We start from the raw sequence: 55,902 nt of genomic DNA on the forward strand, positions 1-55,902 counted from the left end.
GCTGGTCGGTCCAGCCTGCCCGGCAGCCATCGGACGAGCACGCCTGACCAGCGAGGGCTTGTCGCGACAGTAGCTCCTGGCCCCGAGGCGAGCCGAGAGAATCACGATCTTCCCTCCCGCCCCTACGCCCGGGCCATCGCTGATCCACAGAATTCGAGGTCCTGACCGGCGCGGGCACTTGTGCGGCGTTGCTGGTGATGGACAACCGGGACGCCGCCCGGAAGCTGTTCCGCTTCTACGACCTGCGGCACACGGGCAACACCCTCGCCACCGACATCGGCGCCAACGTCCGCAGCCGGCGCACGCCGGTGGATCGGGGCCGGGCACCAGCGCGACCGCCACCGTCCACAGGATCGTTCCCCCGCTCGCGGCTCCGGCCGGAGCGGCCCGGCGGAGGTGACGAACAGGGGTGGTGAGGGGGCCGTCAGCGACCACTCGGCGTCCAATCTGACGCCCCGTTGCGGTACTTATGGCACGCGAACGGCACGCGGGCTCGAAGAGATCTGGACAACAAACAGCCCCAGGTCTGTGACCTGGGGCTTTGTCGTGGAGCGGATGACGGGAATCGAACCCGCGCCATAAGCTTGGGACTCTACGGCGCGCCGGTGATCCACATGCCTTCTGGCCTGCGTGTATGTGCCCAGGTGAGGGCCGTCGGGAGGGCCTCTTCTCACCGGATCTGACCGCTGTTGACTGCTCCTCTGGGCATGGATGGGCACGGGCCCTTAGACGTGGCGGGTTGGGGCGCCCCGGCCCTGAACACCGCGCTGAACTTCAGTCGAGGCCATTCGCAGCACTGACTGCTTCGCGCGTGGCTTGCCGGTTGTCGTCGCTACGGGCGTAGGCGAGGGAGATCACCATGTTGCTGAGGCGGAAGGCGACCTGCGCGGCGATGTTCTTGCCGGGGGTGGGCGGCCGGAAGCGGAGGAAGGCTTCCTCGCCGAGGCCGAGCAGGTCCTCCTGCGTGTCCTTCTCCCAGCCCAGCTCGCCCTCGGCGCGCTCCTCGCGGAAGTCCTTGCGAGCCAGGTCGACCATGAGGCGGCTCGCGAAGAGAAGGACGTTGGCCCGGTGGAGCCGTCCGCCGGCGTACGGATCCCGCACTGGCGCTGACGCGGGGTGCGCCCTCCGCCGAACGGCGTTCGGGCAGAGGGGGAAGGCGCGGAAGCTCGCGGGGCTGTCCGAAAGCTTCACCTTCTACGATCTCCATCCTCTTGATGTCGGCCACCAGCTTCAGGGAAGAGCCCGACCAGGTCGGCCGGCGACGTGAACTCGACGGCCGCGGTGCCGCTGCCGCCATCCCGGCATACGTGCCGAGCCAGACAGCTCCAGCAGCCTCGACGGAGGAGCCGGGAGATGGCCGCGATGCCAGACGGTCAGCGGTAGTACCCCTCGATCACGGCTCGCACCTCGTCGAGCAGCGTGGGGCCGTCCTGCGGCACGGGCGGTCGGCCGCTGCCCGGCCTGATGTCCAGGAGCTGTTCGTTGGACAGGGCGAACACCACCCGCCGCAGGCCCGCCTGTTGGATGACGGCCTCGCACATCTCGCACGGCTGGCAGCTGGTGTACATCGTGGTTTCCGCCGCCGTGGCCGCGTCCAGCTCCCTTGCGGCCCATCTCGCCAGCTTCAGTTCCGGGTGCGCGGTGATGTCCCTGTCTGTGCGGGTCGTGTTGTGCTCCTCTGCCAGAACCGCCCCGTCCGGTCCCGACAACAGCGACCCGAACGGCGGGTCACCGCCCGCGCGTGCCTTGGCGGCGAGCGCGATGGCCCGCCGGAGGAAGGCGTGGTCGACGGGTGTGGTCATGACTGCTCCGTTCTGGTGCGGGGTGGGTAGAAGTGCGCGGCCACCGTGGCGAGTGCCTGCCAAACCGCCTGCGGGTGGCAGGTCTTGCGGGGGTCGCCGTCGTAAGGGTCGAGGACGACGGCATCGGCACCCAGCAGCCGCAGTTGGTCGAGGTCGTCCATGATTTGGTCGATCGTGCCCTCGCCGGCGAGTCGTTGCGGCCCGCTGACTGGTGCCGCAGTCAGTTTGAGGGCGATGCGGGGGGCCAGGGCGGGCACGGGGAGGTGCTGCTCGTCCGCCGACGCCCTCAGTCTTTCCGCGGCTTCGCGCAGCCACGGCATGGTGCAGCGCAGCGGATGCCATGCGTCCCCGAGTCGCACGGCTCGGCGCAGCCCCGCGTCGCTGTTGCCGCCGACCCACACCGGGATCCTGCGGTTTCCATAGGAGGCGGTGTCCGCCCAGGCCGTCCGCATGTCCCGCAGGTGGTCGTCGGTCAGTCGTCCACGCCGTTCGAACGGGATTCCGAGGGCGGCGAACTCCTGCCGCGCCCAGCCCACTCCCACGCCGAGGACCAGCCGACCCCCGCTCAGTTCATCCAGGTTGGCTGCCATCCGGGCGGTGAGCAGCGGGTGCCGGTAGGGAGTGATGAGGACCGTCGTGCCGAGCCGGACCCGGGTGGTGAGGCCGGCCAGCCAGGACAAGGTGGTGAAGGGCTCGTAGAAGGGTGCCGGATAGCGCTCGGCGACGTCGGGCGTGATGGCGACGTGGTCCGAGACCATGAGCAGGTCGAAGCCCAGGCCCTCGACGGTCTGGGCCCAGCTTCGAAGGACTCCCGGGTCGGTGCCGGGGCCGAAATTGAGGACGTTGACTCCGATCTTCACAACGCCGAGCCTAGCCACGCCGTACGGGCCTCCAGAAGTAATTCCCGCCTGTTCAGAAGCGTTTCGACCGTGGATCCGCCGGTATTCTGGGCGGATGACCGAGAGTCTTGATGCGACGGACTGGGCGATCCTGGCCGAACTCCAACGGGACGGTCGGATCGCGTTCACGGAGCTGGCACGGCGGGTGAACCTGAGCGCGTCGGCGACGAAGGAGCGGGTGCGGCGGTTGGAGGCGGCCGAGGTGATCGCGGGGTACCGGGCGGAGGTGGACCTGGAACGGACCGGCTACGCGGTACTGGCGGTGGTTCGGCTGAAATATCCAGGGCCGGGGACCCGGCACGAGCCGTTGCGCCGGCTGCTCGAGGAGCGCTCGGAGGTCCTGGAGTGCCTGCGCACCACGGGGGACGACTGCTACGTCCTGAAGGTGGCGACCAGGTCGATGGCCCACCTGGAGGAGATCGTCGACGCGCTGGCCCAGTTCGGGAGCACGACCACCAACCTCGTCCTCAGCCGGACGCTGCCGTTCCGCGGCCCGCGAGAGCCTCGGGCGAATACCGTCGGGTAGGCGTCAATGCGGCACGCGGACGCCGGAGCCGGCCCGGGCAAGGCGGCCCGAGACCGCCGACCAACGAGCGCCGGACCTTCCATCTCCTCTACAGCTCCTACTCGTCCTGTCCGTGACCGATGAGGCGCTGGCCGCCCAGCCGTTCATCGACAACCCCGACGCCTCGGAGAACGCCCTGACCGGCCTGCTCGAACAGACCCAGGCCTCGGACCTGGCCGATCCCGGCATCGACGCGCGCACGGAGGCGATCAGCCTGCTCGCGATGACGGCGACCATGGGCACCAGCATCCTCGTGGTCCAGCGGAGTCCGGAGTCTGCCATCGCGGTACTCCAGCACCACCTGGACCGGATCTTCGCGACCGCCGAGACACCGGCGGCCGAGTAGGGCCCAATGCGGCTGTTCAGTTTCCGCGCCATGCGGTGAGCAGTTCGTCCGGGCCGTACGTTGCCTGGAGTCCGGCGCAGCTGACGCCGCTGCGGGACACCGCGATCAGCGGCACGGGATCGTCGGTGACCGCTGCCCGATGTTTGTGCAGTGCGGCGAGATCGTGGCTGCCGAAGGCCGAGTTCTCCAGCCACTTGACCGACCCGAGGAAGAGCAGTTGCTTGGCCACCGGCTGGCGGTCGGCGCCGACCAGGTCGATCTCGACGTCGTTGCTGCGCGTCCAGTACCCGCCGATGGCCGAGGCGGCGGGCAGGTTGCCGTCGGGTAGGAGGCGGGCGAGGGATTCGCGGACGACCGGCTCGATGGCCCGGCCTCGCCAGCTTGTCCATTGTTCTTTGATCCGGCTCAGGGTCAGATCGCCGCGCATACGTTCGATCTCCGCCATGTGCGGATCCAGGAACGCCAGCCAGAAGCGGAGATACGGGTCGGCCACCCGATAGCGGCGCTCCTTGGATGGGCGGAGGGAGACGGGCAGTTCGGCCGCGACCACGCGCTTCTCCGTCAGGACGTCCGTGGCCCTGGTGAGGGTGGTGTGGGCGATGCCGCCGGCCGCCCGGGCGATGTTTGTGAACGTGCGCTCGCCGCTCCCGATGGCACGCAGCACTTCCCGGCTCATCGCTTGGGGAGGGAACTCGGCGGCCAGTGAGCGTTCGGCGGAGACCAGGAGTGCGGAGATGGGATTGTCGAGCGAGGCGCGGAGGAACTCCCACAGCGAGGCCCCCCGCTGCCACTCGGCGCAGATCAGCGGCAGTCCGCCGGTCACCAGGGCGGCATCGAATGCGGCCGCCGGTTCCAGGCCGATCATGTCGCCGATGTCAGCGGGATTGAGCGGCCCGAGCACCATCTCGCGTCCGCGCTGGTGGAAGGGCCGGTCGTAGCTGTTCAGAGCCTCCATCATCGACAGATCGGAGCCGACGAGCAGCAGGAGTACCGGCTTGCGGCTGAGTAGCCGGTCCCACGCTCTCTGCAGCATGCCTTCGAAGGCGTCGATCCGGTCCATGAGGTACGGGACTTCGTCGATCACGACCACGCTCGGGCTGTCGTCGGGCAGGATCTGCGCAAGCAGCCGGAACGCGGCGTTCCATTGGGTTGGAGCCTCTTCGGCGAACAGCGACCGCTCCGGCAGGGTGGAGGAAGCGACGGCTTCGAGCAGCTCCGTCAGCTCATCCTCGGCTGATCCCCCTGCTGCCGTGAAGAAGAGGTAGGGGACCTCGGCCCGTCTCAGGAACTCCTCGACCAGGCTCGACTTGCCGACCCGACGGCGCCCTCGCAGCAGGATGCACTCGCCGGGCTTCTGCGAACCGGCTGCCTCGCGGACCTTGTCGAAGGCCGCGCCCAAAACCCGCAGCTCCCGCTCCCGCCCGATGAAACGCATGCAGTACGCTCCCGTCGAAGATAGTATCGATAGCGATACTATCGCGCCTGGTGGTATTGGGTCGGACGTTTCGCCCGCCGGGCGCCCCGTGTTGCCGGACGTCGGGAATTCGGCCGCTTGGCCCCAACTCGCTGTGATGATCGGCCCCTTGTGGTGCGCGGAGGGTGCGGTCACCTCTGAAAGCTCTAGACAGCAGAGAAGGCCCAGGTCGCTGACCTGGGCCTTCTCTCAAGAGCGGATGACGGGAATCGAACCCGCGCTATAAGCTTGGGAATCTACTGCCCGGAAACCCATCGCATGGCTTCTGACCTGCGAAAACCGCCTCCAACGCGCACCTTCCGGCGCTTTTTCCGGATCCGGTTCCAGCCGCTGTTGACCGTCCTGAAGGCATGGTTGGGGCACGGACGTGTCGCCGCTACCCGGCGTCCGCCGTGGCGGCCCCCCGGCGTGCGGCCGTTCAGTTCACCGGGATGATGTCGGGGGCGCCGAGCCGCACCGCGTCGGCGGTCCGGTCGTCCGGCTGCTGCTGGGCCTCGCGCTCGGCGGCCACGCGCTTGAGGTAGTGGTCGACCTCGCGGTCCTGGTGCGCCCGGTCCCATCCCAGGTGGGGCGCCATCAGCTGGGCCACGGTCGGCGCCGCGTCCACCCCGCGGTCCCAGGACTCGATGGAGATCCGGGTGCGCCGGGCGAGGACGTCCTCCAGGTGGCGGGCTCCCTCGTGGGTCACCGCGTACACGGCCTCGACCCTCAGGTAGTCGTCGGAGCTCGGCAGTGCCTCGCCGAGCGCGGGGTCGGCCGCCACCAGGGCGAGCAGTTCGGGCGCCAGGGAGCCGTAGCGGTTCAGGAGGTGCTCGATGCGCGCGACATGGAGCCCGGAACGCCCAGCGAGCCGGTGTCGGGAGTTCCACAGCGCCGGATAGCCGTCGGCGCCCAGCAGCGGGACGCGGTGCGTGATGCAGTCGGGAACCTTCTCGTCCAGGCCTCGGACGGCCTCGTCGACCGCGTCCTTAGCCATCACCCGGTACGTGGTGTACTTGCCGCCCGCCACCACGACGAGTCCGGGCACGGGATGGGCGACGAGGTGCTCCCGGGACAGCTTGCTGGTCTCCGCCGCCTCGCCGGACAGGAGGGGGCGCAGGCCGGCGTAGACGCCCTCTACGTCCTCGGGGACCAGTGGGGTGGCCAGGACGCTGTTGACGTGTTCCAGCAGGTAGGTGACGTCCTTGGAGCTGAGCGCGGGGTGGGCTTTGTCGAGCGTCCAGTCCGTGTCGGTGGTCCCGATGATCCAGTGCCGGCCCCAGGGGATGACGAACAGCACGCTCTTCTCGGTGCGCAGGATCAGACCGGTGCGGGAGTTGATGCGGTCACGGGGGACGAGCAGGTGGACGCCCTTGGAGGCGCGGACGTGAAACTGGCCGCGGGTGCCGGCCATGGCCTGGGTGTCGTCCGTCCACACCCCGGTCGCGTTGATGACCTGCTTGGCCCGCACCTCCGTCTCGTCGCCGCTCTCCAGGTCCGTGACGACGGCGCCGACCACCCGCTCGCCCTGTCGCAGGAAGCGGCTGACGCGGGTGCGGTTGGCGGTCAGTGCCCCGTACGAGGCGGCCGTACGGGCGAGGAACAGGGTGTGCCGGGCGTCGTCGACCTGGGCGTCCCAGTACTGGATGGCGCCCACCAAGGCGTCGGAGCGCAGCGCGGGCGCCTCGCGCAGGGCCCGGTGCCTGCTCAGGTGGCGGTGGATGGGCAGGCCGCCGGAGGTGCCGGAGGCCCTGGCCATCGCGTCGTACAGCAGCACGCCGCTGCCGACGTACGGGCGCTCCGTGACGCGGTGTCGCAGGGGGTAGAGGAACGGCACCGGACGTACCAGGTGGGGGGCGAGGAACCGGAGCAGGAGGCCCCGTTCCTTGAGTGCTTCGGCGACGAGGCGGAAGTCGAGCATCTCCAGGTAGCGCAGGCCGCCGTGGATGAGTTTGCTGGAGCGGCTGGACGTACCCGAGGCCCAGTCGCGGGCTTCGACGAGTGCGACGCTCAGGCCCCGGGTGGCGGCGTCCAGGGCGGCCCCGCTGCCGACGACGCCGCCACCGACGACGAGGACGTCGAGTTCGCCCCGTCCCATGTCGGCGAGGGACTTCGTGCGGGCTTGGGGTGAGAGGGCCACCGGATCGACCATGGTCTCCTCCTCAGTGCTGCGGGCACGCGTGGCCGGATCGGCCGGAACCTATTCGACCTTGGTCCAGTCGAGCGTGCGCTCCACCGCCCGCTTCCAGCCCTCGTACCCTTCCGCGCGCCGTTCCTCCGACCACTCGGGCGCCCAGCGCTTGGACTCCTGCCAGTGGGTGCGCAGTTCGTCCGTGTCGCGCCAGAAGCCGGTGGCGAGCCCGGCCGCGTAGGCGGCGCCGAGCGCGGTCGTCTCGGCGACGACCGGACGGCTGACCGGCACGCCGAGGACGTCGGCCTGGGTCTGCATGCACAGGTCGTTGGCCGTGACTCCGCCGTCGACCTTGAGCACGTCGAGGTGGACGCCGGAGTCCTGCTCCATGGCTTCCACCACGTCGCGGGTCTGATAGCAGATGGCCTCCAGAGTGGCTCGCGCCAGGTGTCCGTTGTCGTGGTAGCGGGCCAGACCGACGATCGCGCCGCGGGCGTCGGAGCGCCAGTACGGGGCGAACAGGCCGGAGAAGGCGGGGACGAAGTACATGCCGCCGCTGTCCTCGACCGTGCGTGCCAGGCGTTCGCTCTCGGCGGCGTCACCGATGATCTTCAGCTGGTCGCGCAGCCATTGCACGGCGGAGCCGGTGACCGCGATGGATCCTTCGAGGGCGTAGATCGCGGGGCTGTCGCCGAACTGGTACGCCACGGTGGTCAGGAGGCCGTGCTGCGAGCGGACCAGTTCCGTCCCGGTGTTGAGCACCAGGAAGTTGCCGGTTCCGTACGTGTTCTTCGCCTCGCCGGGCGCGTAGCAGACCTGCCCGACGGTGGCCGCCTGCTGGTCGCCGAGGACACCGGTGATGGGAATGGCCTCGCGCAGCGGCCGGGAGGTGCGGGTCTGTCCGTACGCCTCCGGGTGGGAGGACGGGTTGATGGTGGGCAGCATGGCCCTGGGTACGCCGAAGAAGCCGAGCAGTTCGTCGTCCCAGTCGAGGGTCTCCAGGTCCATGAGCATGGTGCGACTGGCGTTGGTGACGTCGGTGGCGTGGACGCCGCCGTCGGGTCCGCCGGTGAGGTTCCACAGCACCCAGCAGTCGGTGTTGCCGAAGAGGGCATGGCCCTGCTCGGCGGCCTCCCGCACGCCGTCGACGTTCTCCAGGATCCATTGGATCTTGCCGCCGGAGAAGTAGGTGGCCGGTGGCAGCCCCGCCTTACGGCGGATGACGTCGCCCTGGCCGCCGCGCTCCAGTGCCGCTGCGATGGAGTCGGTACGGGTGTCCTGCCAGACGATGGCGTTGTAGTACGGGCGGCCGGTGCGGGGGTCCCAGACGACGGTCGTCTCGCGCTGGTTGGTGATGCCGACGGCCGCCAGGTCGGAGGCGTCGAGGTTTCCGTGGCGCAGGGCGTTCTGGATCACCGAGTTGGTGCGTTCCCAGATCTCCACCGGGTCGTGTTCGACCCACCCCGAGCGCGGGAGGATCTGGGAGTGCTCCAGCTGGTGCCGCGCCACCTCGTTGCCGGCGTGGTCGAAGATCATGAAACGGGTGCTCGTGGTCCCCTGGTCCACTGCGCCGACGAAGTCAGCCATGGGGTGCCGCCTCCTCTTGGGATGCCGTGTGTGGGGCTGTCGTCCGGGACGGGACGGGCGGTGCCCGGCCGTCCCGGATCAGGTCAGCTCTCGTCCGGTGCCGGTACGCGTCCGGGAGGCTCCGGTTCGGCGGTCGGCAGGAACCGGCCGATGAGGAGCTTGTAGATACCCGCACCCAGCACACCGCCGATGAACGGGCCGATGATCGGCACCCAGAAGTAGAAGTTCCCGTACTGATCTCTCCATGCCCCTCCGTACCCGGTGAGGAAGCTGGCCAGACGGGGGCCGAGGTCACGGGCCGGGTTGATCGCGTACCCGGCGTTGGTGCCCCACGCCATGCCGATGGCCACGACGATCAGACCGACGATGAACGGGGCCAGGTTGGCGCCGGGAGGCGTGCCCAGCAGGTCCGTGACCGCGAAGATCAGCAGGAGCAGGATCGCGGTGCCGATGATCTGGTCGCGCAGTGCGCCCCACTCGGTCACCGGCAGGTTCGTGTTTCCGTTGGCCGGGAGCGTGGAGAAGACGACCTGCGTCTTGATGGTGTGACCTGGGTCGGCCTTGGCCAGCGCCTCGGTGTAGTTCCAGCGGACGATCAGGGCCGCCACGAAGGCTCCGGCTACCTGCGCCAGCGCGTAGGGGGCGACCCTCTTCCACGGGAATCCCTTGAAGGCCGCAAGGGCGACGGTCACCGCGGGATTGAGGTGGGCGCCGCTCAGCCTTGCCGCGACGTAGACGCCTAGGGTCACGCCGAGACCCCAGGCCCAGGCGATGCTGTCGTGGTTTCCGAGGCCGCCCGCGGGGTCCGTCAGGGCTCCGCCGGCGACCACCTGGGCCACGACACCACAGCCGAAGAGGATGAGGATCATGGTGCCGGCGAATTCGGCAGAGAGTTCGCCGATCAGCCCATGCGCTTTGAGGCGCTCCTTCATGGGTGCCCGCTTCCCGCCGGTCCGAAGACCGGCATTCGACTGCCCCGAGCCCCCCCGGTTCAGCGTAAGACGGGTCGCCTGTACCGGAAAGGCGAGGGCGGTCCGGTCCCGCGGAGGCCGGTGCCCGCTTCGGATTCCCGGTCCTCCTCCGAGGCGGCCGCCCGAGCTCTCGCGGATGTCCGCGGCGTGGCAGCACACTGTTCGTATGGCGTGCCCTCGCTGACGCGCTTGCCCGGCGCTTGGTGTTCCGTGACGGTGCCGGACCGCGCACCCGCCGCTGCTCCGACCGGGAGGCACACGATGAAGATGCTGATCAACAGTCCGCAGACCGTGGTCGCCGACGCCCTCCGGGGGCTGGCCGCAGCCCACCCGGACCTGGACGTGGACGCCGAGGCCCGGGTCGTCGTACGGCGGGACGCACGGCAGGGCGGGCGGGTCGGTCTCGTCTCCGGCGGCGGCTCCGGACACGAGCCCTTGCACGCGGGCTTCGTCGGACCCGGAATGCTGTCCGCCGCCTGTCCGGGCGAAGTGTTCACTTCCCCCGTGCCCGACCAGATGGTGCGGGCGGCCAAGGCCGTGGACTCCGGCCAGGGGGTGCTGTTCGTCGTCAAGAATTACACGGGGGACGTGCTGAACTTCGACATGGCCGCCGAGCTCGCCGAGGAGGACGGCATCCGGGTCGAGCGGGTGCTGGTGAACGACGACGTCGCCGTGACCGACAGCCTCTACACCGCCGGGCGCCGGGGGACGGGGGCCACGCTCTTCGTCGAGAAGATCGCCGGGGCGGCGGCGGAGGAGGGCGCTCCCCTGGAGCAGGTCGCCGCCATCGCCCGGCGGGTCAACGAGGCCTCGGGCAGCTTCGGCGTGGCGCTGAGCGCCTGCACCACGCCTGCCAAGGGCAGTCCCACCTTCGATCTGCCGGACGGCGAGCTCGAGCTGGGCATCGGGATCCACGGGGAGCCGGGCCGGGAGCGGCGCCCGATGATGCTGGCGGGGGAGATCGCGGAGGTCGCGGTGGGCTCCGTGCTGGACGACATGGCGAACGCGGCCCCTGTCGACGGGCCGGTACTGGTCCTGGTGAACGGGATGGGCGCGACGCCGTTGCTGGAGCTGTACGGATTCCACGCGGAGGTGGCCCGGGTGCTGGCGGCACGGGGCGTACAGGTGGCCCGGACCCTCGTGGGGAACTACGTCACCTCGCTGGACATGGCGGGGTGCTCGGTGACGCTGTGCCGGGCCGACGAGGAGATGCTGCGGCTGTGGGACGCGCCGGTGCAGACGGCAGCGCTGCGCTGGGGCCGCTGACCCCCCAGGCGGTCTCCCGCGGCGCATCCGTCGGGAGCCGGACACGGGCTCCGACCGGTGTGCCGGATCTTCTGTCGAACGGCGGGCGCCCGCCCGCGTGTCGGACGCGGCGCGTCTTTCCTGTCGCTCCAAGGGCGAGGGGCCGGAGCCCGTCGTCGCGAACTGGCGGACCTGGGTGGGCGGTTACGTGCCCGGCTTCGTGGAGCGACACAAGACGCCCTCACGTTCGCGTGGTGCACGGCGCGCGAAAGACCCTCCGAGCAGGGCATTCCTGCGAGTTGGCGTGCGCGGAGGGGACCGCAAGGCTGAATGGGTCTAGACAATGAAGAAGGCCCAGGTCTGTGACCTGGGCCTTCGTTCAAGAGCGGATGACGGGAATCGAACCCGCGCTATAAGCCTGGGAGTCTACGGCGCGCCGATGGCCCGAATGGGCTCTGGCCTGCTGTTTCCCGTCCTGGCCGCCTCTGTCGGGACTGCATCTGCGCACCGGTTCTGACCGCTGTTCACCGCCCCTAAGGGCACGGTTGGGGCACGCCCCTGATGATGGTGGCCCACGAGGGGTGTGAGCCGCCCGGAATGCCTGCAAGTCGGCGTCCCTGGCAGGCGGCTGCCGCCTGGGTTGCTCCCGCAAGCGGGCGGAGGCCGCGCCGCCTTCTTGGTCAGGCGCCGTAGACGAGCCGGAAGATGTCGTTGAGGACGTACACCGGATGGTGATCAACGGGATCCTGTTCCGAATCCGTACGGGTGTGCCGTGGCGGGATCTGCCGGAGCGGTTCGGAAGCGTCTTTCACGGCACGGTAACGGTGGCTTCGATCCGTCTCTGGCTCAAGCAGTGACCCATCGGCATCTCAAGCCGGCGGGTGATGAGCCTGCTGGTAGTGCGCCCACCCGAGGGTGATTCCCGAAGCGAGCAGGACGAGGGCTGCCCCGATCAGGGTGAAGCCGAGCCGCTGCGCGTCGGTGACGGGCACATCGGCGATGCTGGTCGCGGTGAACAGCACGACGGTGGGGGTTACGACGATCGTCCACAGGAGGTAGGAGTGCGGGCCGAGGGCGACCATGACGAGGATCACGCCCAGGACCAGGGCGATGCCCAGCACGACGGCCTCGGATTCGGTGACCGATGCGACGATCCCGGCGATCGTGGCCCCGACGACGGTTCCAGCGATCCGGGCCAAGGTCCGTTTCACGGATGCGTCGCCGCCGTACTGGGTCACTGCCAGCACCGTCACCACCAGCCAGGCGCCGTTGGACCCGGGCCGCCAGATCAGGACGCCCAGGGTGCTCGCCGTGCACAGCACGGTGATGGTGACGGTGTAGGCGAGGGTGTCCGCCCGGGTCCACGGCTGGGGGCGCGGCGGCATCGGCATCTTCCGTCTCCGCAGCAGTGGTGGGAAGACCAGCGCCGCCCACAGGGCCCCGCCTCCCAGGAACAGCATGTTCCACAGCAGGTACGAGGTGCTGGTCCGGTCCAACGCCGGTGGCCACTCCACGGCGGCGGGGCGATGACCATGAACGCGAGAAACAGCGGGATCAGCACCAGGACGACGCCACGGTCATGTGCTTGGACTGGCACGGCACCCATCAGGCCACGCGCAGCGCTGACGCCGGGGCGGACCTCACGGAAGCATCAGCGCCTGAATAGCACTCCGCCCACAACCCACCCTGCAGCCACGACCCGACGATCACGACCGAAGCGGGGCGGTTGCGCGAACGCCGCCCCCTGGGCGCGCAGCACGCCGATGCCGGCGGGCACCTAACAGGCCGAGGACTGCGGCGCGGCTGATTCGGCGGCGCGGCGGTATTCGGCGTTGATGCGCTGGGCTTCTTCGAGCTGGTCCTCGAGGATGATGATGCGGCAGGCGGCCTCGATGGGGGTGCCCTGGTCGACGAGCTCACGGGCGCGGGCGGCGATACGCAGCTGGTAGCGGGAATAGCGGCGGTGGCCGCCCTCGGAGCGGAGCGGGGTGATGAGGCGGGCTTCGCCGATGGCGCGGAGGAAGCCCTGGGTGGTGCCGAGCATCTCGGCGGCCCGGCCCATGGTGTAGGCGGGGTAGTCGTCGTCGTCGAGACGGCCGAACGAGTCGTCTGCTGTCATTGAACCTCTCTCATGGAACGCATGGAGGGGCCCTGGTGCCGTACGGCACCAGGGCCCCGAAGGAACTACTACACCATCTGTCGGCCCTGATACTGCGCCGACCCTGTGTTTCCGCCGCCCCGGCCGACACGCTGCCGGGAGTGCGGGGATCGCGGTTGCTTGACCGGAGACCACCTCGCTATCGATGTCCTGCGGTACCCGGGCTCAAGGCTTCCGCCCGGGCGATCCTGATGGTGCTCGGCTCCTCCGTTCTTCCCTCGGTGATCAACTGCTTACTGCTTGCACTGCTCATACTGCGTACTCCTGGTGGCCTGACCTAGCGCCACTCTTCGGCAGCCAGCCCCGTCGCCCGTCCTGCGTCTGCTCTGGCTTAGAACCCCACTGCCGAACTTCCCGGTGCGCGCGCCCGCAGCCGACGCCTTCACCGAGGTGCTGCTCACTTACTTCACTGCTGGGTACTGCGAACTGCACTTACGGGTACTGCCACTGCGTTAACTGCGTACTGCTCATGGCGGCCCCTGATCACTGCGGGCCGCCCGGTCCGGTCGTCAGTCCCGTCGCCGTCCTGCAACAACCCTGGCTTCGGAACTCCACCACCGCACCGTCATGCGCACTGCAACTGCGGGTACTGCTGCCCGGCAGTTCGTCTCTGCCAGGCCCTGCTGTCTCTCTGGGCTACGAGAGAAACCATAACCACGCCACCGCTCAATGTCTACTCCGGCCGTCACAGATTTTCGCGCCCGCCGAGGAGAGCTAGACCTTCGCAGTCGGACCAGCTGTGCAGAGCAGCCTGCACAGCAGGTCAGGGGCTCGGACGCCCTGTCCTGTACGGCCGTACCGGTGGATTCGGCTGGCCCATGGTCACCGCATCGCCCGAGCAACCGGTGTCACCCGTCGGGCCTCCGGTGGGAAGACGGTCAGTGCCCTTCTCGACCGGTAGTGCTACCGGTCGAAAGGACGGGACGACCGGTGCATAAAATCGGCTCTCATGTCGAAGCCTGACGAGCTGCTCGTTGACGTTGCCACCTTGGTGGAGTCCGGGCAGAGCAATCAGATGTCCCTGACCGTGGTCACCGGCGGTGCTGTCATCACCGGTCGGCTGGCTCCCGAGGCCGTGTGGAGGCAGCGGGTGTCGGAGGTCCTGACGGACTCGGCCCGCCTGGGCGAGTTCGCCGCCATCTTCACCGCCACGACACCCCGGGAGGGGCCGCCCACCCATCTGCACTTCCATGTGGCCCGCATCCTTCAGGGCACGGTGGGGATCCCGGAGACGGGCGGGATGTACCGCGTCTCGATCGCGGACGTCAGCGCCTGGACCATGGGCGACTTCAGCTACTCCGACCACTGACCCGGCGTCGCGTAGGAAACCCCTGGGTACGCGGGAGGGCCCGACCAGCGCGCTTGCTGGTCGGGCCCTCTTCGCTGTTCGGGTGTCGGCTTGCGCCGGTCCTGTCCGTCAGACGGTCACCGGGATGCCGAGCATTGCGGAAGCCTGCTGGAGCGGGCTGAGGACGCGCGTGGGCACGGTGGCCCGGGGGAGGCCGCGGCAGGTGAACCCGAGCTGGTTCATGGCCCGGAGGACTTCACCGGCGCTGAAGTCACGGCGGTCCTGGCGGGTGATGACCTGACCGACCTGCTTGACGGGGTAGGTACGGCGCCCGATGGTCACTGACTCGCCGACGACCTGCTCGGGCTTGACGCCCTTCATCGACTCCAGGACACCGCTCTTGGTCAGGTCGAACGGGAAACGGGCGATGACACAGCGCATGATGCCTCACAGGAAGTAGAAGGGGACTGTCGTTCCGCGGTGAGGCGGTTCAGCGGGCAAGGGCGAGGACGCCCAGAGCGCTGCCCTGGTCATCGACGACCGGCAGGGCATCGAGCCGGCGGTAGCGCATCGCGTGTTCGGCTTCGGCCATCGTGGTCACGGGCGAGGTGACCGGCCCGCGGTCTCCCAGAAGGTCGCGGAGACGGACCTGGTCCGTGTACGCCGCGCTGTCGCGGACGGTGGCGAGCCCGGCCTGGGTGACCAGCCCGGTGCACAGGCCGTCCTCGTCGCAGACGAGCAGATGACCCGCGCGGGCACTGGCCATGACAGCCAGGGCCACCTCGACCGTCATGTCGTCACAGACCTGTGGACCGGCCGCCTCCATCGTGTCGCCCACCGTCCGGTGCACAGGGTTGGCGTTCGCGGAGCGGGGCTGCATCTGGACCAGCGTCAAAACGTGCCTCCTGCAGAGATGGGTCAGTTTCCTGATCACGTGGTTCTCAGGCCGCCGCATCGAAGGCGGACTGCCGCACGCTCACACGCCGGACCGTCGAAGCGGGCCGACGCCTGCCACGGGAGGCCGTGCTGCGCTTGGCGCGTTCGACGACCGGTGCGGTGATGACGACGGGGATTCCGGAGGGGGCCTGGGCACCGGTGATCCGGTTCAAGGCCTCTTCGCCCGAGCGGACCTGGGTGGTCTGCGGGGTGATGCCCGCGGCCTGCATGAGGCGGGTCATGTCGCGGCGCTGGTTGGGGGTGACCAGGGTGACGACGCTGCCGGACTCGCCGGCGCGCGCGGTACGGCCGCCACGGTGGAGGTAGTCCTTGGGGTCGGTCGGCGGGTCGACGTTCACGACGAGGTCGAGGTTGTCGACGTGGATGCCGCGCGCCGCCACGTTCGTCGCGACCAGCACGGTGACGTGGCCGGTCTTGAACTGGGCGAGGGTGCGGGTGCGCTGCGGCTGCGACTTCCCGCCGTGCAGGGCGGCGGCCCGGACACCGCTGTTCAGCAGGTCCTGGGTCAGCCGGTCGACGGCGTGCTTGGTGTCGAGGAACATCATCACCCGGCCCTCGCGCGCCGCGATCTCCGTGGTTGTCCGGTGCTTGTCGGCGCCGTGGACGTGCAGCACGTGGTGCTCCATCGTGGTCACCGCACCGGCCGAGGGATCCACCGAGTGCACGACAGGGTCGGTCAGGTACCGGCGCACCAGCAGGTCGACATTGCGGTCCAGGGTGGCGGAGAACAGCATCCGCTGCCCCTCGGGACGCACCTGGTCCAGGAGGGCGGTGACCTGCGGCATGAAGCCCATGTCGGCCATCTGGTCGGCTTCGTCCAGGACGGTGATCGCGACCCGGTTCAGGTGGCAGTCGCCGCGGTCGATGAGGTCCTTCAACCGGCCGGGCGTGGCTACGACGACCTCCGTGCCTCCGCGCAGCGCTCCGGCCTGCTTGCCGATCGACATGCCGCCGACGACGGTGGTCAGGCGCAGCTTCACGGCGCGGGCGTAGGGGGTGAGGGCGTCGGTCACCTGCTGGGCCAGCTCGCGGGTGGGGACGAGGACCAGGGCGAGCGGCTGGCGGGGCTCGGCGCGCTGCCCGGCGGTCCGGGCCAGCAGGGCGAGGCCGAAGGCGAGCGTCTTGCCGGAGCCGGTACGCCCGCGGCCGAGCACGTCACGGCCCGCAAGGGTGTTGGGCAGGGTGGCGCCCTGGATCGGGAAGGGCACGGTCACGCCCTGCGCGCCGAGAGCAGCCAACAGCTCGGCCGGCATGGCGAGGTCGGCGAAGGCCTCGACGGCGGGCAGCGCGGGAGTGATGGTCTTCGGCAGGGCGAACTCGCCCTGTACCGCGGCGGGCCGGCGGCCGTAGCCGCCGGAGCGGCTCGGACCTCCCGAACGGCTCGGGGCGGAGGAGGCGAAGCGGCTGCCCCGACCGGAACCGGCGGCGGAGCCGAACGCGGGGGCGCTGGTACGGCTGCGGGTGCGAGCGGAGCGGTTGTTCGTACGCGTGGGGTTCATTCAGAATCTTCCTTGATGCGGCACGTATCAAGGAATTCCCGCAGCGGAAACGCAGCGCAGGGAATCGCAAGAACGGGCCGAATGAAATGCGAAAGCGACTCTGGACTGCAGGGATTCTGTACGGTCGCAGGCGCTGAGATGGGCTGGCGTCATGCGGACGCGAAATTCAGAAAAGTCGAGTGGGGTTGAAGATCCGCGGAGGACGTAACCCTGAATGTTTCGTCCCGCAGGTGACACCACTGCGGGAAATGTGTGCAGCTGGGGCCCGCACCCCGAGGGATGCGGGCCCCAGCTACGAAATGCGCGTCAGCGTCAGGCGGGAACGATGTTCTCGGCCGTCGGGCCCTTCTGGCCCTGCGCGATGTCGAAGGTGACCTTCTGGCCTTCCAGCAGCTCGCGGAAGCCCTGGGCTGCGATGTTCGAGAAGTGGGCGAAGACGTCGTCGCCGCCACCGTCCTGCTCGATGAAGCCGAAGCCCTTTGCCGCGTTGAACCACTTCACGGTGCCAGATGCCATGTCATATCTCCTTTGGGGCAGTACACCAGCGTCCGCACTGTACGGACACCGTGTCGCCGCGATGATGCCCCGCCGGATAACTACCGGAAATATGAAGTGCTCGAAAGTGGCGCGAAGACCGACTGGAGCACTTGAAGTTTTTGGGTACCAAAACTGCAACCGAGATCGACAGTAGCATGCCGCAGCGGTTGGTGTGCGTGAAATATCTCCATCGTGTGCGGCGCGGAAAAACTCTCCCTGCGGGGTCCATTAAACTCTCTGACCGCGGGGATAGATATTGATTCCCCCCGAGTGCAGCGTTTCGGGAGCAAGGGTGTCCGCCAGCTGCGACGTGCGGTCCATCGGAACGTGAGCCTGCGGGGTGGGTCCGCAGCGCCCTCCCGATGGGATCAGCAGCTCGCAGGTGCTCCATGGCGGTCTCGGGGGCGCTCACGGCGAGGCGGCGTGACCAGCCCCCACACTCGCTACACGTCTGTTCCACAGCGCCTGACCATCACTGCGGTCGTTCGCGGAGCCGCTCTCGAAGGTGGAGGAGAACCTCGGTGTCGGCGATGTCGACCAGGGCTGCCAACAGGATCCGGATACGTACCTCATCGCCGTGGCCCACAGCCTGCACGATGGCCTCGACCGTGGCGGCCGCCTCGGCGGGAAGGCATGGTGGGCCGGCCGTGGCCCACACGTGAACGGCAGGACCATCCCTGCCCGGCCGCTCCGCCGGAGTCTCCTGCTCAGGGTCACTGCCTTCATCCATCGGCACCCGCGGGAACCTCCTGACGAGATGATCGGCTGAATGGTGATCTCCAGGACCATCTCGCCGGCGCGGCTGGACCATAAGCCCCCGAGTCCCGGTGCGCAGCTTTCTCCGAGACTCGCATCAGTGGAGACCGGTGTGTGAAGCCTGTCCCGCTGAGAGGCGTGGCACTCTCGTCGCGAGCACCGTTGGCGGGGAAGGGTGGCGGAGGTGATGGCTGAGTTGAAGTTCGAAACCTTCGTGTGCCCGCACTGTTCGGCCTGCCCAGCCACTGGGCAGGCCCGTACCATCGCCGCCGACCGGCGCCGGGTGACGGTGACGTGGCATCTCCCTTCCTGCCCGCACTACGCCGCCGATCGCGTGTTGGCCGGGAAAGAGGACTAGGTAGTCCCGCCGCAGGTCTGCGCCGACCCTTCCGGCCAACCGCCCCTTTGGGAAAGCGAATTCACGCGGCGGGGGTGGTCGTGTGACGCAGGTCATCGAGAATGCGTCTCGTGGTCCGAGATCGGCGGGGCCCGTGTGGTGCAAGTGGTGCGTGAAGGGCCCTCCGAGCAGGGCATTTCCGCCAGTTGGGGCACGCAGGGGGCACGGCAGGGGCTGAGAGGTCTAGACAATGAAGAAGGCCCAGGTCTGTGACCTGGGCCTTCGTTCAAGAGCGGATGACGGGAATCGAACCCGCGCTATAAGCTTGGGAATCAATGCCACCATCGCGCCGCATGGGGTCCTGACCTGGTGTTTCGCCTGTCGGATTCGCCGTCCGAGGGCTCGCCTGGCGCCAGCGGTGACCGCTGGCCACCGCTCTGAAGGGCACGGTTGGGGCACGCCCTCGACGGCAACGGAGTCGAACGCCTCCCGCTCGGCCACGTTCACCGGCGCGGCCGGCTCACCGCCGCAGGGGTAGGCCCCCCTCCCCGCCGACGGCGCGCAGCGTTACTCCCGGGGGAGTACGGGAAAGTCCGGGACACCCGGGGGAGTAGGGGCGATCTCCTGCGTCGGTGCGACGGAACGGTGCGTCGAAGACGGAACGCTGGATGCAACCGGGCGGGCCATCGGGGCCACCGGTCCGAGTCCATGCGGAGGGGCCCGAGATGGGGCAGACAGGATGTACGGCGCGAACAGGTAGATACCGCAAGGTGGTTCCGTGGGGCGTACTGGCGCTGTGGGTGATCGTGATCGCCGTCGCCGGGTCGTTCGCGGGCAGGCTCGCGGACGTACAGCGTGACCGGACGGCGGACTATCTGCCGTCGGGCGCCGACTCGACACAGGTGGCCAGGCTCCAGGAGAAGCTGCCCGGCGGCGAGGCGACCGGCGTGCTGCTCGTCTACCACCGCGACGGCGGGCTGACCGCCGCCGACCGGGACACCGCCGAACGGCAGATCGCGGGCGTCACGGTCCCGGCGGGCACCACGGATCCCGGTTCCGCCAAGTCCCCCGCCCTGCTCGCCACGTCGAAGGATCCCCGGGACTTCGGCGCGACCCTCCGAGGACCCGGCGTTCCATCCGGAGACGGCACCACTCTCATGTACGCGGTGTCCACGGCCGCGCCCGGCTCGGACGACGCCGCGAAGAAGGCCTTCGTCGAGGATGTCCGGGCTCACGCGCGCGGCGCCGCCGGGCTGACCGCGTGGGTCGGCGGCGACAGCGCCGTCGAAGTCGATGCCAAGGAGGTGTTCGGCTCCATCGACGGGACGCTGATGCTGGCGACCGGCCTGGTGGTGGCCCTGCTCCTGATCCTCACCTACCGCAGCCCGGTGCTCTGGCTGGTGCCGCTGGTGGTGGTCGGGGCGGGGGCCGTCTGCGCGCGGGCCGCCGTGTACGGGCTCGCCTCCGGCTTCGGACTCACCGTGACCAGCCAGAGCGCCGGGATCATGACGGTCTTGGTGTTCGGCGCCGGCACGGACTACGCATTGCTGCTCGTCGCCCGCTACCGTGACGAGCTGCGCCGTACCCCGCTTCCGTACGATGCGATGCGCACCGCGCTGCGCGGTTGCGGGCCGGCCGTGCTGGCCTCCTGTGGGACCGTCGTGGCCGGGTTGGCCTGTCTGCTCGCCGCCGACCTCAACAACATCCGTGGCCTCGGCCCGGTGGGAGCGGTGGGCGTGCTGTGCGCGCTGATCGCGATGATGACGCTGCTGCCGGCGGTCCTGGTGCTGCTCGGACGGCGCGTGTTCTGGCCGTTGATCCCCGCGTACGGCAGCGAACCCAAGCAGCGCGGACCGAACGTCTTCGCCGCGATGGGGAGTTCGGCGGGCAAGCGGCCGGTCGCCGTGCTCGTGACAGGAGTCGTGCTGCTGGGTGCGCTGGCGCTCGGTGTGCTCAACCTGCCCGGGGTGCTCAAGAGGGAGGACAGCTTCACCAGCAAGCCCGAGTCGATCGCCGCCATGGGAACGCTGGCCAAGGCCTTCCCGGACCGTAGCAGCCGGCCCATCGAGGTCATGGCGCCCACCGAAGCCGCCGACCGGATGCTCGCCGGAGCCAGGTCCGTCGAAGGCGTCGCGAGTGCCGAGCGGGGCCGCAGCGGCGGCGGCTGGACCGAGATCGCCGTCACCGCCGAGTCCGCGCCGGAGTCTGCGGGGGAGACCGCCGTCATCGAACGGCTGCGGGCCGAACTCGACGGCGCGCACGTGGGCGGCGCGAGCGCCCGGCAACTCGACCTGGCCACCACCAACTCCCACGACCGCCTGATCGTCATCCCCCTGGTCCTCGCCGCGGTGCTGCTCGTCCTCACCCTGTTGCTGCGCAGCCTGATCGCCCCGCTGCTCCTGGTCGCCGCCGTCGTGCTGGTGTGGGGCGCGGCGCTGGGCATCGGCGGACTGGTCTTCGGCCCGGTGCTGGGCTTCACCGGCGTCGACCCGGGGCTGCCGTTGCTGACCTTCGTCTTCCTGGTCGCCCTCGGCGTCGACTACGGCATCTTCCTGATGCACCGCACCCGCGAGGAGACCCGGGGCGGCGCCGAGCCGAGGCAAGCCGCGCTGATCGCGCTCCGTACCACCGGCGGGGTGATCGCCTCGGCCGGGATCGTCCTGGCGGCGACCTTCGCGGTGCTCGCCTCGCTGCCGCTGGTGATGTTCGTGGAGATGGGCATGGTCGTCGCGATCGGGGTGATCTTGGACACTTTCCTGGTCCGCACGTACTTGGTGACCAGCGCCAGTGTGTTGCTCGGCCGCAGGGTGTGGTGGCCGGGCCGGCCTTCTGGTACCTCGGCCCCGGTTTCCGGACCCGCACTGGAACTGGTCGGCGGCCGGCGATGAGAGCGACGATGTCCGGGTGGCAGAAGTGACCGACCCCCCGAGCGCGGCCGAGCGCGTACTGCGCGTACTGCACCAGGACCCTCTGGCGGCCGCGCACCCGACGCGGAACGACGCGATGATCGCGGCTGGTGTCGCCCTGCTCTGCGGGGCGGTGGCGTACGCCGACACCGCGATGCGACCGGACGGGCTCGGGTGGGCCCTGCTCGCCTGCTCGGCCTTGCTCCTGGCGTGGCGGCGGCGCCACCCGCTCGGGGTGCTGGTCGCGGTCGTCGCCTGCATCGCCCCGTACCAACTGCTCGACAACGCCCACGCCGCCCCCGTGCCGGCCGGCATGCTCGCCCTGTACACCGTGGCCGCCACCGGCACCGTCCGCCGGACGGTGACGGCCGGCGCGTGCGTCGTGGGCTTCGCGGTGACCGCCATGTCGTCCAACGGCGTCCACCGCGCCCTGGACGTACTGCGCACCTCCGGCTGGCTGGTGGCGGCCCTCGTGCTCGGCGTCGCCGTGCGCAACTACCGCAGGTACCTGGCCGAGGAGCGCGCCCGGGCCGGACAGGACGCCGACCGCAAGATCGCGGAGGAGCGTCTGCGCATCGCCCGCGACCTGCACGACCTGCTGGCCCACAGCATCACCCTGATCGGTGTCCGCACCTCGGTCGCCGCCCATGTCCTCGCCGTCGACCCCGACCGGCTCGACCGGGCGGCGGTTGCCGAGGCGCTGGACTCCATCGCCGACACCTGCCGCGAGGCACGCGCGGAGCTCCGCACCACCTTGACCGTGCTCCGCGCCGACGAGCGCGGGCCGCTGCCGGACCTCGCGGGGCTGCCCGATCTGGTCCGTGGGGCCGAGGCGGAACTGACCCTGGACACCGACGGGGCCCATGTCCCGCCGGCCGTGGGGGCCGCCGCCTACCGCATCGTCCAGGAGTCGCTGACCAACGCGGTCCGCCACGCGGGTCCCGGCGCCACCGTCCGGGTCCGTGTGGCGGCGGCCGGCGGCTCCCTCCGCATCACCGTCAGCGACGACGGCCGCGGCCCGGGAGCGGACTCCACCGCTCCGGGTTTCGGCATCGTCGGCATGGGCGAGCGGGCCCGCAGCGTAGGCGGCACCGTACGGACGGGCCCCCGCTCCGGCGGTGGCTTCGAAGTCGCGGCGAGCCTGCCGCTCCCACCCCGTTCCCTGGAGGCATCCGCGTGACCACGCCACCCGTCGGGCACGACCGCGTCATCCGGGTGCTGCTCGCCGACGACCAGACACTCGTACGGTCTGCCTTCGCGATGCTCATCGAATCGGCTCCCGACATGGCGGTCGTCGGACAGGCGGGCAACGGGCGCGAAGCCGTGGAACTCGCCCACTCCGAGCGGGCCGACGTGGTCGTCATGGACATCAGGATGCCGGGCACCGACGGCATCGAGGCGACCCGGCTCATCGCCTCCGCCGAAGACCTGGCCGGGGTGAAGGTCCTGGTCCTCACGACGTACGACACCGACGAGAACGTCGTCGAAGCGCTGCGCTCCGGGGCCTCCGGCTTCCTGGTGAAGGACACCAGGCCGGCCGAACTCCTGGCCGCCATCCGTACGGTGGCCGGCGGCGAGTCGCTCCTTTCACCGGGCCCGACGGCCCGACTGATCGCCCGGGTCCTGCGCACCCCCAGCTCCGCCCCGACCCCCGCCGCCCTCGACCCGCTCTCCGTGCGGGAACGGGAAGTCCTCACCCTCGTGGCCCGGGGCCTCAACAACACCGAGATCGCCGACGCGCTGGCCCTGAGCCCCCTCACGGCGAAGACCCATGTGAGCCGGATCATGGGGAAGTTGGGGATACGCGACCGGGCGCAGCTCGTGATCGTGGCGTACGAGTCGGGGCTCGTCGTTCCCGGAGACTGAGCGCGATGGCGGGTGGTGCACAGGCGGTGATGCGCGGCTCCCGAACAGCTCTGGACAACGAAGAAGGCCCAGGTCGCTGACCTGGGCCTTCTCTCAAGAGCGGATGAAGGGAATCGAACCCGCGCTATAAGCTTGGGAATCACTCGGCACTTGCGAGTGCACATAGCTTCTAACCTGCGAAAATGTTCGCCAAAGGCTCCGCTCTGACTGCCTCGTCGGACCCGTTGTTGTCCGCTGTTTACCGCCCCTACTGGCACGTTGTGGCACGTTATCTACTTGCTCATGAGCGGCCGGCGGGGTGCTGACGGCGTTTCCGGCACGACGCATGGCAGCGTTGTTCCGGCACGGTCCTCCTCCGCTGCCCACGAGGCATGGGCGAGCGAGGGACAGCAACGCCTGGCACGGGTCAGGGTTCGGTGTACACGAGTGTCGATCCACCGACGAAGCGAACGCTATTTTTGGGGATGCTGCGCATAGTCATGTGGTGGTGGGCGCGGCAGGGTGTCGAGCATCGGGGTCCAAGGGCTGCCGATACGGGCCCAGGAGCAGCGCCGCGTCTTCTTCCTTGGCTGCTACCTCGGCGATGGCGTCGTCTGCTTTGAGCCGGATGACGGTGGGTTGCTTGCCGAGCCGTTTTATTTCATCTTGGCGGGCTGGTCGTTGCTGATCCAGTCCGTCGACGGGGACAAGTGTGTTGCGGAAAAGGAACGGGCGCTTGCTCCAGATGAGGATGTCACGGACCCAGCGTCCGTAACCCCGGCTCCACTTGGGTCGCAGGCCGTCGATCTCCCCGCTTGCGACCCGGATGGCTCCGCGGAAAGCGCCGGGTTGCTTTGTCACCCAGCGTTTTCGGCCGTACACAACCACTGCGTAGAAGACGATGACGATGAGGTCGACGCCGAGCACGGCGAGCAGTGCGATCAGCATGTGGGCCTCCAGGGTTGTACTGGAGTCGTTGCGAGGGCAGTGAGCTGGGTGGATCGCCGGTTAGCCTTCGGCGAGCGAGCGAAGTGCTTGCAGGCCGGGCAAGAAGGCGTACGCCCCTCCTCTCACTCGGGTGAACCGGGGCAGGCCACGCAGTGTTTTCCTGATCGGCTTTTTCTGGACGGTCATGTTGTAGGTGCCGTCGTGATCGCCCGCGATCGGATCTTTGTCGTGGTCCAGGCCAAGAAACTTGGGGGCGTTGATCCATTCCTTCTGTACAAACTCGAACTGCCGCTCGAGATCTGCGCAGCCGAAGAAGAGCGCAAGCCCGCGATCCATTCCGTCGTCGGGTGAGCCTTCTGGGAGCAGCGGTCCGTACGGGAGTCCCCAGCGGATCAGCCGTCGCCGCTGGATGTTGCCGATCGTGTCTCGCGGGTTGACGCGTCGGATGTGGGCGCCGATGGGGCAGGCGAGTCCCTGCGGGTCCATCTGCCCGTAGTTGAAGTTGTTGTTGCGTTCCGGATCCGCGACCAGCTCCGGGTCATCGTGGTGGGGCGCCAACACCAGTGGGGCACCACTGCGCCAGCGTCCCAGCAACTTAGCGGCCAGTAGTTCCTGCTCGTCACGCGTGGCAGCGTGGCGCCCCAGGAATTCCCGGAAGGCGATGACATCCTCGTAGAGTCTTCGATAGGCGAGGAAGCTGCCATTGCGGCTGAGCCATTCCGGCTGCGGGAGGGATGGAATGGAGCTGGTTTCGTCGGGATAGCCGAGCACGAACTCGCCGGGCTTGACGGCAGGACCGCAGCCGGGTGGTGGCTCGATTCCGGTTCCCTCGACATAAATCCTGGAGATACCGTCCTGATAACCGAAGTGCTCGCGCCTTGTCTCCGGTAGCGCGACATCGAGTTCGGACAGGATGCGGACGCCGGTTGACGCTATAAGCGAGTGGATTTTCTCGATCTGCTGAGCGCGTTCGGTGAGGTCTGCGCCGAAGAGGAGCAGCAGTGCATGGAGATCGGAGCTTGCCAGGCCGCCAACCCAGTGATCGGGATGGCTTTCTCCATGGTCGCCAAGTTCTTCTGCACGGGCTGGCATGCCTACCCGGAACGCTTCGGGAAAACTCTGGAGCGATGCCTCATCGACGCCCAGCGTGCGCAACCCGTTGCACGTGAGTGCCAGGTGGACACGCGACATGGGCAGCCCGATCACCGGCTCGGCCGAGCACACCTTGTCAACGACCCGCGTGAGGAATGCTCGCGCTTGGTCAGGGTGACGGAATGTGAGGAAGAAGTATTGACCGCAGGGCATGGGAACCGACCCCAGCAGCAAGCCCTGGATTTCGTCGAGCTCAAGGACGAATGACGTATTCTTCAACACGGAACGAACGCCTCGCTCGGCAGTCTGAGTCCACACGGCAATGGGTGAGGGGGCATACGGTTCGAAGAAGCCCGCGGCCACACTCCTCCCGGCGTGCCTCTTGTTCAGAAACACAAGAGGCGCTCCGCAACGAGCTTTCGTCGGTTGCCGTCGGCTACTGGAAGTCCTCCAGTACGGCCTCCATGTTGGTCCGGATGCGCAGCGCTTTTTCGATTTCTGGGCAGGTCACTCCGGGGAAACGGGCGTACGTGAGAAGGTCCGGGACCCTGTGAGACTTCCAAAATTCTATGAACCCCTCACGGTCATTCGGCCCCGGCCAGTCTTCGCAGTAGCGCAAGACTGCATCAAATCCCACTCCGCCGAGAGTGACAGTGTAGAAATCGTCGAGGTAGGGCTCGATGTCGCCGTCGAAATGGCTGGCGAAAAGGAAGGTGTCATCGTTGATGATCGCAACGCGCACGAAATGCACAGTGCCGACCTGCGCAAGCGAACCAGTCGGGTCCTCAATGTTCTTGGCGTTCGCGTCCACTGCTTCGCGAAGCGCGTCCGCCTGTCCCGGCTTGATCTTGGCTATGAGGAGGAACGCCGTCGTGGAAGGCGCCGCGGATGCTTGCGTGGCCTCTGCCTGTTGTGTAGCCATGGCTTCTCCTGCTGATCAACACGGTTGGAGTCGCTCAAATCGTCCAGGCCGACCTTGGCCGACCGGCGCCGATTGCCGCCAACCTAAGCGAGAGAGAAGCGAATTCGTATGCGAACTCAGGCATACAGTCCGGCCCAAGCACGACGCCTGTCTCGCGGTTGGTGACGAGGCTTCGTGATTGCCACACCATTGTACGGCGAGAGGAGGAAGATGAGCAGGTGTGCCAAGGCCGAAAGCGAGCTGCGGCAGGACGGTTGCGGTCTCGTCTTCATCGCGAAGTACGGGACTCCGATCGAGCGGGGGAGTTGCGATGGCTCCGCGTGCACCGGCCAGCTCCTCCACGACCAACCCGGGAAGGCCGTGCCGCTGGGTCTGCCATTGGTGCAGGGACTGGCGGGCCGTCAGGTGCCGGCTGGTGCCGTATGCCTGGGTGGAGAGCAGGTGTCGGTCGGTGACCGGTGGGCGTTCGTGGGCTGGGTTGTCACCGCGGCTCCGTGGGTGTGAGCAGACCATCACAGAGGAGTAGGAGTACCTGGGGCGGTGAGTCCCACCCCTCAGTCGGCGATGCGGGCTGCCCTTTCGCGGAGCTCCTGGGCCTCCGGGACTCCGCTGTATCGGCGCAGGCGTACGCGCATGTCCTGGAGGGCGGCCTGGACCTTGACGGAGCGGATGCCGTCGACGTCGCCTTGGCGCAGGCGGACGCCGCCGAGGTCGGCGAGGACGATGGCGCGGGTGCGGCGGCGGTCTAGGCCGTGGATGTCAAGGGCGAGGTGGAGGTGTTCCTCCGCGGCGTCGAGGTCGCCGAGGCGGGAGAGGATCATGCCGGATTCGTGCGCCCAGCGGCCGGGGGAGTAGTGCGCGGCTTAGGAGTCTCCGCCCGCGGCTGCCGGCTTGCCGATGGCCGCCTCGGGCCGGACCGCCCGGGTGAGGTGATCCCCACAGGGGCGCGACAGCAATCTGACGCCCCGTTAGGGCAGTTATGGCACGCGAATGGCACGCGGGCCTCGATAGGTCTGGACAACGAAGAAGGCCCAGGTCGCTGACCTGGGCCTTCTCTCAAGAGCGGATGACGGGAATCGAACCCGCGCTATAAGCTTGGGAAGCTCATGTTCTACCATTAAACTACATCCGCACAGCGGGCCAGTTGCCTGGATCCCTGGCTTCGCTCACTCTACCTCATGATCGACCCCCGGTGAATTTGCCGCGGGGTCGTTGTCATGTGTGGCGTACACCGGGGCGTGTGGGCGCGGGAGTTGGGGCGTACCGTGTGGGTGCGGAGCGGCGGCTGGAGTGGGTGCCGATCATCCCCTAATGTGGCGATTCGTCGTAGTACGGCTCGTTGGGGAAAGGGACTCGATGGAGCACACCGTCGTCCGTTGTGCCGAAGGGCACGTTTTCAGTACCGCCTCCTTCCCGCTGCAGCACCTCGGTGCCGGCCGGATCGGGCCCGGGCGGCTGCTGCGGTGTCCGCGGTGTGCGCGGTTGCGGCACGCCGTGCCCGTGGGTGGCGCGAAGCGGTAGTCGCCGGGGCGGGCGCGCGGGTCGTCGCTCTCGATTGGGGGTGGCCCGCGCGCTCTGCGTATCCTCGGGACGTGCTTCTCTCTGATAAAGACATCCGGGCCGAGATCGACAGCGGACGGGTTCGCATCGACCCGTTCGAGGAATCGATGGTGCAGCCCTCCAGCATCGATGTACGTCTCGACCGGTTTTTCCGGGTGTTCGAGAACCACCGCTACGCCCACATCGATCCGGCGATCGAGCAGGCGGACCTGACCCGGATGGTCGAGCCGGAGGGCGACGAGGCGTTCATCCTCCACCCCGGTGAATTCGTCCTCGCCTCGACGTACGAGGTCATCTCGCTGCCCGACGACATCGCCTCCAGACTGGAGGGGAAGTCCAGCCTGGGCCGCCTCGGCCTGGTGACGCACTCGACCGCCGGGTTCATCGACCCCGGGTTCTCGGGTCACGTGACCCTGGAGCTGTCGAACCTCGCCACCCTGCCGATCAAGCTCTGGCCGGGCATGAAGATCGGGCAGCTGTGCATGTTCCGGCTCAGCTCGCCTGCCGAGTTCCCGTACGGCAGCGAGCGCTACGGGTCCAGGTACCAGGGGCAGCGCGGGCCGACCGCCTCGCGCTCCTTCCAGAACTTCCACCGCACTCAGGTGAGGCACGAGGCATGAGCGACGTACGCGAGAACCTGACCTACGACGGTTTCGGGCGCGCCGTGCGCGAGCTGGCGCAGACGATCGCCGACGACGGCTACGAGCCCGACATCATCCTGAGCATCGCCCGCGGCGGGGTGTTCGTCGCCGGCGGCCTGGCGTACGCGCTCGACTGCAAGAACATCCACCTGGTGAACGTGGAGTTCTACACCGGCGTCGGCACCACGCTGGAGATGCCGGTCATGCTGGCCCCCGTGCCCGAGGCGATCGACTTCACCGACAAGAAGGTCCTCATCGCCGATGACGTGGCCGACACCGGCAAGACGCTGAAGCTCGTCCACGACTTCTGCCTGGGCCACGTCGCCGAGGTGCGCTCCGCCGTCGTCTACGAGAAGTCCCACTCCCTCGTGAAGTGCGAGTACGTGTGGAAGAAGACCGACGAGTGGATCAACTTCCCCTGGTCGGTCGAGCCGCCCGTCGTCAAGCGTGAGGGCCAGGTCCTCGACGCCTAGGCCGCCTCGACCTGGCCGACAGCATGCAGAGGGCCCGCCGCGCGGAGAGTGCGCGGCGGGCCCTTTCGTGTGCGGGTGCGTGTGCGGGGCCGGGCTAGATCGTGCCCAGCTTGATGATCGACAGCAGCGCGACCAGCTGGATCGAGGACGCGCCCAGGGCCTTCGCCCACGGCAGGTCGTGCGACTTGCTGATCAGCGAGGTGAACAGGGCTCCGGCCGCGACCCACGTGGCCCAGCCCAGCACCTGTACGACCATGTTGTCGCCGCCGAGGAACACGGCGAACAGCAGGCGCGGCGCGTCCGTGATGGACATGACCAGCATCGACAGGCCCACCGTCGGCTGCCACGAGCCGTCGCCGCCCAGCTGGCGGGCCAGGGTGTGCGTGACCGCGCCCAGGACCAGGCCGCAGATGACGAAGGCCACGCCGGCGGACAGGACGATCGGGACGGCCTTCGGCACGGTCGCGTTGATGACGTCCTCGCGGGCGTCGTCGAGGCCGAAGACCGCGAGCAGCCCGTAGAGGAAGGTCACGATCAGCGCGGGACCCCAGACGGCGTAGTCGCGCATCTGCAGGAAGGTCTGCCCCGGCCGCGTCACGATGCCGCGGAGCAGTTCCTTCCACGGCAGCCGCGGCCCGGACGGCACCGCCGAGGCCGCGCCCGCCTGGTAGGTCGCGCCCTGGCCGTACGGGTCCTCGCCGACGGCGAAGACCTGGGTGTGCCCCGGGTTGTCGTTGTAGCCCCCGCCCCCGTGGCCTCCGTGGCCGTACGGGGGCTGCTGCGCGTGCGGCTGCTGCTGCCCGTACGGGTCGAAGTACTCCGGCTCGCCGTGACCTCCCGCGCCCGGCTGCGGCCACTGCTGCTGCGGTGGCGGGCCGCCGACGGGAGGGTAGGGCGGCTGGCCGTACGGCGGCGGTTGCTGCTGCTGACCGTACGACTGCTGCTGCTGCGGGGGTTGTTGCGGAGAGCGGTTGTTGTCCCTGCCGCGTCCGATCCTGAATCCAGCCACGTGATCGAACGTACCTGGTCCGGCGAGCATCGGTGGACGGGCAGCCGGAACAGCCACCCTTTGCGGCTGACCTGTGACATCCCTTAGGGGATCCCGGAGGGGCTGTCCCCACCCCGTGTCCGATCATGCCGCGTGTCCGATTTACAAGGCTGCGTTGTGTTCTGCGGCGTTCCGTTACGTTCTCGACGGAATAACCACATATCGGGTCCGTAGCTTCGTACTCGTCGCCACCACGCAGGACGAACGAGCACGAACGAGCACGAGATACGAGACACGAGAAGAGCTCACACCATGCGCAACACCCGCCGAACCACCCTCCGCAGCGCCGCCGTCGTCGCCGGCGCGGCCACCGTCCTGGCCCTCCCGGTCGGGTCCGCCTTCGCGGACTCGCAGGCCGTACCGGAGCCCCGGCCGTCGGCGGACCCGTCCGTGCGGCCGTCCGTCAAGCCGGCCCCGAGCGTCGTCCGCGCGTACGTCACGACCGTGAAGCTGGCGGACGGGTCCGTCGCCAAGGTCTACAAGATCGGCGGCAGTTACTTCGAGGCGGACATCTTCGCGGGCTCCACGAAGCTGGACACGCTGGTCGGCAAGGGCGGCGCCGCCTCATACGGGCAGAACAACGGCCTGCACGTCGTGCTCCAGCCGAACGGCACCGTCACCTCCTGGATGGACGGCGCGCCGAAGCCGAAGCCGAAGCCGAAGCCGAAGCCGAAGCCGAAGCCGAAGCCCGCGCCCGAGAAGGAGATCAGGAAGGAGAGCTCGGTGCGGATCAGCATGCCCGACGGGCGGATCGCCAAGCTCGCGGACGGCCCGAACGGCAAGCGCGTCGAGATCTCCACGCCGAGGGGCCGCGCCCTCGCCACGATCGACCTGCGGCGTCCGAGCGTCCACCACGACGGCTGGACGTACAAGCTGGTCCAGGACGGCAAGCGCGTGAAGTTCGTCGTCATCGACGGCAAGGGCGGCGGGGACAGCTGGGTGTACGACTTCGACGCCAGGCTGATCGAGAAGTGCACGGTCGACCCGGCGGGGCCCGACGCCCCGAGGCTGGTCGCCTCGGGCGGCGGCACGGCCGCGGCGGGTGCGTCCGGGCTGGGCTTCGCCATGCTGAGCGGCCAGGGCTGAGCCCCTCCCGTCCCCGTACGACGGAACGGCCGGTCCCCCGGGTGGGGGACCGGCCGTTCCGGCGCTGCGGGTGTCCTGCGTCCTGCGTCCTACTTGGTCTCGGCCTCGGGCTTCGTCTCGGCCGCCTCGGATTCTTCGGCCGCTGCCTCCGGCTTGACCTCTTCAGCGGCCTCCGGCTCGGCGTCCGGCTCGGCTTCCGGCTTCGCGTCGGCCTGCTCGGCCTCGGTCTCAGCTGCGGCCTCGGCCTCGGTCTTGACCTCCGGCTCCGCCTCCGGCTCCGCCTCGGCTTCCGCCTTGGCTTCGGCTTCCGCCTTGGCCTCGGCTTCCGCCTCGGCCTCGGCCTCTGCCTTCGCCTTGGCTTCCGCCTCCGCCGCAGCCTTCGCGGCAGCGGCAGCGGCAGCGGCTTCCGCCTCGGCCTCCGCCGCGAGCGCGGCCAGCTCGGCCTCCGTCGGGCCCGGTGTCTTCACCGAGTCGAGCAGCAGCTGTGCCACGTCGACGACCTGGACGTGTTCCTTGGCCTGGCCGTCGTTCTTCTTGCCGTTCACCGAGTCGGTGAGCATCACGAGGCAGAAGGGGCAGGCGGTGGAGACGATGTCCGGGTTCAGGGACAGGGCCTCGTCGACGCGCTCATTGTTGATGCGCTTGCCGATCCGCTCCTCCATCCACATCCGCGCGCCACCGGCGCCGCAGCAGAAGCCCCGCTCCTTGTGGCGGTGCATCTCCTGCTGCCGCAGCCCCGGCACGGCCGACATGATCTCGCGCGGCGGCGTGTAGACCTTGTTGTGCCGGCCCAGGTAGCACGGGTCGTGGTACGTGATCAGGCCGTCGACCGGCGTGACCGGCGTGAGGCGGCCCTCGTCGATCAGGTGCTGGAGCAGCTGCGTGTGGTGGATGACCTCGTACTCGCCGCCCAGCTGCGGGTACTCGTTCGCGATGGTGTTGAAGCAGTGCGGGCAGGTCGAGACGATCCGCTTCGCCGACTTCGGCTTCTTCGTCGACGGGTCCTCGTCGTCCTCGCCGAAGGCCATGTTCAGCATGGCCACGTTCTCCTGGCCCAGCTGCTGGAACAGCGGCTCGTTGCCGAGGCGGCGCGGCGAGTCACCGGTGCACTTCTCGTCGCCGCCCATGATCGCGAACTTGACGCCCGCGATGTTCAGCAGCTCCGCGAAGGCCTTCGTGGTCTTCTTGGCCCGGTCCTCCAGGGCGCCGGCGCAGCCGACCCAGTAGAGGTAGTCGAACTCGGAGAGGTCCTCCGCGTCCTTGCCGATGATCGGGACCTCGAAGTCCACCTCCTTGGTCCACTCGACGCGCTGCTTCTTCGCCAGGCCCCAGGGGTTGCCCTTCTTCTCCAGGTTCTTGAGCATCGTGCCCGCCTCCGACGGGAACGCGCTCTCGATCATCACCTGGTAGCGGCGCATGTCGACGATGTGGTCGATGTGCTCGATGTCGACCGGGCACTGCTCCACGCACGCACCGCAGGTGGTGCAGGACCACAGCACGTCCGGGTCGATGACGCCGTTCTCCTCGGCGGTGCCGATCAGCGGGCGTTCGGCCTCCGCGAGGGCGGCGGCCGGGACGCCGGCGAGCTGCTCCGCCGTGGCCTTCTCGTTGCCCTCCATGTCCTTGCCGCCACCGGCGAGCAGGTACGGGGCCTTGGCGTGCGCGTGGTCGCGCAGCGACATGATGAGCAGCTTGGGGGACAGCGGCTTGCCCGTGTTCCAGGCCGGGCACTGCGACTGGCAGCGACCGCACTCGGTGCACGTGGAGAAGTCGAGGATGCCCTTCCAGGAGAACTGCTCGACCTGGGAGACGCCGAAGTTGTCGTCCTCGCCCGGGTCCTCGAAGTCGATCTCCTTGCCGCCCGAGGTCATCGGCTGCAGGGCGCCGAGGGCCGTGGAGCCGTCCGCGTTCCGCTTGAACCAGATGTTCGGGAAGCCGAGGAAGCGGTGCCAGGCGACACCCATGTTGGTGTTGAGGGAGACCGTGATCATCCAGGTGAAGGACGTGACGATCTTGAGTGCCGCGAAGAAGTACGTCAGGTGCTGGAGCGTGCTCAGGCTCAGCCCGTCGAAGGCGGCGATCATCGGGTACGAGGCGAAGAAGCCCGGCTCCCAGCCGTCGACGCCGTGCAGCGCGCCCTCAAGCGCGCGCAGCGTCATGATGCAGACGCCGACGATCAGGATGACGGCCTCGACGAAGTACGCCTGGCCCGTCTTGGAGCCCGTGAAGCGGGACTTGCGTCCCGCCGCGCCCGGCCGGCTCAGCTGCCGGATCACGATCAGGGTGACGATGCCGAGCACGGTCATCAGGCCGAGGAACTCGGTGAAGATCTCGTACGGCAGCCAGTCACCGATGATCGGGATCAGCCAGTCGGCCTGGAAGAGCTGGCCGAAGGCGTTGACGATCGTCAGCAGCAGTGAGAAGAAGCCCACCGCCACGAACCAGTGCGCGAAGCCGACGATGCCCCAGCGGTTCATGCGGGTGTGGCCGAGGAACTCCTTGACCAGGGTGATGGTGCGCTGCGTGGGATCGCCGGTGCGCGTGCCCGCGGGCACTGGCTGGCCGAGTCGCACGAAACGGTAGATCTGCACGGTGGCACGGCCGAACAGCGCGACGGCCACCACCGTGATGACCAGCGACACGATGATCGCGGCGAGTTGCATGGAAGGGCTCCTCGGGCGGCACTTACTAAGCGGTAACTTATGAAGTCAAGGCTTGAGGTTACCCATTCCCGACGCCGCAATGTAGCCGAGCGTGCGGTGATCTGTGTCGCTCAGGCGACCCTTTGCCGGTACGCCGCGCGCGGGGTCTGCGCCAGGATCGCGAGGTCCATCCCGAGCCAGTGGTTCTCCACATAATGCCGGTCGAGCAGGGCCATCTCCTCCCAGGGGAGGTCCGAACGCGCGCTGACCTGCCACAACCCGGTCATTCCGGGGCGCACGAGGAGCCGCTCGGGGCGGTCTGTGCGGGCCTCCGGGCGCGGCCCGACCAGCGACATCTCGCCGCGGAGCACGTTCAGCAGCTGCGGGAGGCCGTCGAGGGCGCAGCGGTCCAGGGCCGCGCCGATCCGGCCGGCCCCGTCGTCGGTGCGCAGCCGCCAGGTCCGGAAGGGCCGCCCGGCCAGGCCCGCCGCCGGCTCCCGTACGAAGGGGCGGCCGCCCTGGGTCGCGTAGAGCAGGGCGGTGATCGCCGTGAGCGGCAGGCCGAGCACTGCGAGCAGCATCACTGCCCCGACGAGGTCGAACACCCGCTTCGCCGGCGGGACGGCGGGGACCCGTACCCGCGGAGCGGTGAGTGTGAGGGGCATGCCAGCACGCTGCCGTATGCCTCCGGCGGTCTTGCGGTGGCGCGCGGCTGCGGTGACCCGTTCGGCTGCAGCGCCGCTGCCGGGGGGCCGGCTCCCCGGACCCCCGCGCCTCAAGCGCCGGCGGGGCTGTTTCCCAGGGTTGCGCGTAAGTGGCGGCTAAAGGTTGAGCCGACTCGACTCAGCTCTGTTGACGCAAGCGAAGCGATGCGGCATGGTTGAGTCTGTTCCACTCAAGTCAGCTGGAGGAATTGAAATGGCACGTGCGGTCGGCATCGACCTGGGCACCACTAACTCCGTCGTCAGCGTTCTGGAAGGCGGCGAGCCCACCGTCATCACCAACGCCGAGGGCGCCAGGACCACGCCGTCCGTCGTCGCCTTCGCCAAGAACGGCGAGGTCCTCGTCGGCGAGGTGGCCAAGCGCCAGGCGGTCACGAACGTGGACCGGACCATCCGCTCCGTCAAGCGCCACATGGGCACTGACTGGAAGATCAACCTGGATGGCAAGGACTTCAACCCGCAGCAGATGAGCGCCTTCATCCTGCAGAAGCTGAAGCGCGACGCCGAGGCGTACCTGGGTGAGAAGGTCACGGACGCGGTCATCACCGTCCCGGCCTACTTCAACGACTCCGAGCGTCAGGCGACGAAGGAGGCCGGCGAGATCGCGGGCCTGAACGTCCTGCGCATCGTCAACGAGCCGACGGCCGCCGCCCTGGCCTACGGCCTCGACAAGGACGACCAGACCATTCTCGTCTTCGACCTCGGTGGCGGCACCTTCGACGTGTCGCTCCTGGAGATCGGCGACGGCGTCGTCGAGGTGAAGGCCACCAACGGTGACAACCACCTCGGTGGTGACGACTGGGACCAGCGCGTCGTCGACTACCTGGTGAAGCAGTTCGCCAACGGTCACGGCGTCGACCTGTCCAAGGACAAGATGGCGCTCCAGCGTCTGCGCGAGGCCGCCGAGAAGGCGAAGATCGAGCTGTCCTCCTCCACGGAGACCACGATCAACCTGCCCTACATCACGGCTTCCGCCGAGGGCCCGCTGCACCTGGACGAGAAGCTCACGCGCGCCCAGTTCCAGCAGCTGACCGCGGACCTGCTCGACCGCTGCAAGACCCCGTTCCACAACGTCATCAAGGACGCCGGCATCCAGCTGTCCGAGATCGACCACGTGGTCCTGGTCGGCGGCTCCACCCGTATGCCGGCCGTCGCCGAGCTCGTCAAGGAGCTCACCGGCGGTCAGGACGCCAACAAGGGCGTCAACCCGGACGAGGTCGTCGCCATCGGCGCCACCCTCCAGGCCGGTGTGCTCAAGGGTGAGGTCAAGGACGTCCTGCTCCTCGACGTGACCCCGCTGTCCCTCGGTATCGAGACCAAGGGCGGCATCATGACCAAGCTGATCGAGCGCAACACCACGATCCCGACGAAGCGCTCCGAGATCTTCACGACGGCCGAGGACAACCAGCCGTCCGTGCAGATCCAGGTCTACCAGGGCGAGCGCGAGATCGCGGCGTACAACAAGAAGCTCGGCATGTTCGAGCTGACGGGCCTGCCCCCGGCCCCGCGTGGCGTCCCGCAGATCGAGGTCTCCTTCGACATCGACGCGAACGGCATCATGCACGTCACGGCCAAGGACCTTGGCACGGGCAAGGAGCAGAAGATGACCGTCACCGGTGGCTCCTCGCTCGGCAAGGACGAGGTCGACCGCATGCGCCAGGAGGCGGAGCAGTACGCGGACGAGGACCTGCGCCGCAAGGAGGCGGCCGAGTCCCGCAACCAGGGCGAGCAGCTCGTCTACCAGACGGAGAAGTTCGTCAAGGACAACGAGGACAAGGTCCCGGCCGACGTCAAGACCGAGGTCGAGTCCGCCATCGCCGAGCTGAAGGAGTCGCTCAAGGGCGAGGACACGGCCGAGATCCGCACCGCGACGGAGAAGCTCGCCGCGGTCAGCCAGAAGCTCGGCCAGGCCATCTACGCCGACGCGCAGGCCGCCCAGGCCGCCGGCGGCGCCGGTGACGCGGGCCAGGCCAAGGCCGACGACGACGTCGTCGACGCCGAGATCGTCGACGACGAGAAGCCGAAGGGCGGCGCTGCCTGATGTCGGAGGAGACCCCGGGCTTCGACGAGAAGCCCGAAGTCCCCGACGCCGGTCAGAACGACGCTGAGCCGAAGGCCGCCGACTCCGCCAAGGAGGAGGCGGCCCCGGCCGGGGACGCAAGCCAGGACGTGGCGCTGCTGGCGCAGCTGGACCAGGCCCGTACCGCGCTCTCCGAGCGCACCGCGGACCTCCAGCGGCTCCAGGCCGAGTACCAGAACTACCGCCGCCGGGTGGAGCGGGACCGGATCACCGTCAAGGAGATCGCGGTCGCGTCCCTCCTGACGGAGCTGCTCCCGACCCTGGACGACATCGGCCGGGCGCGGGAGCATGGCGAGCTGGTCGGCGGCTTCAAGTCGGTGGCCGAATCGCTGGAGACCGTCGCCGCCAAGATGGGCCTGCAGCAGTTCGGCAAGGAGGGCGAGCCCTTCGACCCGACGATCCACGAGGCCCTGATGCACTCGTACGCGCCGGACATCACCGAGGACACCTGCGTGGCGATCCTGCAGCCGGGGTACCGGATCGGCGAGCGTACGATCCGTCCCGCACGGGTCGCGGTGGCCGAGCCCCAGCCGGGCGCGGCCCCCAAGTCCGAGTCCACGGAGGGCGAAGCGCCGGACGGCTTGGACGCGGATGCCCCCGACAAGGGCTGATGCAGCACACGTAGAAGCACGGGAGGAGGGACACCGGGGATGAACACGAAGGACTTCGTCGAGAAGGACTACTACAAGGTCCTCGGTGTCCCGAAGGACGCCACCGAGGCCGAGATCAAGAAGGCGTACCGGAAGCTCGCTCGCGAGTTCCACCCGGACGCCAACAAGGGCGACGCCTCCGCCGAGGAGCGCTTCAAGGAGATCTCCGAGGCGAACGACATCCTCGGCGACGCCAAGAAGCGCAAGGAGTACGACGAGGCGCGCGCCCTGTTCGGCAACGGTGGCTTCCGCCCCGGGCCGGGCGGCGGCGGCTCGTTCAACTTCGACCTCGGCGACCTCTTCGGAGGTCAGCAGCAGGGCGCCGGCCAGGCCGGCGGCTTCGGCGGCGGCCTGGGTGACGTCTTCGGCGGCCTCTTCAACCGCGGCGCCGGCCCCGGTGCGGGCACCCGTACCCAGCCGCGCCGCGGCCAGGACATCGAGTCGGAGGTCACCCTCTCCTTCACGGAGGCGGTGGACGGGGCCACGGTCCCGCTCCGGATGTCCTCCCAGGCCCCCTGCAAGGCCTGTTCGGGCACCGGCGACAAGAACGGCACCCCCAGGGTGTGCCCGACCTGTGTCGGCACCGGCCAGGTCTCGCGGGGCAGCGGCGGCGGCTTCTCGCTGACCGACCCCTGTGCGGACTGCAAGGGCCGCGGTCTGATCGCGGAGACCCCCTGCGAGGTCTGCAAGGGCAGCGGGCGCGCCCGCAGCTCCCGCACCATGCAGGTCCGGATCCCGGCGGGCGTCTCCGACGGCCAGCGGATCCGGCTGCGCGGCAAGGGTGCGCCGGGCGAGCGCGGCGGTCCCGGCGGTGACCTCTACGTGGTCGTGCACGTCGGTTCCCACCCGGTGTTCGGCCGCAAGGACGACAACCTGACGGTGACCGTGCCCGTGACGTTCGCGGAGGCGGCGCTGGGGGCCGAGATCAAGGTCCCGACCCTGAACGGCCCCTCGGTGACGCTGAAGCTGCCGCCGGGCACCCCCAACGGGCGCACCATGCGGGCCCGCGGCAAGGGTGCGGCCCGCAAGGACGGCACCCGCGGCGACCTGCTGGTCACGGTGGAGGTCGCGGTCCCGACCGAGCTGTCCGACAAGGCCCGCGAGGCCCTGGAGATGTACCGCGAGGCGACGGAGTCGCAGGACCCGCGCTCCGCGCTGTTCGAGTCCGCGAAGGGAGCATGACATGGACGGCCGCCGACGACAGTCCTCCCGTCTGGGAAACGGTGCCTACCAACTCACCGACGAGACCCCTGTCTACGTGATCTCGGTGGCCGCCCAGCTCTCCGGTCTGCATCCGCAGACCCTCCGCCAGTACGACCGTCTCGGCCTGGTCTCCCCGGACCGTACGGCCGGCCGCGGCCGGCGCTACTCGGCCCGTGACATCGAACTGCTCCGTACGGTGCAGGCGCTGTCGCAGGACGAGGGCATCAACCTGGCGGGCATCAAGCGCATCATCGAACTGGAGAACCAGGTCGCCGCGCTCCAGCAGCGCGTGGCCGAGCTCTCCGCGGCCGTGGACGGCGCGGCGGCCACGCTGCAGGCCCGCGAGGCCCAGGTGCACGCCTCGTACCGGCGCGACCTGGTCCCGTACAGCCCCCCGCAGCCGGGCAGCGCCCTGGTCGTCTGGCGCCCCAGCCCCAAGCGCCCGCTGGACTGATCCGGGCCCGCTCCGGGTCCCCGGTCCCTGCTTGGCAGCCTGTCGCACACCCTCAGGCCCCGCCCCTCCCAGGGCGGGGCCTGAGGGCTGTCAGGGGCGCGGAGCCCTTGGAGCCCTCAGAGCCCTTCCTGGTCCCGGTCGTGGTCCTCGTGGTCCGGGTGTCCCTCGCAGTCCTGTTCGGGGTCCGAGGGGCGGCCCAGGATGCCGGCCTGGGCGATGAGGTAGCCGAGCTGCGCGCGGCTGCCGCTGCCGAGGGTGGTGGCGAGCTTGGCGATGTGCGCCCGGCAGGTACGGACGTTCATGCCGAGGCGGCGCGCGATGGCCTCGTCGACGTGGCCCTCGATCAGGAGCTGGGCGATGGTCCGCTGCACGCCCGAGATCCCGCCGGGGGTGCTGCGGTACGTCACTTCCTCCTGGAGGGGCACGGCGCGGTGCCACAGCTGCTCGAACACCTTGATGAGGTAGTCGACCAGGCCCGGGTGGCGCAGCTCCAGGGCGACCCGGCGGTCGTCGCTCACCGGGATGAAGGCCACCGTGCGGTCGAAGATGATCAGGCGTTCGATCAGCTCCTCCAGGGTGCGGATCTCCACCTTGCCCGTCGAGATCCGCTCCACGTAGGCGAGCGTGCCCTGGCTGTGCCGTGCGGTGTGCTGGTACAGGGTCCGTATGCTGACCCCGCGGTCGATCAGCGGCTGGTCGCGCTCCAGGGCCTGGGTGAGGGCCAGGGAGGGCCGGGCGCCGCCCGGCTGGACCGTCAGCACCTCGGTATGACATTCGGCCGTCGCGAGGTTCAGGGCGGCGTTGATCTGTTCGAAACCCTCCAGCACCGTGATGGCGTGGGTGTTGGCCGGGCTCTGTGCGCTGATGGCCAGGAAAGGCTCGAAAGTGTCGGTGAGATCTACAGCGCTGCGCCGGCGGTCCTGGATCTCACGTTCAATCGGATGGAGCCGTTGAGCCAAAGCTACGGACGGGGGAACCGGACGGAGCTGGTTCGCGTCATCCGGGTCGGGCTGCAGAAGAGCGAATTCAAGCAGGCAGGGGGCGTTCTGGATCTCGCCCCGGGCGATCCGGCCGGTGCTCAGTGCGGTCGCGTAGAGCCGCGTCCCCTCGGCGCACATGGACGTCACAGGGTGGGGATGTGTCGCCTTTGTCTCGTTTCGCGTCAAATCTCCACCCCCCAGGGTCCTGAACATGCAAGAACATGATGCATCGTCCCTGTGGCATTGACGTGCCTGAATGAGCCATCGTCTGTCACGCGGGGGAGAGGATTCCATCAAGTGAGGACGAAGCCGACCATGTACAAGAGAATGCTTCGCTCGGTGCTTGCCATAGTTTTCTCCGCCGTTGCGGTTTTTGGGGCAGTCAGCGCCGTCGAAAGTGACGCGGGGAGCGCTAGGGACGGTCAGGGCACGAGCCTGACGAGCACGGACGACACGGGCTGGACCACGGCGCCCGCGGGTAAGTACGCGGACACCGGCTGGACCAGCGGCCTGCTGGGCGGAAACGGCGATACGGGTTGGACCGAGGCGCCTGTGACGGTGTCCGCATGACCCCCGACGATCGCGGCTTCCGCCGCGAGATGGCCTCCGCCTACCGTTCGGGCTGGCAGTTCATCGATCTCGCCACGGCCATCCCCCACCCTGGCGACTCGTTGATGGTCACCCTGTTCGGCCAACCGATCGTCGTCGTGCGCGAGGAGGACGAGGACGTACGTGCCTACCGGTGCCTGCGCCGCCCGCGGGGCGCGCCGCAGCCCGTCCGCTGCGAGGTGCGCTACGGAATGGTCTTCGTCAATCTCGATCAGCGTGACCACCAGCTCTTCGAACCCGATATCACCACCGCCACCCCCCGCAGTGCCTGAAGCGATTCCCCCGTCGTTCCAGATCGCTCAGGCGCTACCCCCACACAACGGCGCCATCGTGGACCTGACCACGATGGCGCCGTTGTGATGTCCACGTCCAGTGCCTGAACCGGACAAGATGAAGAATCAACGGCTTACGCGCGCCCCATGGCCCGGTCCAGGGTGATCTCCATGACGACCCGGTCGGGATTGGGCGACGGCGTGCGCCCGTAGCGCTCCGCGTAGCGCGCCACCGCGTCGGCGACCGACGCCTCGTCCGTGCGGATCACCGCGCGGCCCTCCAGCGTGGCCCAGCGGCGTCCTTCCATCTGGCAGACCGCGACCCGCGCGCCCACCGGCTCGCCGTCCGGCCGCTCCTCCTGCGCCTCCTGGGCCTCCTGCGCCGTCAGGATGTTGCGCACCTTCCTGCTGTGCCGGTTGCTGATCACCCGGGCCAGGCCGGCCTCCGGGTCGTACGTCACCCCCACCGGTACCACGTGCGGCGTGCCGTCGGGGCGCGGGGTGGTCAGGGTGCAGACGTGCCGCTCCCGCCAGAAGGCGAGGTACTCGGGCGTCGGATTGAGTACGTCATGAGACATGGCCCGAAGGGTACGGGGCAACGGTGTCCCCACTTGCCTTGAGTGGAATAGACTCAACTTTGCATACGCTGACTCTGTCAGTGTTGTTGTGGGAGCTACCCCCCGGGGAGAGGAGAAGTCGCAGTGGACGCCGAACTGACCAACAAGAGCCGCGACGCGCTGAACGCGGCCACCAGCAGGGCCGTCAAGGACGGTCATGCGGACCTGACCCCCGCGCACCTGCTGCTGGCCCTCCTCGCAGGCGAGGAGAACGAGAACGTCATCGACCTGCTGGTCGCCACCGACGCCGACCTGGCCGCCGTGCGGGCCGGGGCCGAGCGGCTGCTCGCCGCCCTGCCCAGCGTCACCGGCTCCACCGTCGCGCCCCCGCAGCCCACCCGGGACCTGCTCGCCGTACTCGCCGAGGCGGACGCGGAGGCCGGCAAGCTCGGCGACGACTACCTCTCCACCGAACACCTCCTCATCGCCGTCGCCGCCAAGGGCGGCGCGGCCGGCGAGGTCCTTTCCACCCAGGGCGCGACGGCGAAGAAGCTGCTCGACGCCTTCGAGAACGCACGAGGAGGACGGCGGGTGACCACCCCCGATCCCGAGGGCCAGTACAAGGCCCTGGAGAAGTTCGGCACCGACTTCACGGCAGCGGCGCGTGAGGGCAAGCTCGACCCGGTCATCGGCCGTGACCAGGAGATCCGGCGCGTCGTCCAGGTGCTCTCGCGCCGGACGAAGAACAACCCCGTGCTCATCGGCGAGCCCGGCGTCGGCAAGACCGCCGTCGTCGAGGGCCTGGCCCAGCGCATCGTCAAGGGCGACGTCCCCGAGTCCCTGAAGAACAAGCGGCTCGTCTCCCTGGACCTCGGCGCCATGGTCGCCGGCGCCAAGTACCGCGGCGAGTTCGAGGAGCGGCTGAAGACCGTACTGGCCGAGATCAAGTCGAGCGACGGCCAGATCATCACCTTCATCGACGAGCTGCACACGGTCGTCGGCGCGGGCGCCGGCGGCGACTCCGCCATGGACGCGGGCAACATGCTCAAGCCCATGCTGGCCCGCGGCGAGCTGCGGATGGTCGGCGCGACCACGCTCGACGAGTACCGCGAGCGGATCGAGAAGGACCCGGCGCTGGAGCGGCGCTTCCAGCAGGTGCTGGTCGCCGAGCCGTCCGTCGAGGACACGATCGCGATCCTGCGCGGCCTCAAGGGCCGCTACGAGGCCCACCACAAGGTCGTCATCAACGACAGCGCGCTGGTGGCCGCCGCGACCCTCTCCGACCGGTACATCACCTCCCGCTTCCTCCCCGACAAGGCCATCGACCTCGTCGACGAGGCCGCGTCCCGGCTGCGCATGGAGATCGACTCCTCCCCGCTGGAGATCGACGAGCTCCAGCGTTCCGTGGACCGCCTGCGGATGGAGGAGCTGGCCCTGAAGAACGAGTCCGACCCGGCCTCGATCGAGCGCCTGGAGAAGATCCGCAAGGACCTCGCGGACCGGGAGGAGGAGCTGCGCGGGCTGACCGCCCGCTGGGAGAAGGAGAAGCAGTCCCTCAACCGGGTCGGTGAGCTCAAGGAGCGCCTGGACGACCTGCGCGGCCAGGCCGAGCGCGCCCAGCGCGACGGCGACTTCGACACCGCCTCCAAGCTGCTCTACGGGGAGATCCCGGCCCTGGAGCGCGAGCTGGCGGAGGCCACCGAGGAGGAGGCCGAGGCCTCCAAGACCGGACACTCCAAGGACTCGATGGTCAAGGACGAGGTCGGCCCCGACGACATCGCCGACGTGGTGGGCGCCTGGACCGGCATCCCGGCCGGCCGGCTGCTGGAGGGCGAGACCCAGAAGCTGCTGCGCATGGAGGACGAGCTGGGCCGCCGCCTGATCGGCCAGGGCGAGGCCGTACGGGCCGTGTCGGACGCCGTGCGCCGCACCCGGGCCGGCATCGCCGACCCGGACCGCCCGACCGGCTCCTTCCTCTTCCTCGGCCCGACGGGCGTGGGCAAGACGGAGCTGGCCAAGGCGCTCGCGGACTTCCTCTTCGACGACGAGCGGGCCATGGTCCGCATCGACATGTCGGAGTACGGCGAGAAGCACAGCGTGGCCCGTCTCGTCGGTGCCCCGCCCGGCTACGTCGGCTACGAGGAGGGCGGCCAGCTCACCGAGGCCGTGCGCCGCCGTCCCTACAGCGTGGTGCTCCTGGACGAGGTGGAGAAGGCCCACCCCGAGGTCTTCGACATCCTGCTCCAGGTCCTGGACGACGGCCGGCTCACGGACGGCCAGGGCCGGACCGTGGACTTCCGCAACGCCATCCTGATCCTGACCTCGAACCTGGGCAGCCAGTTCCTGATGGATCCGGCCACCCCCGCGGAACAGAAGAAGCAGCAGGTCCTGGACGTGGTCCGGAGCTCCTTCAAGCCGGAGTTCCTGAACCGCCTGGACGACCTGGTGGTCTTCTCCGCCCTGACCGGCGACGAGCTCGCGCACATCGCCGAGCTCCAGATCGGCCGCCTGGCCAAGCGCCTGGCCGACCGGCGCCTCACGCTGGACGTCACGCCCGAGGCCCTGGCCTGGCTGGCGGTCAAGGGCAACGACCCGGCGTACGGGGCCCGGCCGCTGCGCCGCCTGATCCAGACGGCGATCGGCGACCGGCTGGCGAAGGAGATCCTCTCCGGCGAGGTCCGGGACGGCGACACCGTACGGGTCGACGTGGCGGGCGAGGACCTGCTGGTCGGCAAGGCCCTCTGAGCGGGGCGGCCGTCGTCAGGACAACAGCTCAGGACAGCAGCTCAGGACAGCAGCTCAGGACTCCGCCGGCCGCCTCAGGAGGCGTCGAAGCGGATCTTCGCGGTCGTCCCGACCTCCGGGGTGATCCGCAGCCGCAGCCCGGCCGCCCGGCCGGGCTGCGGCTCGTCGTGGGCGAGGGCGAAGCACCCCTCGCTCTCCGGGTCGTAGTTCTCCGGCCAGGGACCGGGGCAGGCGACCTGCTCCGGTGCCTTCGGGAAGGACGCGACCCACGCCTCGACATCGGCGTGCTCCATGCGGAACGTGCCCAGGACCGTCGTGCGGCCGTCCGACGCCCCGGTCCGGTCGCACTTCCCGTCCCGCAGGCCCGCCGGCGGGGCCATCCGGGCGAACGCCATGACCTCCGCGCAGTCGGCCGCCCCCCGGGGGCCGCCTTCGCCGCCCGGACCCCCCGTGGCCTGCCACAGCACCCCGGCGCACACGGCGACACCGACGGCCAGCACCGGCCCCAGGACCAGCTTGAACGTACCGCGCAGGGCCATGCGCCCCCCTTACCTGGTTCTTACTCGGTTCTTACTCGTTCTGCCCGGAGCGGATCGTACGTGCGGGGCTGGACACAAGGTGGGCGCGATGGGGGAGGATGCAGGTATCCGCACGAAGGGAAAACACGGTGAGCATCGACCCGGCCTCGATTCCGAACTTCGGAGGGCAGCAGCCCGATCCGCAGGCCACAGGACCGGCGGGCCCCGTCGTCCCCGACCAGGATCTGGTCAAGCAGCTGCTGGAGCAGATGGAGCTCAAGTACGTCGTCGACGACGAGGGTGACCTCGCGGCGCCGTGGGAGGAGTTCCGCACGTACTTCATGTTCCGCGGCGAGGACGAGCAGCAGGTCTTCTCGGTGCGGACCTTCTACGACCGTCCGCACAAGATCGACGAGAAGCCGCAGCTTCTTGAGTCGATCGACGACTGGAACCGCCGCACCCTGTGGCCGAAGGTCTACAGCCACACCCACGACGACGGCTCGGTCCGCCTGATCGGTGAGGCGCAGATGCTGATCGGCACCGGCGTCAACCTGGAGCACTTCGTGTCCTCCACGGTCAGCTGGGTCCGCGCGTCCATCGAGTTCGACAAGTGGCTCGTCGAGCAGCTCGGCCTGGAGCAGGACATCGACTCCACCGACGGCGACGACGACAGCGACGACGACAGCAACGGCGACACCAACAGCTAGCCGTTACAGCGGTACACGGGCGATCAGCAGCAGATACAGCCCGTAGCCGTAACCGAGCCCGGCCACCACCGCGGTCACCATGACCGCGGTGCGCGGCCGGGCTCTCGCCATGACGGCGGCCAGCGGCAGGAGCAGCGGGAAGGCCGGCAGCAGGAAGCGCGGCTTGGACTCGAAGAAACCGGCCCCGCCGAAGCCGATGACCAGCAGGACCGCGGTGTACGCGAGCAGCGGCAGCGGGGTGCGGTCCAGTAGCAGCAGCACCGCCAGCAGCCCGGCCATGGCCAGCAGGACCACCGTCACGGTGGTGGCGAGCGGCACGTGCCCGCCGGTCAGCACCCGCTCGGCGGAGCGCAGCGCCCCGGCGCCGAAATCGAAGCGGGAGCCCCAGCCGCGCTGCACGGCGAAGTAGCCGCCGAAGGGGTCGCTGACCTTCACCCCGACGGCCAGGACGTACGCCGTCCAGCCCGCCGGAGCCACCAGCCCGGCCAGCCACACCTCGGGTGCCCGGGATCTTCGTACGACGATCGTGTACAGGGCCATGGCCGAGACGGCGGCCGCGACGGCCAGCCCGGTGGGCCGGGTCAGCCCGGCCAGTACGGCGAGTCCGGCGGCCCACAGCCAGCGTTCGCGCAGCAGGGCGTACAGCGCCCAGGCGGCGAAGGCGGCCAGCAGGGCCTCGGTATAGGCGAGGGTGAGCACCACCGCGTGCGGCAGCGCCGCCCACAGCCCCACGAGCAGCAGCCCGGCGCGCGGGCCGATCACCCGCTCCCCGACCCGGTAGATCCCGAGGGCGGCCACGGCGGCGGAGACCCACGCGACGAGGAGCGCGGCGGGGACCATCCCGCCGGGCAGTATCCCGGAGACGAGCCGTATCAGGGTGGGGTAGAGCGGGAAGAAGGCGTAGTCGCTCTGGACGGGCCCGGTCCCGGTGACGGCCTCGGGCCACATCAGGGTCCGCCCGTAGCCGTGGGCGGCGATCCGGAGGTACCAGTCGGAGTCCCAGGACCTGCCGAGCACCTTCAGCGGATCCCGCCCGGCCCACCAGGCCCCGAGGCCGAGCACCAGCACCCCGGCCCCGCGCACGGCGGCGAACACCCCGAGCGCGAGCACGGTGGCCGGCGCGGCCGACCGCACGGCCCGGACCGCGCGCATCTCCAGCGGCGACGCGGACACGGCCGCTCTGCCCGTTGCCATGAATCCCGACTCTCCAGCTCGCGGTGGGTCCGCTCACCCGGCGGTGAGGGCTTCGGGCACTTGCACGACGCACAGCTTCACACCGGCCCTACAACCCCGCAAGGACGCGGGGTGGCCGGTGTGGGAACGGCCCGCCGAGAAGCGATCGCCGGGGCGGCCCTCAGAGCCGGCGCAGCCGCTCGGCGGCCTCGCGCAGGACGTCCTCGCGCTTGCAGAAGGCCCAGCGGACCTGGGTCCGGCCCGCGTCCTTGTCGTCGTAGAAGACCTGGTTCGGGATGGCGACCACGCCGCAGCGTTCCGGAAGGGCGCGGCAGAAGGCGAGGCCGTCCTTCTCGCCGAGCGGGGTGATGTCGGTGGTGATGAAGTACGTGCCCTGCGGGTGGAAGACCTCGAAGCCGGCCGCCGCGAGGCCGTCGGTGAGGATGTCGCGCTTGGCGGCCAGGTCGGCGCGGAAGGTGTCGTAGTAGCTGTCGGGCAGGGCGAGGGCCTCGGCGATCGCGTACTGGAAGGGGCCCGAGGAGACGTAGGTGAGGAACTGCTTCGCCGAGCGGACCGCCGTGATCAGCTCCGCGGGTGCGGTGACCCAGCCGACCTTCCAGCCCGTGAACGAGAAGGTCTTCCCGGCCGAGGAGATGGTGACCGTGCGCTCGCGCATGCCCGGGAGGCTCGCCAGGGGGGTGTGGGCGCCCTCGAAGACCAGGTGCTCGTACACCTCGTCCGTGACGACCAGCAGGTCGCGCTCGACCGCCAGCCCGGCGATCGCCGAGAGCTCGGCCGGGGTCAGGACGGTGCCCGTCGGGTTGTGCGGGGTGTTCAGGAGCAGCAGGCGGGTGCGCGGGGTGACGGCGGCGCGCAGTTCGTCCAGGTCGAGGGTGAAGGCTCCGGCGTGCGGGCGCAGGGTGACGGGGACGCGTACCGCGCCGGCCATGGCGATGCAGGCCGCGTACGAGTCGTAGTACGGCTCCAGGGCGATGACCTCGTCGCCGGGCTCCAGGAGGGCGAGGAGGGCGGCGGCGATGGCCTCCGTGGCGCCCGCCGTGACGAGGACCTCGGTGTCGGGGTCGTGGCCGAGGCCGTAGAAGCGCTGCTGGTGCGCGGCGATCGCGGTGCGCAGCTCCGGGACGCCCGGGCCCGGCGGGTACTGGTTTCCGAGTCCGGTGAGGACCGCGCGGGAGGCCGCCTCGGCGATCTGCGCCGGGCCGTCGGTGTCGGGGAAACCCTGGCCGAGGTTGATCGAACCGGTGCGCGTGGCCAGCGCCGACATCTCCGCGAAGATCGTCGTGCCGAAGGCCGCCAGGCGGCGGTTCAGGAAGGGGCGGTCGCTGCCCACGGGGGTGCTCATGGTCGTCATCCTGAGGGCAACCTCTGGACTTCCTCAAGTGCGCTTTGGGCCGCGCGTCGCGGGGGCATCCCCCTTTCACGCGGGACGCGGGGATCCCGCTCCCCCGGGAAGACCGGGGTGTGAGAGAAGGGCGGACCGCATGTTCGTCTTCATCGTTGGCGCATTTCTGATCATCGCGTTCGTCGTGGCGATCGCAGCCCGTTCGGCCAAGAGCGGGCAGACCGGCGGCCGCCGCAAGAGCAGCGGCAGCTCGTGGGTGGACGGGGGCGGAGGCTCGGGCTGTGGCTCTTCCTCGTCCTGCGGCTCGTCGTCCTCGTGTGGCGGCGGGGGGTGCGGTTCCAGCTGATACGGGGCAGTCCGGCACCGCGTGGAGGAGGGCGTTCGACGGTCCCGTTTCCGTCGGGCGTCCTCGTCGTTCGCCCCTGCGTGACGACTCGTTCGCCGATGCATGACGACGCGCGGGGCGCAACCTGTTGAACACGTGAACTGCGGAGCCCCCGGGGGGATGTAAACCCCGTCAAGTTGGGTAAAAACGCTGTGAGCGCCGTGCCTTTCATGATTCCCTCGGTTGAGTAGACCAGTCCTCGGACCTCCCTGGACTTCCTGTGGACCCGTGCCGGTGTCCCCCCACCCGTGCTTGCTACCGCTGGCGGGCCCCGGCCCATCTCCCTCGCGCGTTTGCGGAGCCGACTCATGCTCACGACCCTCCAGACCTCATACACCGACACGCGTGCCGCCGATCTCGCCTGGGCCCTGGGTCGGGACCGGTTGCCCGCCCTGGCCGTACTGAACCTCGAACTTTCGGGGGCGAAGGTGGAGTTGCGCCTGCTCGGCGCGTCCCACCAGGTGCTTCTGGAGGAGGGGGAGGTGCTCTGCTCGGAGACCGTCGCCTGTATGCCCGGCAGCAGCACACCGCTGCCGCTCGGCGTGGCCAAGCGGGTGGGCGACTGGGAGTACGAGTTCGCCGCGCGGGTCGAGACCCTCTCCCGCGGCTCCTTCGCCGGGCGGGCCCAGGAGTTGCTCGCACTGGTGGCCGATCACCCGAACGGACTAGCGGGGACCTTTCCCGGGAGTCCGCACGCCTTCACCGCCATGCTCGCGCAGCGCTACGAGGGCCAGGTGCGCTGGCGGACCTGGCACGCGTACCCGCAGGAGGGCCAGTTGGTGGCCACCCGGACGCGGGTGGGCGTACGGATGGGGGCACCCGCGGCGGCGGCCCGGGAATCACCCGCGCTGCGGTAGCGGGCGCCGGGGCGCGATTATCCCGCCAGGGTTACGCCAACTGGCCGGATCAGTACGCCACTTGCACCCATGTGGGTGACCGGATGCAGCGGAGCGGTGACGTACGGTTCGCTTCATGATCGACCGTTCCGTCCCGCGCCGGGTGCTCCCGGCCCCGGAGCCTCGGGGCGCCGCGACCGTCCCGGCCGCCCTGCCCGTACGGCCCCGGACCGGCCGACTCCTCGTCCTGGCCACCGTATTCATCTGCGCCGCCTGCGGGCTCGTGTACGAGCTGGAGCTGCTCGCCCTCGGCACCTACCTCATCGGCGACTCCGTCACCCAGGCGTCGGTCGTGCTGTCCGTCATGGTCTTCGCCATGGGCGTCGGCTCCCTGCTCGCCAAGCGCTTCCGCCACCGGCCCGCCTTCGGTTTCGGCGCCATCGAGGCCGGCCTGGCCCTCCTCGGCGGGCTGTCGGCCATGGCGCTGTACGCGAGCTTCGCCTGGCTGGGGGAGTCCCGCCCCGCGCTCGTCGCCTTCTCCTTCGCCATCGGGGTGCTCATCGGCGCGGAGATCCCGCTGCTGATGGTCCTCATCCAGCGCATCCGCAGACAGGACGCGGGCGGGGCCGTTGCCGACCTGTTCGCCGCCGACTACGTGGGCGCCCTCGTCGGCGGCCTCGCCTTCCCCTTCCTGCTGCTCCCGGTACTCGGCCAGCTCACCGGCGCCATGGTCACCGGCACCGTCAACGTGATCGTCGGCGGCGGGCTGGTCCTGTGGCTGTTCCGCCGGGACCTGAGCAGGCGCTGCCGCTGGCTGCTGATCGGCGCGAACGTGACCGTCCTGGCCGTGCTCGCCTCCGCGACCGTCCTCGCCGACGACTTCGAGCGGACCGCCCGGCGCGCCGTCTACGGCGCGGAGGTGCGGGTCGCCGTCCAGACCGGGGTGCAGGAGCTGGTGCTCACCGGGCCGCGGACCGGTTCCCCGCGCTCCCTCGACCTCTACCTGGACGGGCGGCTGCGGGTCAGCGGCTACGACGAGTACCGCTACCACGAGGCCCTGGTCCACCCCGCGATGACCGGCCCGCACACCCGCGTCCTGGTCCTCGGCGGCGGCGACGGGCTGGCCGCGCGCGAGGTGCTCCGCTACCGGGACGTCTCCTCCGTCACCGTCGTCGAGCTGGACCCCGGGGTGGTCCGCCTGGCCCGCACCGATCCGATGCTCTCCGCGCTCAACGCCCGGGTGTACGAGGACCCGCGCCTCGCCGTCGTCACGCAGGACGCCTTCCGCTGGCTGCGGGGGCCGGCCGCCGGCGACCGCTTCGACGTCATCGTCTCCGACCTTCCCGACCCGGGCATCACCCCCAGCACGAAGCTGTACTCGCAGGAGTTCTACGGGCTGGCCGCGCGGGCCCTGCGCCCCGGGGGCCGCATCGCCGTGCACGCGGGACCGCTGGCCACGCGTCCGCGTGCGTACTGGACCGTCGACTCCACCCTCCGCGCGGCCGGCCTGCGCACCGCCCCCTACAGCGCGGGCGGCCGCCTCACGGGCTTCGCCGCCGGACCCGACCGCACCCCCCACGGCGTGACCGACGCACCGCCGCAGGACTGGGGCTTCGTCCTGGCCGCCAGGGACGCGGACCCGCCCCTGCGGGTGGACCGCGACACGCCCGCGCTGCGCTCCCTGTCGACCCGCTCCCTGCAGGACGCCGCACGTGACGCGGAACGCACCCGGGTGCCCGGACTGCCGCCGTCGACGCTGCCGCACCCGCGGTATTCGTGACCCGGTGCGGGTCTCGTCGGTAGGCTCGACCACATGGAGCATCAGGTGTTCGTCCCGGTACCGGCAGACGATCTCCGCGCCGTGCTGCGCGACCCCGCCCGGGTGGCCCGGTGCGTGCCGGGACTCCAGCAGGATGCCGACACCGATGCCGGGCCGGTCTCGGGCCGGCTCAAGGTCCGGGTCGGCGGGAGCACCGTGACCTACAGGGGCGCCCTGGCCGTCACCGAGCGCGACCCCGGGCACTTCACCTTCGAGGGTGAGGGCACGGAGGTCCGGGGCAGCGGGACCGTGAAGTTCGCCCTCGACCTGCGGCTGACGCCCATCCCGGACGGGACCCGGCTCGACTTCACCGCCGAGGTCGCCGCCGACGGGCGCGCCGCCGCCTTCCCGCCGGAGGCCGCGGCCACCGCCGCGCGGCGGCTGCTAGGCCGGGCCGCCGGACAGCTGACCCTCGCCTGCGCGCCCGACGCCGTGAGCGACCCGGTGGCAGAAGCCGAGGAAGCGGAGGGCGGCGAAGGCGGAGGGGACGGAACGGGTCCCGGGTCCGTCGATGACGACGTCACCGAGGTCACCGCCTCCCTCTTCGAGACCGACGTACCACCGCCGTCCCTGGACCCCTTCCTCGCCGGCCGGTTCGAGGGCCCCGACGGAGCCCCCCGGCCCCCGGCCGAGGCCGCCCACGCCCGCCGCACCATGATCGGCCGCAGCGCGGAGGAGGTGGACCACGCGCCGCCGCGCGGGCGGTACGCCCCGGTCCCCGCGCCCGCCTCCGCCGGCGCCGGGGACAGCCTGCGCTGGATCGCCCCGGCCGCCGCGTTCGCGCTCGCCTCGGCGGTCGTCATCGGCCGAGCCCTGCGGCGCCGTCGCTGATCAGCGGGCCCGGGCCGCATTAGGGTCGACCGCATGAGTACGCAACTGAGCGCCGGCGGCGCCGAGGTGACGGTCGACCAGCAGAACGGCTGCCGGATCAGCAGTCTGCGCATCGACGGAACAGAACTGCTGCGCCAGGGGCCGGGGTTCGGGGCCTTCCCGATGGTCCCCTGGTGCGGCCGGACGGCGAACGGGCAGTTCCGCGACGGTGCGACCGTCCATCAGATGCCGCTCAACCACCCGCCGCACGCTCTCCACGGCTTCGCCCGCGACGCGCCCTGGCGTCCGGCGGGGGCCACCGCCACCGAGGCCGCCTTCGCCTACGACCTCACCGACCCGTGGCCGTACCCCGGCCGGGTGACCCAGGTCGTCACGCTCGCCGAGGACTCGCTGACCCTCACCATGGGCGTCGAGACGTACGGAGACTCCTTCCCGGCCCAGGTCGGCTGGCACCCGTGGTTCCTGCGCAACCTCGGCACCGGCGGGCCGGATGCGGAGGTTTCCTTCGAGCCCGCGTGGCAGGAGGAGCGCGGCGCCGACCACATCCCCAACGGCAACCGCATCGACCCGAAGCCCCGCCCCTGGGACGACTGCTTCGGCATGCCGCACGGCGTCGACGTCACCCTCACCTGGCCCGGCGCCCTCGAACTGCGGGTCACCAGCAGGGCCGAATGGGTGGTCATCTACGACGAGGAGCCCGAGGCTGTCTGCGTGGAGCCCCAGTCGGGTCCGCCGAACGGACTGAACACCCTCCCGCGCCTGGTCACCCCGGTGGATCCGCTGGAGGTCTCCACCACCTGGACATGGCGTCGGCTCGGCTAGGCCCCCTTCTCGCTCCCCTCTAAGCTCAGAGGCATGAGTGACGTACGCGATGCGCTTCTGCAGCAGATCAAGGACAAGGCCGTCGTGCACGGCAAGGTGATCCTCTCCTCCGGTCGTGAGGCCGACTACTACATCGACCTCCGCCGGGTCACCCTCGACGGCGAGGCGGCCCCGCTGGTCGGCCAGGTCATGCTCGACCTCACGGCCGAGCTCGACTTCGACTGCGTCGGCGGTCTGACCCTGGGCGCCGACCCGGTCGCGACCTCGATGCTGCACGCCTCCGCGGCGCGCGGTGAGCGCCTGGACGCCTTCGTCGTCCGCAAGGCGCAGAAGGCCCACGGCATGCAGCGCCGTATCGAGGGCACCGACGTGAAGGGCAAGCGCTGCCTGGTGGTCGAGGACACCTCGACCACCGGCGGGTCCCCGCTGACCGCCGTCGAGGCGGTCCGCGAGGCAGGCGGCGAGGTCGTCGCCGTCGCGACGATCGTCGACCGCGGTGCGGCCGACGCGATCGCCGCGGCCGGCCTGCCCTACCTCACCGGGTACCTCCTCCAGGACCTCGGCCTGTCCTAGACCCTGGGTCTGCCCCGGTCCGGCCCGGAGTCTTGTCCCGTCCGGGCCCGAGCATGCCCCCGGCCTGGCCGTGGGTCAGCCCCGCTCCAGCGGCCGTCCGGCTCCTTCCGGCTCCGTCCGGCCACCGCGAGAACTGTTGACGAAGGTCCTCGGCCGCCCCTCGGACCGGCCTGACCTGCTCTTTCCCGGGCGCCCGGCATGTTTCACGTGAAACATCCCGGGCCGTTCGCCCACCACGTGAGACCGGCAGTCTGGACCCCTGCGCTGAGTCTGGAAAGATAGGCGCGACGATGACGTCGCCCCCAGGTCAGGGCCCGCAATAAGCACACTCCCCGCACATCCAAGGAGCCGGCAGATGCCCATCGCAACCCCCGAGGTCTACAACGAGATGCTCGACCGGGCGAAGGCAGGCAAGTTCGCCTACCCGGCCATCAATGTGACCTCCTCCCAGACCCTGCACGCTGCCCTGCGCGGCTTCGCGGAGGCCGAGAGCGACGGCATCATCCAGATCTCCACCGGTGGTGCGGAGTTCCTGGGTGGCCAGCACAACAAGGACATGGTCACCGGCGCGGTCGCCCTGGCCGAGTTCGCGCACATCGTGGCCGCCAAGTACGACATCACGGTCGCCCTGCACACGGACCACTGCCCGAAGGACAAGCTGGACGGCTACGTACGTCCGCTGCTCGACATCTCCGCCGAGCGCGTGGCCCGCGGTCTGAACCCGCTCTTCCAGTCGCACATGTGGGACGGCTCCGCCGAGACCCTGGCCGACAACCTGGCCATCGGCCAGGAGCTGCTCGCCAAGGCCGTCGCCGCCAAGATCATCCTTGAGGTCGAGATCACCCCGACCGGCGGCGAGGAGGACGGCGTCAGCCACGAGATCAACGACGAGCTGTACACGACCGTCGACGACGCGATCCGCACCGCCGAGGCCCTCGGCCTGGGCGAGAAGGGCCGCTACCTGCTGGCCGCCTCCTTCGGCAACGTCCACGGCGTCTACAAGCCGGGCAACGTCGTCCTGCGCCCCGAGCTCCTCAAGGACCTCCAGGCCGGTGTCGCCGAGAAGTACGGCCAGGCTGCCGGAGACCAGCCGTTCGACTTCGTCTTCCACGGCGGCTCGGGCTCCACGGCCGAGGAGATCGCCACGGCGCTGGAGAACGGCGTCGTGAAGATGAACCTCGACACCGACACCCAGTACGCCTTCACCCGCCCGGTCGTGGACCACATGTTCGCCAACTACGCCGGTGTGCTGAAGGTCGACGGCGAGGTCGGCACGAAGTCCAAGTACGACCCCCGCACCTGGGGCAAGGCCGCCGAGGCGGGCATGGCCGCGCGCGTCGCCGAGGCCTGCGCGAACCTGCGTTCCACCGGCACCAAGCTGAAGTAGTCGCCCACAGCGAGCCGCACCGTTGGGCCCGGCCCCCGTCCCACGACGGAGGCCGGGCCCTTCGGCGTTCCCCCTGGCAGGGGTGACGGCGTCGGTGGACGGTGACCGCACGATGGTGTGCACTGCCCCCCGGCAGTACGTGCTGGGGCATGTACGGACCGATCGGTCCGGGCGGCGCCGCACCAGGGGTGGATCGATCTGCACACCGCCCTGCTGGTGTGCAGGCGAAGGAGTGCGGCGAACTGCTCCCGCACGTGGACCCGTCGGGAGCCTCACGGCTGGTGGTCGGGGCCTTCGCCGGGCTCAACGTGATGTCGCAGACCCTCGGGGTCGACCTGGACCGGGAGATCTCGGTGCTCTACACGAGCATGCTGCCGAGCATGGTGGTCCCGGCCGTGGCGATCCCGGCCGTCGTCGGCTGATCCGTGCGGCCGGGGTCGGAGCCCGGGCCGGGTCCCGGAACCGGGCCCGGGGAGGTGCCGCGTCGGCCCCTGCGCCGCCGCGCCCGACCCCGCAGACCGCGCCCTGCTCCGGGGACTCCGGCGGACCACCGCCCGCTCGGCGGCAGCGGCCCGGCAGACTGGGGGCATGTCCATTCACCAGAACCTGCTCGGGGGCCCCGCCCCCACCCACCTGCCCGACGAGCCGGGCCGCGTAGCCATCGCCGCCGGCACCCCCGCCGTCGAGGTGGCGGCCGCGCACCCCACGTCGTCCCTCGCCTGGGCGATCCTCGCCGACGAAGCCTTCGCCGCCGGCAGCACGGTCGAGTCGTACGCCTATGCCCGTACGGGCTACCACCGCGGCCTCGACGCGCTGCGCCGCGCCGGATGGAAGGGCCACGGCCCGGTCCCGTGGGAGCACGAGCCGAACCGCGGCTTCCTGCGCGCCCTGCACGCCCTGGCCCGCGCGGCCGAGGCGATCGGCGAGAAGGAGGAGTACGAGCGCTGCTCGACCTTCCTGCGCGACTCGTCCCCGACGGCCGCGGACACGCTGAGCGCCTGAGTCCGTACAGCGGGGAGTGACACGCACCAAATTGTGTGGTCTGTGTCACTCTCCGCTGGAGCGCACGCGCGCCGGTGTCCTATGCTGCGGGCAGGGGACCGGGGCTCCACTCACCTCACGGAAGGGGCGGACCGCTACCCGGAAGCACGTGTCGAGGAGACAGCGATGTCGAAAACCCTTGATGCCTCCGGAGTCGGCGGGTCGGAAACCCCGAACCTCGACTTCGACGGCACGACCCCGTACGAGGACTACGTCCAGGCGGACGTTCTCACCCACCTCCAGCACCTGCGCTCGGACGACCCGGGCGAGATGGTCTTCCTGGTCACGACCCAGGTCATGGAGCTGTGGTTCACGGTCATCGTCCATGAGTGGGAAACCGCCGCGAAGGCCCTGCGCGAGGACCGCATCCCGGTCGCGATGGATGCGCTGAAACGTTCCCTCCGCGAACTGGAGGCCCTCAACGCCTCCTGGCGCCCGCTCGCCCAGCTCACCCCGGGACAGTTCAACGCCTACCGCGCCG

Annotated in this window: 50 protein-coding genes, 1 tRNA gene and 2 pseudogenes (1 of these 53 only partly in view); 27 read left to right on the plus strand and 26 right to left on the minus strand. The window is 69.7% G+C overall.

Annotated features, from left to right (window positions below; all coding sequences use genetic code 11):
• Positions 1-774 precede the first annotated feature (774 nt).
• The 3 genes from ACZ4YL_RS38300 to ACZ4YL_RS38310 form a co-directional block, all read right to left on the minus strand.
• On the minus strand, positions 775-1,035 hold the full coding sequence (locus tag ACZ4YL_RS38300; protein WP_468122893.1) for a hypothetical protein: 261 nt from the start codon (positions 1,033-1,035) through the stop codon (positions 775-777).
• 338 nt (positions 1,036-1,373) lie between these two features.
• Positions 1,374-1,802: a nucleoside deaminase gene (locus ACZ4YL_RS38305; RefSeq protein ID WP_468122894.1), complete on the minus strand. Its 429-nt coding sequence runs from the start codon at positions 1,800-1,802 to the stop codon at positions 1,374-1,376.
• A complete protein-coding gene (locus ACZ4YL_RS38310; RefSeq protein ID WP_468122895.1) occupies positions 1,799-2,662 on the minus strand; it encodes an LLM class flavin-dependent oxidoreductase in 864 nt (287 codons plus the stop codon). The genes ACZ4YL_RS38305 and ACZ4YL_RS38310 overlap by 4 nt, the downstream gene beginning before the upstream one ends.
• Before the next feature lie 94 nt (positions 2,663-2,756).
• Here ACZ4YL_RS38310 and ACZ4YL_RS38315 point away from each other — a divergent pair, with 94 nt between their 5' ends.
• Positions 2,757-3,227: an Lrp/AsnC family transcriptional regulator gene (locus ACZ4YL_RS38315; RefSeq protein WP_468122896.1), complete on the plus strand. Its 471-nt coding sequence runs from the start codon at positions 2,757-2,759 to the stop codon at positions 3,225-3,227.
• Positions 3,228-3,280: 53 nt separating this feature from the next.
• Positions 3,281-3,612, plus strand: a pseudogene (locus tag ACZ4YL_RS38320) (TetR/AcrR family transcriptional regulator); the annotation flags it as partial.
• 16 nt (positions 3,613-3,628) lie between these two features.
• Here ACZ4YL_RS38320 and ACZ4YL_RS38325 read toward each other — a convergent pair.
• From ACZ4YL_RS38325 to ACZ4YL_RS38340, 4 genes are all read right to left on the minus strand, one after another.
• The gene (locus ACZ4YL_RS38325; RefSeq protein WP_468122956.1) at positions 3,629-5,047 is read right to left on the minus strand and encodes an ATP-binding protein; all 1,419 of its coding nucleotides are present in this window, start codon (positions 5,045-5,047) and stop codon (positions 3,629-3,631) included.
• A 457-nt stretch (positions 5,048-5,504) separates the two neighbouring features.
• Positions 5,505-7,217: a glycerol-3-phosphate dehydrogenase/oxidase gene (locus tag ACZ4YL_RS38330; protein WP_468122897.1), complete on the minus strand. Its 1,713-nt coding sequence runs from the start codon at positions 7,215-7,217 to the stop codon at positions 5,505-5,507.
• Between the two features lie 48 nt (positions 7,218-7,265).
• Positions 7,266-8,783 (minus strand): glycerol kinase GlpK, encoded by a 1,518-nt coding sequence (gene glpK / locus ACZ4YL_RS38335; protein ID WP_468122898.1) that lies wholly within the window; start codon positions 8,781-8,783, stop codon positions 7,266-7,268.
• Positions 8,784-8,866: 83 nt separating this feature from the next.
• Positions 8,867-9,715, minus strand: a complete 849-nt coding sequence (locus ACZ4YL_RS38340; RefSeq protein WP_468122899.1) for an MIP/aquaporin family protein — start codon at positions 9,713-9,715, stop codon at positions 8,867-8,869.
• Between the two features lie 300 nt (positions 9,716-10,015).
• Here ACZ4YL_RS38340 and dhaK point away from each other — a divergent pair, with 300 nt between their 5' ends.
• Positions 10,016-11,020: a dihydroxyacetone kinase subunit DhaK gene (gene dhaK / locus ACZ4YL_RS38345; protein ID WP_468122901.1), complete on the plus strand. Its 1,005-nt coding sequence runs from the start codon at positions 10,016-10,018 to the stop codon at positions 11,018-11,020.
• Positions 11,021-11,721: 701 nt separating this feature from the next.
• A pseudogene (locus ACZ4YL_RS38350) lies at positions 11,722-11,799 on the plus strand (transposase); the annotation flags it as partial.
• Between the two features lie 69 nt (positions 11,800-11,868).
• Here the strand turns inward: ACZ4YL_RS38350 and ACZ4YL_RS38355 are convergent.
• Both ACZ4YL_RS38355 and ACZ4YL_RS38360 read right to left on the minus strand, forming a co-directional pair.
• Positions 11,869-12,495, minus strand: a complete 627-nt coding sequence (locus ACZ4YL_RS38355; RefSeq protein WP_468122902.1) for an FUSC family protein — start codon at positions 12,493-12,495, stop codon at positions 11,869-11,871.
• 281 nt (positions 12,496-12,776) lie between these two features.
• The gene (locus ACZ4YL_RS38360; RefSeq protein WP_468122904.1) at positions 12,777-13,118 is read right to left on the minus strand and encodes a MerR family transcriptional regulator; all 342 of its coding nucleotides are present in this window, start codon (positions 13,116-13,118) and stop codon (positions 12,777-12,779) included.
• 988 nt (positions 13,119-14,106) lie between these two features.
• Between ACZ4YL_RS38360 and ACZ4YL_RS38365 the strand changes: the two genes are divergently transcribed.
• Entirely contained in the window at positions 14,107-14,466 is a 360-nt protein-coding gene (locus tag ACZ4YL_RS38365) for a hypothetical protein (RefSeq protein WP_326588932.1), read from the plus strand.
• Between the two features lie 108 nt (positions 14,467-14,574).
• Here ACZ4YL_RS38365 and ACZ4YL_RS38370 read toward each other — a convergent pair whose 3' ends face one another.
• The 4 genes from ACZ4YL_RS38370 to ACZ4YL_RS38385 all read right to left on the minus strand — a co-directional run bounded on the left by ACZ4YL_RS38370 (position 14,575) and on the right by ACZ4YL_RS38385 (position 17,417).
• Positions 14,575-14,886 (minus strand): SCO5918 family protein, encoded by a 312-nt coding sequence (locus tag ACZ4YL_RS38370; RefSeq protein WP_468122906.1) that lies wholly within the window; start codon positions 14,884-14,886, stop codon positions 14,575-14,577.
• Between the two features lie 49 nt (positions 14,887-14,935).
• Complete coding sequence (locus ACZ4YL_RS38375) at positions 14,936-15,340, minus strand: CBS domain-containing protein (RefSeq protein ID WP_468122907.1); 405 nt, start codon at positions 15,338-15,340, stop codon at positions 14,936-14,938.
• Between the two features lie 46 nt (positions 15,341-15,386).
• On the minus strand, positions 15,387-16,901 hold the full coding sequence (locus tag ACZ4YL_RS38380; RefSeq protein WP_468122909.1) for a DEAD/DEAH box helicase: 1,515 nt from the start codon (positions 16,899-16,901) through the stop codon (positions 15,387-15,389).
• Between the two features lie 312 nt (positions 16,902-17,213).
• Positions 17,214-17,417: a cold-shock protein gene (locus ACZ4YL_RS38385; protein WP_030647895.1), complete on the minus strand. Its 204-nt coding sequence runs from the start codon at positions 17,415-17,417 to the stop codon at positions 17,214-17,216.
• Between the two features lie 1,839 nt (positions 17,418-19,256).
• Between ACZ4YL_RS38385 and ACZ4YL_RS38390 the strand changes: the two genes are divergently transcribed.
• From ACZ4YL_RS38390 to ACZ4YL_RS38400, 3 genes are read left to right on the plus strand one after another with little or no spacing between them, the layout of a single operon-like run.
• On the plus strand, positions 19,257-21,419 hold the full coding sequence (locus ACZ4YL_RS38390) for an MMPL family transporter (RefSeq protein WP_468122911.1): 2,163 nt from the start codon (positions 19,257-19,259) through the stop codon (positions 21,417-21,419).
• 16 nt (positions 21,420-21,435) lie between these two features.
• A complete protein-coding gene (locus ACZ4YL_RS38395) occupies positions 21,436-22,617 on the plus strand; it encodes a sensor histidine kinase (protein WP_468122912.1) in 1,182 nt (393 codons plus the stop codon).
• On the plus strand, positions 22,614-23,303 hold the full coding sequence (locus ACZ4YL_RS38400) for a response regulator (RefSeq protein ID WP_468122914.1): 690 nt from the start codon (positions 22,614-22,616) through the stop codon (positions 23,301-23,303). The genes ACZ4YL_RS38395 and ACZ4YL_RS38400 overlap by 4 nt, the downstream gene beginning before the upstream one ends.
• A 477-nt stretch (positions 23,304-23,780) precedes the next feature.
• Here ACZ4YL_RS38400 and ACZ4YL_RS38405 read toward each other — a convergent pair whose 3' ends face one another.
• The 5 genes from ACZ4YL_RS38405 to ACZ4YL_RS38425 all read right to left on the minus strand — a co-directional run bounded on the left by ACZ4YL_RS38405 (position 23,781) and on the right by ACZ4YL_RS38425 (position 27,376).
• Positions 23,781-24,230 (minus strand): hypothetical protein, encoded by a 450-nt coding sequence (locus ACZ4YL_RS38405; RefSeq protein ID WP_468122916.1) that lies wholly within the window; start codon positions 24,228-24,230, stop codon positions 23,781-23,783.
• A gap of 60 nt (positions 24,231-24,290) precedes the next feature.
• Positions 24,291-25,604, minus strand: coding sequence for a Dyp-type peroxidase (locus tag ACZ4YL_RS38410; protein ID WP_468122918.1), 1,314 nt, complete (start codon positions 25,602-25,604; stop codon positions 24,291-24,293).
• Between the two features lie 154 nt (positions 25,605-25,758).
• Complete coding sequence (locus ACZ4YL_RS38415; protein ID WP_468122920.1) at positions 25,759-26,244, minus strand: hypothetical protein; 486 nt, start codon at positions 26,242-26,244, stop codon at positions 25,759-25,761.
• Between the two features lie 554 nt (positions 26,245-26,798).
• Positions 26,799-27,065 carry a hypothetical protein gene (locus tag ACZ4YL_RS38420; RefSeq protein ID WP_468122921.1) on the minus strand — a complete coding sequence of 89 codons (267 nt, stop codon included), beginning with the start codon at positions 27,063-27,065 and terminating at the stop codon, positions 26,799-26,801.
• Positions 27,066-27,305: 240 nt separating this feature from the next.
• Positions 27,306-27,376 (minus strand) — tRNA-Gly (locus tag ACZ4YL_RS38425).
• 460 nt (positions 27,377-27,836) lie between these two features.
• Here ACZ4YL_RS38425 and dcd point away from each other — a divergent pair.
• Together dcd and ACZ4YL_RS38435 are read left to right on the plus strand one after the other, a co-directional pair.
• Positions 27,837-28,424, plus strand: a complete 588-nt coding sequence (gene dcd, locus ACZ4YL_RS38430; RefSeq protein WP_030009868.1) for a dCTP deaminase — start codon at positions 27,837-27,839, stop codon at positions 28,422-28,424.
• On the plus strand, positions 28,421-28,918 hold the full coding sequence (locus ACZ4YL_RS38435; protein ID WP_030009869.1) for a phosphoribosyltransferase: 498 nt from the start codon (positions 28,421-28,423) through the stop codon (positions 28,916-28,918). Before dcd ends, ACZ4YL_RS38435 begins: the two co-directional genes overlap by 4 nt.
• 94 nt (positions 28,919-29,012) lie before the next feature.
• Here ACZ4YL_RS38435 and ACZ4YL_RS38440 read toward each other — a convergent pair whose 3' ends face one another.
• On the minus strand, positions 29,013-29,927 hold the full coding sequence (locus ACZ4YL_RS38440) for a Yip1 family protein (RefSeq protein ID WP_468122923.1): 915 nt from the start codon (positions 29,925-29,927) through the stop codon (positions 29,013-29,015).
• Positions 29,928-30,218: 291 nt separating this feature from the next.
• Here ACZ4YL_RS38440 and ACZ4YL_RS38445 point away from each other — a divergent pair, with 291 nt between their 5' ends.
• On the plus strand, positions 30,219-31,052 hold the full coding sequence (locus ACZ4YL_RS38445; protein ID WP_468122925.1) for a hypothetical protein: 834 nt from the start codon (positions 30,219-30,221) through the stop codon (positions 31,050-31,052).
• An 89-nt stretch (positions 31,053-31,141) separates the two neighbouring features.
• Here the strand turns inward: ACZ4YL_RS38445 and ACZ4YL_RS38450 are convergent, their stop codons facing one another.
• Both ACZ4YL_RS38450 and ACZ4YL_RS38455 read right to left on the minus strand, forming a co-directional pair.
• Entirely contained in the window at positions 31,142-33,715 is a 2,574-nt protein-coding gene (locus ACZ4YL_RS38450; protein WP_468122926.1) for a (Fe-S)-binding protein, read from the minus strand.
• 110 nt (positions 33,716-33,825) lie between these two features.
• The gene (locus ACZ4YL_RS38455) at positions 33,826-34,359 is read right to left on the minus strand and encodes a sugar transferase (protein ID WP_468122928.1); all 534 of its coding nucleotides are present in this window, start codon (positions 34,357-34,359) and stop codon (positions 33,826-33,828) included.
• Between the two features lie 253 nt (positions 34,360-34,612).
• On the opposite strand from ACZ4YL_RS38455, the gene dnaK reads away from it, so the two are divergent.
• Genes dnaK through ACZ4YL_RS38475 form a run of 4 tightly spaced genes read left to right on the plus strand, consistent with a single transcriptional unit; the run spans position 34,613 to position 38,803 of the window.
• Positions 34,613-36,457: a molecular chaperone DnaK gene (gene dnaK, locus ACZ4YL_RS38460; protein WP_468122929.1), complete on the plus strand. Its 1,845-nt coding sequence runs from the start codon at positions 34,613-34,615 to the stop codon at positions 36,455-36,457.
• The gene (grpE, locus tag ACZ4YL_RS38465) at positions 36,457-37,107 is read left to right on the plus strand and encodes a nucleotide exchange factor GrpE (RefSeq protein WP_301368620.1); all 651 of its coding nucleotides are present in this window, start codon (positions 36,457-36,459) and stop codon (positions 37,105-37,107) included. Before dnaK ends, grpE begins: the two co-directional genes overlap by 1 nt.
• Positions 37,108-37,146: 39 nt before the next feature.
• A complete protein-coding gene (dnaJ, locus tag ACZ4YL_RS38470; RefSeq protein WP_468122930.1) occupies positions 37,147-38,328 on the plus strand; it encodes a molecular chaperone DnaJ in 1,182 nt (393 codons plus the stop codon).
• Position 38,329: 1 nt separating this feature from the next.
• The gene (locus tag ACZ4YL_RS38475) at positions 38,330-38,803 is read left to right on the plus strand and encodes a heat shock protein transcriptional repressor HspR (RefSeq protein ID WP_468122931.1); all 474 of its coding nucleotides are present in this window, start codon (positions 38,330-38,332) and stop codon (positions 38,801-38,803) included.
• A 116-nt stretch (positions 38,804-38,919) separates the two neighbouring features.
• Here the strand turns inward: ACZ4YL_RS38475 and ACZ4YL_RS38480 are convergent, their stop codons facing one another.
• Entirely contained in the window at positions 38,920-39,996 is a 1,077-nt protein-coding gene (locus ACZ4YL_RS38480) for a helix-turn-helix transcriptional regulator (RefSeq protein ID WP_468122933.1), read from the minus strand.
• A 353-nt stretch (positions 39,997-40,349) separates the two neighbouring features.
• Here ACZ4YL_RS38480 and ACZ4YL_RS38485 point away from each other — a divergent pair, with 353 nt between their 5' ends.
• Positions 40,350-40,664 carry a Rieske (2Fe-2S) protein gene (locus ACZ4YL_RS38485; RefSeq protein WP_030383724.1) on the plus strand — a complete coding sequence of 105 codons (315 nt, stop codon included), beginning with the start codon at positions 40,350-40,352 and terminating at the stop codon, positions 40,662-40,664.
• Positions 40,665-40,798: 134 nt separating this feature from the next.
• On the opposite strand, the gene ACZ4YL_RS38490 is transcribed toward ACZ4YL_RS38485, so the two are convergent.
• A complete protein-coding gene (locus tag ACZ4YL_RS38490; RefSeq protein WP_468122934.1) occupies positions 40,799-41,242 on the minus strand; it encodes a pyridoxamine 5'-phosphate oxidase family protein in 444 nt (147 codons plus the stop codon).
• A gap of 123 nt (positions 41,243-41,365) precedes the next feature.
• Between ACZ4YL_RS38490 and clpB the strand changes: the two genes are divergently transcribed.
• Positions 41,366-43,966, plus strand: coding sequence for an ATP-dependent chaperone ClpB (clpB, locus tag ACZ4YL_RS38495; RefSeq protein ID WP_468122935.1), 2,601 nt, complete (start codon positions 41,366-41,368; stop codon positions 43,964-43,966).
• A 74-nt stretch (positions 43,967-44,040) separates the two neighbouring features.
• Here the strand turns inward: clpB and ACZ4YL_RS38500 are convergent, their stop codons facing one another.
• A complete protein-coding gene (locus ACZ4YL_RS38500; protein ID WP_468122937.1) occupies positions 44,041-44,505 on the minus strand; it encodes a hypothetical protein in 465 nt (154 codons plus the stop codon).
• A 128-nt stretch (positions 44,506-44,633) separates the two neighbouring features.
• Between ACZ4YL_RS38500 and ACZ4YL_RS38505 the strand changes: the two genes are divergently transcribed.
• Positions 44,634-45,191 carry a type III secretion system chaperone family protein gene (locus tag ACZ4YL_RS38505; RefSeq protein ID WP_468122938.1) on the plus strand — a complete coding sequence of 186 codons (558 nt, stop codon included), beginning with the start codon at positions 44,634-44,636 and terminating at the stop codon, positions 45,189-45,191.
• 3 nt (positions 45,192-45,194) lie between these two features.
• On the opposite strand, the gene ACZ4YL_RS38510 is transcribed toward ACZ4YL_RS38505, so the two are convergent.
• Both ACZ4YL_RS38510 and ACZ4YL_RS38515 read right to left on the minus strand, forming a co-directional pair.
• Positions 45,195-46,385: a hypothetical protein gene (locus ACZ4YL_RS38510; RefSeq protein WP_468122939.1), complete on the minus strand. Its 1,191-nt coding sequence runs from the start codon at positions 46,383-46,385 to the stop codon at positions 45,195-45,197.
• Positions 46,386-46,545: 160 nt separating this feature from the next.
• On the minus strand, positions 46,546-47,736 hold the full coding sequence (locus ACZ4YL_RS38515) for a pyridoxal phosphate-dependent aminotransferase (protein ID WP_468122940.1): 1,191 nt from the start codon (positions 47,734-47,736) through the stop codon (positions 46,546-46,548).
• Positions 47,737-48,420: 684 nt separating this feature from the next.
• Here ACZ4YL_RS38515 and ACZ4YL_RS38520 point away from each other — a divergent pair.
• The 9 genes from ACZ4YL_RS38520 to ACZ4YL_RS38560 form a co-directional block, all read left to right on the plus strand.
• On the plus strand, positions 48,421-48,969 hold the full coding sequence (locus tag ACZ4YL_RS38520) for a DUF2617 family protein (protein ID WP_468122941.1): 549 nt from the start codon (positions 48,421-48,423) through the stop codon (positions 48,967-48,969).
• A gap of 115 nt (positions 48,970-49,084) precedes the next feature.
• Positions 49,085-50,728 (plus strand): polyamine aminopropyltransferase, encoded by a 1,644-nt coding sequence (locus tag ACZ4YL_RS38525; RefSeq protein WP_468122942.1) that lies wholly within the window; start codon positions 49,085-49,087, stop codon positions 50,726-50,728.
• A gap of 33 nt (positions 50,729-50,761) precedes the next feature.
• Positions 50,762-51,598 (plus strand): SRPBCC family protein, encoded by an 837-nt coding sequence (locus ACZ4YL_RS38530; protein ID WP_468122943.1) that lies wholly within the window; start codon positions 50,762-50,764, stop codon positions 51,596-51,598.
• Positions 51,599-51,631: 33 nt separating this feature from the next.
• Positions 51,632-52,420 carry an aldose epimerase family protein gene (locus tag ACZ4YL_RS38535; protein WP_468122944.1) on the plus strand — a complete coding sequence of 263 codons (789 nt, stop codon included), beginning with the start codon at positions 51,632-51,634 and terminating at the stop codon, positions 52,418-52,420.
• A gap of 33 nt (positions 52,421-52,453) precedes the next feature.
• Positions 52,454-52,993 (plus strand): orotate phosphoribosyltransferase, encoded by a 540-nt coding sequence (gene pyrE / locus ACZ4YL_RS38540; protein WP_327736570.1) that lies wholly within the window; start codon positions 52,454-52,456, stop codon positions 52,991-52,993.
• 355 nt (positions 52,994-53,348) lie between these two features.
• Positions 53,349-54,380, plus strand: coding sequence for a class II fructose-bisphosphate aldolase (gene fbaA, locus ACZ4YL_RS38545; protein ID WP_468122946.1), 1,032 nt, complete (start codon positions 53,349-53,351; stop codon positions 54,378-54,380).
• 218 nt (positions 54,381-54,598) lie between these two features.
• Positions 54,599-54,802, plus strand: coding sequence for a hypothetical protein (locus ACZ4YL_RS38550; RefSeq protein WP_468122947.1), 204 nt, complete (start codon positions 54,599-54,601; stop codon positions 54,800-54,802).
• Positions 54,803-54,968: 166 nt separating this feature from the next.
• Positions 54,969-55,382 carry a DUF3151 domain-containing protein gene (locus ACZ4YL_RS38555; protein WP_390016958.1) on the plus strand — a complete coding sequence of 138 codons (414 nt, stop codon included), beginning with the start codon at positions 54,969-54,971 and terminating at the stop codon, positions 55,380-55,382.
• A 165-nt stretch (positions 55,383-55,547) separates the two neighbouring features.
• Positions 55,548-55,902, plus strand: partial view of a tryptophan 2,3-dioxygenase family protein gene (locus ACZ4YL_RS38560; protein WP_468122949.1) — the start only. 500 nt of this gene lie beyond the right edge of the window; 355 of the gene's 855 nt are visible here — the first part of the coding sequence; its start codon is at positions 55,548-55,550; the stop codon falls past the right edge of the window.

The sequence above is a fragment of the Streptomyces sp. NPDC030021 genome, assembly GCF_055574035.1.

Coding starts and splice junctions, on each gene's coding strand:
- ACZ4YL_RS38305 (WP_468122894.1), bottom strand. CDS start 1,802: ATGACCACACCCGTCGACCACGCCTTCCTCCGGCGGGCCATCGCGCTC.
- ACZ4YL_RS38340 (WP_468122899.1), bottom strand. CDS start 9,715: ATGAAGGAGCGCCTCAAAGCGCATGGGCTGATCGGCGAACTCTCTGCC.
- ACZ4YL_RS38415 (WP_468122920.1), bottom strand. CDS start 26,244: ATGGCTACACAACAGGCAGAGGCCACGCAAGCATCCGCGGCGCCTTCC.
- ACZ4YL_RS38420 (WP_468122921.1), bottom strand. CDS start 27,065: ATGATCCTCTCCCGCCTCGGCGACCTCGACGCCGCGGAGGAACACCTC.
- ACZ4YL_RS38500 (WP_468122937.1), bottom strand. CDS start 44,505: ATGGCCCTGCGCGGTACGTTCAAGCTGGTCCTGGGGCCGGTGCTGGCC.
- dnaJ (WP_468122930.1), top strand. CDS start 37,147: ATGAACACGAAGGACTTCGTCGAGAAGGACTACTACAAGGTCCTCGGT.
- ACZ4YL_RS38520 (WP_468122941.1), top strand. CDS start 48,421: ATGCTCACGACCCTCCAGACCTCATACACCGACACGCGTGCCGCCGAT.
- dnaK (WP_468122929.1), top strand. CDS start 34,613: ATGGCACGTGCGGTCGGCATCGACCTGGGCACCACTAACTCCGTCGTC.
- ACZ4YL_RS38475 (WP_468122931.1), top strand. CDS start 38,330: ATGGACGGCCGCCGACGACAGTCCTCCCGTCTGGGAAACGGTGCCTAC.
- ACZ4YL_RS38435 (WP_030009869.1), top strand. CDS start 28,421: ATGAGCGACGTACGCGAGAACCTGACCTACGACGGTTTCGGGCGCGCC.
- ACZ4YL_RS38390 (WP_468122911.1), top strand. CDS start 19,257: ATGGGGCAGACAGGATGTACGGCGCGAACAGGTAGATACCGCAAGGTG.
- ACZ4YL_RS38445 (WP_468122925.1), top strand. CDS start 30,219: ATGCGCAACACCCGCCGAACCACCCTCCGCAGCGCCGCCGTCGTCGCC.
- ACZ4YL_RS38530 (WP_468122943.1), top strand. CDS start 50,762: ATGGAGCATCAGGTGTTCGTCCCGGTACCGGCAGACGATCTCCGCGCC.
- ACZ4YL_RS38480 (WP_468122933.1), bottom strand. CDS start 39,996: ATGTTCAGGACCCTGGGGGGTGGAGATTTGACGCGAAACGAGACAAAG.
- ACZ4YL_RS38485 (WP_030383724.1), top strand. CDS start 40,350: ATGACCCCCGACGATCGCGGCTTCCGCCGCGAGATGGCCTCCGCCTAC.
- ACZ4YL_RS38370 (WP_468122906.1), bottom strand. CDS start 14,886: ATGCGCTGTGTCATCGCCCGTTTCCCGTTCGACCTGACCAAGAGCGGT.
- ACZ4YL_RS38385 (WP_030647895.1), bottom strand. CDS start 17,417: ATGGCATCTGGCACCGTGAAGTGGTTCAACGCGGCAAAGGGCTTCGGC.
- ACZ4YL_RS38360 (WP_468122904.1), bottom strand. CDS start 13,118: ATGACAGCAGACGACTCGTTCGGCCGTCTCGACGACGACGACTACCCC.
- ACZ4YL_RS38525 (WP_468122942.1), top strand. CDS start 49,085: ATGATCGACCGTTCCGTCCCGCGCCGGGTGCTCCCGGCCCCGGAGCCT.
- ACZ4YL_RS38365 (WP_326588932.1), top strand. CDS start 14,107: ATGTCGAAGCCTGACGAGCTGCTCGTTGACGTTGCCACCTTGGTGGAG.
- ACZ4YL_RS38315 (WP_468122896.1), top strand. CDS start 2,757: ATGACCGAGAGTCTTGATGCGACGGACTGGGCGATCCTGGCCGAACTC.
- ACZ4YL_RS38455 (WP_468122928.1), bottom strand. CDS start 34,359: ATGCCCCTCACACTCACCGCTCCGCGGGTACGGGTCCCCGCCGTCCCG.
- ACZ4YL_RS38325 (WP_468122956.1), bottom strand. CDS start 5,047: ATGCGTTTCATCGGGCGGGAGCGGGAGCTGCGGGTTTTGGGCGCGGCC.
- ACZ4YL_RS38405 (WP_468122916.1), bottom strand. CDS start 24,230: ATGCTGATCGCACTGCTCGCCGTGCTCGGCGTCGACCTCATCGTCATC.
- ACZ4YL_RS38330 (WP_468122897.1), bottom strand. CDS start 7,217: ATGGTCGATCCGGTGGCCCTCTCACCCCAAGCCCGCACGAAGTCCCTC.
- fbaA (WP_468122946.1), top strand. CDS start 53,349: ATGCCCATCGCAACCCCCGAGGTCTACAACGAGATGCTCGACCGGGCG.
- grpE (WP_301368620.1), top strand. CDS start 36,457: ATGTCGGAGGAGACCCCGGGCTTCGACGAGAAGCCCGAAGTCCCCGAC.
- ACZ4YL_RS38555 (WP_390016958.1), top strand. CDS start 54,969: ATGTCCATTCACCAGAACCTGCTCGGGGGCCCCGCCCCCACCCACCTG.
- ACZ4YL_RS38490 (WP_468122934.1), bottom strand. CDS start 41,242: ATGTCTCATGACGTACTCAATCCGACGCCCGAGTACCTCGCCTTCTGG.
- ACZ4YL_RS38535 (WP_468122944.1), top strand. CDS start 51,632: ATGAGTACGCAACTGAGCGCCGGCGGCGCCGAGGTGACGGTCGACCAG.
- glpK (WP_468122898.1), bottom strand. CDS start 8,783: ATGGCTGACTTCGTCGGCGCAGTGGACCAGGGGACCACGAGCACCCGT.
- ACZ4YL_RS38515 (WP_468122940.1), bottom strand. CDS start 47,736: ATGACGACCATGAGCACCCCCGTGGGCAGCGACCGCCCCTTCCTGAAC.
- ACZ4YL_RS38450 (WP_468122926.1), bottom strand. CDS start 33,715: ATGCAACTCGCCGCGATCATCGTGTCGCTGGTCATCACGGTGGTGGCC.
- ACZ4YL_RS38300 (WP_468122893.1), bottom strand. CDS start 1,035: ATGGTCGACCTGGCTCGCAAGGACTTCCGCGAGGAGCGCGCCGAGGGC.
- ACZ4YL_RS38510 (WP_468122939.1), bottom strand. CDS start 46,385: ATGGCAACGGGCAGAGCGGCCGTGTCCGCGTCGCCGCTGGAGATGCGC.
- pyrE (WP_327736570.1), top strand. CDS start 52,454: ATGAGTGACGTACGCGATGCGCTTCTGCAGCAGATCAAGGACAAGGCC.
- dhaK (WP_468122901.1), top strand. CDS start 10,016: ATGAAGATGCTGATCAACAGTCCGCAGACCGTGGTCGCCGACGCCCTC.
- ACZ4YL_RS38380 (WP_468122909.1), bottom strand. CDS start 16,901: ATGAACCCCACGCGTACGAACAACCGCTCCGCTCGCACCCGCAGCCGT.